This is a genomic window from Ancylobacter sp. VNQ12 (assembly GCF_049445835.1).
In the GTDB taxonomy this organism is placed as follows: Bacteria; Pseudomonadota; Alphaproteobacteria; order Rhizobiales; family Xanthobacteraceae; genus Ancylobacter.
The window spans coordinates 109,813-164,919 of sequence record NZ_JBMSDU010000007.1 but is presented as its reverse complement, the minus strand read 5'-3'; the positions used below and the strand labels follow the sequence as shown (position 1 = coordinate 164,919).

The window sequence follows — 55,107 nt, the reverse complement described above, 5'->3', positions numbered from 1 at the left end:
TCGCCGCCGCCGTGCTGCTGACGCAGCCCGACGCGCTGGCGGGGGCAGCGCTGCTGCGCGCCATGGTGCCGCTGGCCAATCCCCCGGTGGCGGATCTCGGGGGCCGGAGCGTGCTGCTGCTTTCCGGCGCGATGGACCCGATCGTGCCCGAGGACAACGCCGCCCGCCTCGCCGGGCAGCTGCGTGCGGCCGGGGCAAGCCTCGACCACCGCACGCTCCCCGTCGGCCATGGCCTGTCGCAGGCGGACGTCAATCTCACGCGGGAATGGCTCGCCGGCCCCGCCCGCGCCGCCGCCTGATCGCGCGGAACCGCGCGGACTTCTGCGCATTGCTGCCACGGTGCGGGTGCATCACTATCGCACCGTGGTGGCAGTGACGGGAGACGGCACATGAAGTGGGAAGACTTCCGGCGCAGCGACAATGTCGAGGATCGTCGTGGCGACGGAGGTGGCTTCGGTGGCGGGCGCCTGCCGGGTGGACGCGGCGGGCTCGGCATTGGCGGGCTGATCATCGTCGGCCTGATCGCCTGGGCCACCGGCATCAATCCGGCCGTGCTGATCGGCGGCGCAGAGATATTGCTCGGCGATGGCTCCAGCCAGCAGCAGAGCCAGACGGCTCCCCCGCGCCAGCAGAGCAAGCCGCAGGACCAGCTCGGCCAGTTCGCCAGCGCCGTGCTGGCGCAGACCGAGGATGTGTGGACGCCGATCTTCAAGGCGCAGGGCGAGACCTATCAGGAACCCGGCCTGGTGCTGTTCTCCGGCTCAACCCGCTCGGGCTGCGGCGCCGCCCAGTCGGCCATGGGCCCGTTCTATTGCCCGAATGACGAGAAGGTCTATCTCGACCTCGCCTTCTTCCAGGAGATGAAGCAGCGCTTCAAGGCGCCGGGCGACTTCGCCGCCGCCTATGTCATCGCGCACGAGGTCGGCCACCACGTGGAGAACCAGATCGGCATCCTCTCGCAGGTGCAGGCGCGCCAGCGGCAGGTCTCGCGCTCGGAGGCCAATGCGCTGTCCGTGCGGGTCGAGCTTATGGCGGACTGCCTGGCGGGCGTCTGGGCCTATCACGCCAATGCGCAATGGCGGATTCTCGAGGATGGCGACATCGAGGAGGCGCTGAACGCCGCCTCCGCCATCGGCGACGACCGGTTGCAGAAGCAGGCGCAGGGCTATGCCGTGCCCGACAGCTTCACCCATGGCACCTCGGCCCAGCGGGCGAAATGGTTCAAGACCGGGCTGCAATCCGGCAATATGAAACAGTGCAACACCTTCCAGGGCCGCATCTGACGACTGCCCGCGCGAGGCCCATCATGAGTGCCGTTTCTTCCGAAAAGCCTTTCGTCGCGCTGGCCATCGCGGTGCTGACGATTTCCGACACCCGCACCTTTGCCGACGACCGTTCCGGCAACACGCTGGTCGAGCGGCTGGAGGGCGCCGGCCATCGCCTCGCCGCCCGCGCCATCGTGCCGGACGATGTCGAGGAGATTCGCGCGCAGGTCGCGCACTGGATCGCCGACCCGGCGGTCGACGTGGTGATCACCACCGGCGGCACCGGCTTCACCGGCCGCGACGTGACGCCGGAAGCGGTGGAGCCGCTGTTCGAGAAGCGCATGGAAGGCTTCTCCACCATCTTCCACCTGATCTCCTTCCAGAAGATCGGCACCTCGACGTTGCAGAGCCGCGCCACGGCGGGGGTGGCCAATTCGACCTACATCTTCTGCCTGCCCGGCTCGCCCGGTGCCTGCCGCGACGGCTGGGACGGCATCCTCGCCCAGCAGCTCGACATCAACCACAGGCCCTGCAATTTCGTGGAAATCCTGCCGCGGCTCGACGAGCACCTGAAGCGCGGCAAGCTGCGCACGTCGGCCTGACCGGCCTCACTGGTCCGGCAACAACATCTGCGACCGCAGCAGCACGAGGCGCGAGCGCCCGATTTTCGCGATGAGCCGGCGTGCCGCCTGCGGGCCTGCCTCGTAGCCGCCGAGCGCCTCGTGGAAGCGGCGATGGATCAGCAGGCCCTGCTCCGGGCGCGGGCGGCCGGTGATGGCGTGGCGCGCCACCGCCGCGGCTTCCCTGAGGCGCGGGGCGACGCCGAAACCATCCAGCGCCAGCCGGAAGGTGGCGGCGCGGCGGTCGTTCGCGCCCATCCGCTCGACCTGCTCGATGAAGCCGCGCACCTCGCGCGTCCAGCCTTCCTGCAGCAGGCCGGCGGGGGCGAGGAACATCAGCCATTGCGACCGGGCGGCGCGCGCGCCGAGCTGCAGCCGCTCGCCGGAATCTTCCGGGCCGTGCAGATATTCGCAGCCGGCGGCGTCGGCGATCTCGGCGACATCCGGCGCGGTGCCGCCATCGACCAGCAGTACTTCGCGCACGATGCCGGTCGCCGCGCCGGGCACCAGCGCCGCGAGGGTCGGGATCAGCAGGGCGTGGGTCTGGCCCGTGGGAATGACGACCGAGATCAAGCGCTCAGCTGCCCCTCGAAAATAGGTGCGGAATCGGGACGGAACGCCCGTGGCGAGTGCCGTTTTGCCTATCGCACCCCGCCACGGGCGTATAGCGGCAACTGACGTAATCCGACATATGTTCTTGATATGTTCTCATGCTGGAGCTAAGAATCCCGCATGCAACGTCGCCCGGCCGATAACCTGTCCCCGCCGTCCGCTCCGCCGCCGAAGCATCTCGGCCGGCTGGCCGAGGAGCGACGCGCCGAGAGGACGGCGGAACGCCGCGCCGCCGAGCACAACCTCGACGCGATTTCCGACATCGACGCGGTGCCCGAGGCGACGCGGCCGATCACGGTAATAGAGGGCGGGCGCCGGCGCGGGCGCGGCGCGCTGTCGAATGCGGCCGGCCGTTTCGAGCCGCATGCGCGCGAGGCGTTCGACGATGGCTGGCAGCGGCTTGACGACCTGCCGCCCTTCCGCACCAGCGTGACGGTGGAGAAGCCGCGCACCATCATCAACCGCAACGATTCCCCCGATGTCGGTTTCGACCGGTCGATCAACCCCTATCGCGGCTGCGAGCATGGCTGTGTCTACTGCTTCGCGCGGCCAACCCATGCCTATCAGGGTCTCTCGGCCGGGCTCGATTTCGAGACCAAGCTGTTCGCCAAGCCGGACGCGCCGGAACTCCTGGCCAAGGAACTGGCGAAGGCCGGCTACGAGCCGCGTACCATCGCGCTCGGTATCAACACCGACGGCTATCAGCCGATTGAGCGCGACTGGCGGCTGACGCGGCGTATCCTCGAAGTGCTGAGCGATTTCGGCCATCCCGTCGGCATCGTCACCAAATCGGCGCTGGTGCTGCGCGATCTCGATATTCTCGCGCCGATGGCCGCGCGCGGCCTCGCCAAGGTGGCGCTCTCGGTAACCTCGCTTGACCACAAGCTGGCGCGCCTCATGGAGCCGCGCGCCGCCACGCCGCAGCGCCGGATCGACACCATACGCCGTCTCGCCGAGGCCGGTGTGCCGACCGCCGTGCTGGTGGCGCCGGTCGTGCCCGCCGTCACCGACGCGGAGCTGGAGCGCATTCTCGACGCCGCCGCCGGCGCCGGCGCCTCGGAGGCCGGCTATGTCATGCTGCGCGTGCCGCTGGAGATCCGCGACCTGTTCAAGGAATGGCTGCTGGAGCATTTTCCGGATCGCTACCGCCATGTGCTGTCGCTGCTGAAGGAAATGCACGGCGGCAAGGAATATGATTCCACTTTCGGCCAGCGCATGACCGGGACGGGCCCCTATGCCTGGACCATGGCCCGCCGTTTCGAGATCGCCACGGAGCGGCTCGGCCTCAACCGCCGGCATCTGAAGCTCACGACGCGCCACTTCCGGCGTCCGCCGTTGAAGGGCGAGCAATTGTCGCTGTTCGGGGAGGGAGCATGAACACCGCAGAAAACACCGACGACGAGACCGTGCCGTTTCCGAACGGGGGAGGCGCCGGCCCGGCGGGGCGCGCGGGCGTGCGGGCGGTGCCGCCGCTGCATGTGTCGCTGATCACGCTCGGCGTCGTCGATCTCGAGCGCGCGATCCTGTTCTACGAGGCGCTGGGCCTCACTCGCCGGGTGCGCAAGGCCGAAGGCGTCGCCTTCTTCGAGGCGGGGGCGGTGGTGCTGTCGCTCTATCCGCGTCACGAGCTCGCCGCCGATGCCGGAGTGGTTCCCGGCCGGGCCGGGCAGTTCGGCGGCATCGCCATCGCCTGCAACCGCTCCAGCCGCGGCGAGGTCGACGCCACGCTGATCCGTGCGGTGGCGGCGGGAGGGCGCGCGCTGCGTCCGGCGCAGGCGACGTTCTGGGGCGGCTATTCCGGCTATGTCGCCGATCCCGACGGCCATGCCTGGGAGGTCGCCCACAATCCCGGCTTTCCGCTGGGGCCGGATGGTCGGCTCAGCCTGCCGGAGTGAGGCGGGCGGGCAGAGGGCGGCTTGAGCGAGGTGGCCGTTGCGTCGGCGGCCGGATGTCGGCCGTTACCCCAGGCCGAAGTCCGGCGAGCGTAGAGCCGGGATCGCCTGATGCGCTCATGCGGAGCGCGGTCCCGGATCGGTCCTGTGGACCGTCCGGGATGACGAGAGGGGAGGCGTCGCGCTCAGTTGGCACCGAGCAGCGGCGCGAGTTCCTTGTCGAGCTCCTCCGGGGACATCGCGCCCGCGACCTTCTTGCCGTTGATGAAGAAGGTCGGGGTGGAATCGACACTGAAATCCTTGGCGCCGCGCTCGGCGACGGCGTTGACATTCTCGGCCAGCTTGGCGTCGCTGAGGCAGGTGTTGAACTGCTGCTCGCTCATGCCGCTCTGCTTGGCAATGGCCAGCAGCGCCTGCGCCGGATTGTTGGTGAAGGCCCAGTTCTTCTGGGTCTCGAACAGCACGTCGACCATCGGGTAATATTTGCCCTCGCCGCTGCAGCGCGCCAGCATGAAGGCGGCCTTGGCGACGATGTCGAGCGGGAATTCGCGCAGGATGAACCGCACCTTGCCGGTGTCGATGTATTTTTCCTTCAGCACCGGGAAGGTGGTGTTGTGGAAATGTGCGCAATGGCTGCAGGTCAGCGAGGCGTATTCGACGATGGTGACCGGCGCGTCCGCCTTGCCGAGCACCTGGTCCGGAAGCGCGCCCGGCTCCATCAGCTTGGCGGCGTCGACCGTCTGCGCCGCGGCGCCGCTGATGAAGGAAAGCTTGCCCGCCCCAAGCCCGTCGGGACCGGAGAGGGCGATGAAGGCGACCGCGGTGAGGGCGGCGGTACCGAGCCCTTCGAGGAGGCGGCGGCGGTCGATCATGGGCGGGCTCCAGGAAAGGCCGGACAGGATGCCGGCGTGAGTTTGCTAGCGCCTACAAGCAGCGCGCGATCATGGCAACGGTACGGCAGGTGGAATCCCTGTCACCGCTGCGTGAACGTGCTCGCCGGCCGCGGCGGGGCGGCGGACTTGCCGGTCGCGGTGCCGGCGCTTGCGTCGCGGCGGTCGCGGACCACCAGCGCACCGAGCCGTGCCAGTGCGCCGGCCAGCGCCGAATCCTCGAAGGTGCCGATCTGCTCCAGCCTGCGGGCGACCGCACCGCACGCTTCCGCGTCGGGCTCGGCAAAGCGTCGGGAGGGCGGGCGTACCACCGGCATCGGTCCCTGGCGCAGGGCCAGCCGGCCGATGCAGCGCCAGCCGAAATAGCGGTTCACCCGCTCGATGACGATCGGCGCGTCATGCTGCAACTCGATGGCGTAGCCGCCCTCGACGCGCACATGCAGCACACCGGGCTCGTCGCTGTCGGCGCGGGACGGCCAGGCGAGCCTGATCGGCAGCGCCCGCGCCGCCAGCATGTCGCCGACGATGTCGGCCCAGCGGGTGACGATCTCCACCGAGGCGATGCCGCGCTGGCGGCAGCTCTCGGCGATCGTCGCGTCGATCAGGTCGGCGAGCGGGGCGGGGCCGCGATAAAAGCGCTTGGTGGCCATGGTTCCTGCGGGCATTCGCGTGCCGGGGGCACTGCGCGGCGTAAAAATCTCGTCGGAAAAGTTCCTGCCGGCGCGGTGATGGCTGATCACCTCGCGGCAAGTTCGCGCTAGAAGATGGCATGCGCCGCCCCGCCGATCCAGCCGCCCCGAATAGCCACGTGACCGCCGGCCGCCCGATCCCCGATCCGGCGGCGCTGCTCGCCTGGTATGACCGGCATCGCCGCGAGCTGCCCTGGCGCGCCCCGGCCGGTCGCCGGCAGCATCCCTACCGCGTCTTCCTGTCGGAGATCATGCTCCAGCAGACGACCGTGGTGACGGTCCAGCCCTATTACAACGCCTTCCTTGCGCGCTGGCCCGATGTGGAGGCGCTCGCCGCGGCCCGGCTCGAAGAGGTGCTCTCGGCCTGGGCGGGGCTCGGCTACTACGCCCGCGCCCGCAACCTGCATGCCTGCGCCCGCGTGGTGACCGAAGAGCATGGCGGTGTCTTCCCGGATACCGAGGCGGGGCTGCTGGAGCTGCCCGGCATCGGGCCCTATACGGCGGCGGCCATCGCGTCGATCGCCCATGAGCGCAGGGCGGCGCCGGTCGACGGCAATTGGGAGCGCGTCGTCGCCCGCCTCTTCGCGGTGGAGGAGGAACTGCCCAAGGCGCGGGCGATGCTGAGAGCGTTGGCGCTGACCCTGCTGCCCGATGCGCGCTACGGGGATTTCGCGCAGGCCATGATGGATCTTGGCGCGACGGTGTGCACGCCGCGCAAGCCGACCTGCATCCTCTGTCCGTGGCGCGCGAGCTGCGCGGCGCAAGCGGCAGGCGCGCCGGAGCGCTATCCCCGCAAGGCGGCCAAGGCAGCGCGGCCGACGCGGCAGGGCATCGCCTTTCTCGCGGTGCGGGCGGATGGCGCGGTGCTGGTGCGCTCGCGCCCGGCAACCGGCCTGCTCGGCGGCATGAGCGAAGTGCCCTCCACGCCGTGGGAAGAGGGAGGAACGGCGAACCCCGCCGCGCATGCGCCGCTGAAGACCGGCTGGCACGCGCTCAATGCTGGCGTCACCCATGTGTTCAGCCATTTCGCGCTGGAACTCGCGGTCTGGCGGGCGCGGGTGCCGGCCTCCACCAGGGCGCCGGCGGGCCATCGCTGGGTGCTGCCGGGCGACTTCGACGCCGAAGCCTTCCCCACCGTGATGCGTAAGGTATTGGAGTATATCGATTAATTCCGCTTGTTCGATTTGAACCGTACGGCGGCATCGTGCGTTGTCCCGGCAGACCGCATGTGATGCGGCATTCATGGAGAACGCAACGATGGGTAGCGCAGCCGACAAGGCCAAGGGCCTCGCCAACGAGGCGGTAGGCAATGTGAAGCAGGGCGTGGGCAAGATGACCGGCTCGCGGAAGCTGGAAGCCGAAGGCAAGGTCCAGGAGCTCAAGGGCGAGGGCCAGCAGGCCATGGGCAAGGCCAAGGAGGCGGTCAAGAAGGCCGCCAATCTCTGAGTTATCCCGCCCGAAAAAGATGAGGCCGCCCCACCGGGCGGCCTTTTTTGCCGGATCAGTCCATCAGCCCGATATGGCCCGGCAGAGCGGCGACGCGGGCGAGCCAGCGCCGCACGCCGGGAAAACTGGCCAGATCGTAGCCGCCTTCCTCCGCCGTGTGCGTATAGGCATAGAGCGCGATGTCGGCGACGCTGAAGGCGTTGCCCCCGAGCCAGTCGGCGCCGACGAGCCGCGCCTCCATCACGTCGAGGGCGCGGTTGCCGGCCTCCAGGAGTTGCGCCAGCCGCTCGGGCGTCGCCAGATGCGCCCGCTCCTCATAGATGAATAGCGCCCGTCTCACCGCGAGCGCCGGCTCATGGCTGTATTGCTCGAAGAACAGCCATTCATAAACCTTGGCGCGCTCGTAGCGGTCCGCCGGCACCAGAGGGCCACCTTCAGCGAGGTAGAGCATGATGGCGTTCGACTCGGCGAGGAATCGGCCATCCTCCAGCTCCACCGTCGGCAGCTTGCCGATGGGGTTCTTGGCGAGGAACGCCGCCTGCCGGGTCGAGCCGTCGCGGGCGGACATGGTGACGCGCTTCAGCGGCACACCCAGATGCGCGGCGGCGAGGCGGACCTTGTAGCTGTTGCCGGAGGCCGGCATGTCATAAAGCGTGATCACCGCTCGCTCACTCTGCCGCCATTGCCATTTCCGAGCGTACCACGGCGCGCAGCGAATCGATCGGCTTCAGCCCCTCGCGGGTTTCGATGTGCCAGTAGGTCCAGCCATTGCAGGCATCCAGCCCCTGCGCCATGGCGCCGGCGCGGTGGATCGAGCCGATCTGGCCGAGGCCCGGCGCGGTCTCCAGCGACAGCATGCCGTCGGCGCGCACCATGGCCCGCACGCGCGCCTTGGCGTCGGTCAGCTGGGTGCCGGGCGCCAACAGCCCGCGCTCGATGAGCGCGTTGAAGGCGATGCGCGGCGCGTCGCGCGCGGTCGGCGCGGTGGCCAGTGCGAGGTCGGGCAGCGGCTCCACCGCATCGATGCGCGCCTGCGCCGCGTCGGCATAGGCCGGATCGCGCTCGATGCCGACGAAGTGCCGGCCAAGCCGCTTGGCCACCGCCGCCGTGGTGCCGGAGCCGAGGAAGGGATCGAGCACCACGTCGCCGGGCTTGGAGGCCGAGAGGATGACGCGCGCCAGCAGAGCTTCGGGCTTCTGCGTCGGGTGCACCTTATGGCCCGCCTCGTCCTTCAGCCGCTCGCCTCCCGAGCAGATCGGGAACAGCCAGTCGGAGCGCATCTGCACGTCCTCATTGGCCGCCTTCAGCGCCTCGTAATTGAAGGTGTAGCCACGGGCGTTTGGCTCGCGCGCGGCCCAGATCATGGTCTCGTGCGCATTGGTGAAGCGCCGGCCGCGGAAATTCGGCATCGGGTTGGTCTTGCGCCAGACAATGTCGTTGAGGATCCAGAAATCGAGATCCTGCAGCATCGCGCCGACGCGGAAGATGTTGTGATAGGAGCCGATCACCCACAGCGTGCCGGTTGGCTTCAGCACGCGGCGTACCGCCAGCAGCCAGGCGCGGGTGAAGGCGTCATAGGCCTCGAAGCTCTCGAACTTGTCCCAAGCGTCGTCGACCGCGTCGACCCGGCTGTCGTCCGGCCGCTTCAGCTCGCCCTGGAGCTGGAGATTATAAGGCGGGTCGGCGAAGACCAGATCGACCGACTGCGCCGGCAGTCGCGACAGGGCGGCGACACAATCGCCGCGCAGGATGGTGTCGAGCGGCAGATCGACGCGAGACAGGCCACCATGGGAGGGGGAGGACAACGACCCGACGCGGGATGCCCGGCGGGCCTCCCCATTACGAACCACCTTCATGGACGGCTACCTGACGCTGGATGACGCAACAGAACTCGTATCCACAATCTCCGCTGCGCAGGGTAAACAGCGGGTAAAGCGATGCCTGCGGAGCTGCATTTGGCCGAGATGTCCCTTTTACCGCCGCAGCCAACGGCGGACGCCGCCTCGCGCTGGCATGGCGACGGCCTGATCGCCCGTTCCGTCCGATTCGCGCTCACCGTGATGGCGCCGATCATTGCCGGCCTCATCGTCGGGGTGGATATCTGGCTGATCTACGCCCTGGTGACCTGCATCCTGGCCTTCACGCTCGATACTGGCGGGCCAGCGCTGCATCGGCTCGGCTTCATGGGGGCGGCGGGCGTGGTGGTGCTGCTCGGCACCGGAATCGGCACGCTCGCCGCCGGCCATATGGGCTTCACCGTGCTCGCCTTCGCCTGTATCGGCGTGCTCTACGCGCTGGTGGAGAGCCTTCATCCGAGCGCGGCGGCGGCGGCGCGCTTCATGTGCCTCACCCTGGCGATAGGCGCTCTCTACGCGCCGCTGCAGCTGACGGATGTCGCCGTGGTCGCGGGCTTCGTCGTCTATGCCTGGGCAGTCTCGCTGGCCTGGGATGCGATGAGCGGGCTGCATCGTCCCTCCACGGCACCGGTGCTGCGGGACATCCTCGCTCGCCTCCGCGCCACGGAGCGCGAGCGCTGGGTGTTCGCGCTTGCGGTCGCGGTGGCGGTGCCGCTCGCCTTTCTCACCAGCCTGTCGCTGGGGCTGCACCGGCCCTATTGGGCGCTGATCGCCATCGTGCTGGTGCTGCGCGCCGATGCGATGTCGAGCCGGCGGCTCATGGGGCAGACTCTGGCGGGCACGGCGCTCGGCGTCGCGGCCGCGCTGCTCTACGGCTATGTGCTGCCCTACCATGCGGCGCTGCTGGCGGGCATGGCGGTGGCCGCTCTATTGCGCTGGCCTGCGCAGCAGCGTCACGGCGCGCTGGGAATGGCCGTGCTCACCGTCTTCATCATGCTGCTGCTGGAGCTGCTGGCCGGAAATGCCGGCGGCGCGACACACGACATCGTCGAACGTCTCGTCGACATGGCCGTCGGCTGCGTCTTCGCCATGGTGGCGCTGGGGCTCGACCGGCTCGGCCAGGCGCTGCTGCGCCGTTGCCGCTGACGGTTCAGGGCACCAGCCAGAGCACCGGCAGCAGGCCCTGGTTCTGCGCGTACTCGATGCCCTCGGCGAGCGGGATCGCGGTCAGGAATACGCAGGCGTCCAGGAAGGTGCGCCACACCATGCTGGGGCGGATCTCCAGCGTCTCGACGTTCCGCCACCGCCGGAAGGCGGGAATGAAGCGCGGCACGCGGCGCTTATAGGCGAGGTAGGGTTCGCCGAACTTCTCGGCGAGGAAGCGTTCCTCCTTGCGGACCACCACGGCGAAGACGAGCATGGTGAGGAACGCCGCGGCGAGCGCCGCGGTGAAATTGCCGAACTGCGCGCCGGCGCCGGCCGCGCCGATGAAGGAAAAGACGTAGAGCGGATTGCGGCTGATCGAGTAGGGGCCGACCGCCACGATCGCCTCCTTCTTGCGGCCGCTGATGTACATCGAGCACCAGGTCCGCCCGAGGATGGCAACGAGAATCAGCGCCAGGCCGATCATCTCGATGATCTCATGCAGGCCGTCGATGCTGCTGTCAGGCCAGACCGAGTGGCTGAACAGCAGGACCCCGACCGAGAGCACGCCGAGCGCATAGAGCGCGATCTTGCGCACGGTCTGGACCGCGCCGATGTCGAAGCTGGGTACGGCGTTCGGCGTAGGAGGCAGGTTGTGCATTACCGGGGTAGCCCTTGAAGGCGGGAAGGGAAGCTCAGCCCTTCAAGCTCCTCGTCGCGGCTTTTTTCAGGCAGGGCCGCGACCCGCCGGCACTCAACCCTGCGCGCGCTGCGGAATCCGGTGGTCGCACAGCGCAATGCCGCCCAGCACGAGGGCGAAGCCCAGTGCGTGGTGGAGATGCAGCACCTCGCCGAGCAGGCCGACCGCCAGCGCCGAGCCGAACACCGGCACGAGCTGGAGGAACTGGCCGGCACGCGTCGGCCCGATCACCGCGACGCCGCGCGCCCACAGCACGAAGCCCAGCGTCGGCAGGCTGGCGACATAGGCGATAATTAGCGCCGCATTGCCGAGCTGGCCGGCGGTGATGCCGCGCGTGCCGATCTCCCAGATTGCCAGCGGCGCGAGGGCGATGAGGCCGAAGGGGATGGAGACCGCGAGCGCCGCTGCCGCCGACAGCCCAGTGGGAAAGCGCTTCAGCAGCACGGCATAGAGCGCGAAGGCGGAGATGCCGAGGAACAGCATCAGGTCGCCGCCATTCAGGTCCAGCGCGATGAGGTTGCGGAGGTCGCCATGCAGCACGATCAGTGCGACGCCAGCGGTGGAGACGGCGAGGGCGAAGCGGGCGCGCAGGCTGGTGCGCTCGGCAAGGAGGAGCCAGCCGAACAGGCCGACCACGATCGGCGCCGCCGAGCCGATGATCGAGCCGTTGACGAGGCTGGTATGGGCGAGGCCGGCATAGATCAGCACGGTGAACACCGCGATGTTCAGGATGCCGGCAGCGGCCCAGAGCGGCCAGCGCTTGAGGATCTCGTCGCGATTGGTGGCGATCTCCCGCCCGGTGAAGGGCAGCAGCAGCAGCAGCGCCACCAGCCAGCGCGCGGCAGAAAGCGTCGCCGGCGGCATGATATCGGCGGCGACATGGCCAGCAAAGAAATTGCCGGACCACAGCAGCGCCGCGCCCGACAGAGCCAGAACGGCAAGGGTGGCGGGCGAGCGCGAGAGGCCGGCGCGTGCCGAGCCCGCCGTACGGGAAACCAGCGGAGTCAACGTGTCTGCGACGAATGCCATGACGTGCCTCCTGAATGTTCCGGGTCGAACGCTGCCGACGTCGATATAGGTAAGTGTAGGTGACCTACCTCGGCATGTCCTTGCGTTCTCGCGGCCCGGAAACCGGCGGCGCGGCAGAATCTGCCGTCAGGGGCGCTTATTTGTGCTCGGTCTATTGTTGCCTTGTTTTTCGGCAACAAAATCGGGCGCGGTGGGTGCGGCCCGCAAATGGTCGAGCGGCAGCCGGCGGCTCTCCTTCACCCGCTTCAGCGCCAGCGAGGAACGCACCCCGCGCACGCCCGGCAGGCCCATGAGGATGTCATGGGCGAAATGCGCGAAGTCCTCGAGATCCTCGCAGACCACATTGAGCAGATAGTCGCTGTCGCCGGTCACGCTGTAGCAGGCGACGACCTGCGGCAACGCCAGCACCGCCGCCTCGAAGTCGCGCGCCGCCGCGTCCACCTGCCGCTCCAGATGCACCTGGATGAAGGCGAGCACGCCGAGGTCGAGCTTCGAAGCGTCGAGCCGCGCCTGATAGCCGGCGATCAGCCCTTCTTCCTCCAGCCGCCTCGTGCGCCTGAGGCACGGCGAGGGCGACAGCCCTATGCGCTCGGACAGTTCGGCGTTGGTCAGGCGGCCGTTCTCCTGCAATTCGCGCAGGATACGCAGATCGAACATATCGAGCGCAGGCGGGCGCATGGTCTGCCTCCATGTGCGGGTCTTGCGGCAGGATCGGCCGTCAAGTCGCAGTTTGTCGGCAGAAGGCGGTGATCGGCAATAGGTCTTTGGTCAACAGTGCTGTCCTGCTGCCAGGGAGGCCAGAATCCCCAACATGTCGTGGATCGGAGCGTTCGTACCACTTGAACTTGTGGTTCGGTCGCGGCACCCTCACTCCATGAGGTTCACTCGCCTTCGTCTCACCGGCTTCAAGACCTTCGTCGAGCCGACGGAAATGCTGATCGAGCCCGGCCTTACCGGCGTCGTGGGGCCGAATGGCTGCGGCAAGTCGAACCTTGTCGAGGCGCTGCGCTGGGTGATGGGCGAAAGCTCCTACAAGGCGATGCGCGCGGAAGGCATGGACGACGTCATCTTCGGCGGCTCGACCACGCGCCCCGCGCGCAACACCGCTGAGGTCGTGTTGGTGGTCGACAATGCCGACCGCTCGGCCCCCGCCGTGTTCAACGACGCCGACCTGCTGGAAATCTCCCGCCGCATCGAGCGCGAAGCCGGCTCCTCCTACCGCATCAACGGGCGCGAGGCGCGGGCGCGCGACGTTCAGATCCTGTTCGCCGACGCCTCCTCCGGCTCGCGCTCGCCCTCCATGGTGCGGCAGGGGCAGATTGGTGAGATCGTCGGCGCCAAGCCTTCCGCCCGTCGCCGCCTCTTGGAAGAGGCGGCGGGCGTCGCCGGCCTGCATGCCCGCCGGCACGAGGCGGAGATGCGCCTGCGCGCCGCCGAGACCAACCTGACCCGCCTCGACGACGTGCTTGGCCAGATCACCGGCCAGCTTGACGCGCTGCGCCGCCAGTCGCGGCAGGCGGCGCGCTATCGCATCGTCACCGGCGATATCCGCAAGGCGGAAGCGGCGCTGCTGTGGCTGCGCTGGCTGGAGGCGGCCGGCACGCTGAACGAGGCCAGCCGTGCGCTCGACCTCGCCGTCCGCGACGTCGCGGCGCGCACCCTGCAGCAGGGCGAGGCCGCCCGTTCCGCCGCCATCGCCGCCCATGGCCTGCCGGGCTTGCGCGAGGCCGATGCCGCCGTGGCCGCCGCCTTGCAGAGGCTGAGCCTTGCGCGCGGTGAACTCGACCGCGACGAGGCACGTGCCAGCGCCCGCCGCGACGAGCTCGACCGTCGGCTCGCCCAGCTTGCCGGCGACATGGAGCGGGAGCGCGCCCTTGCCGCCGATGCCGGCAGCGTGCTGGAGCGTCTTGCCGAGGAAGCCGAGGAGCTCGCCGTCGCGCAGGAAGACGTCGCGGAAATAGAGGCCGCCGCCATCGAGGCGTGCGAGGAGGCCGGCGCCGCACTGCTCGATTCCGAACGCGCCTTCGCCGAGGCGACCGCCTCGCATGCCGAACGCGCCGCCCGGCGCGGGGCGCTGGAGCGTGCCGTGCGCGAGGAGGGCGAGCGCCTTGCCCGGCTTGAGCGCGAGCTTGCCCAGCTCGTCGAGCAGCGGCGCCAACTGGAAACCGGCGCGGATGCTTCCCGCCTCGACGCGCATCGCGACACGGCCGAGGCGACACGGGAAGCCTTCGAGAATGCCGAGGCGGTGGCGCAGGAGGCGGAGGCCGCCCATGTCGAGGCACGCGCGGCGCTCGACCATGCCCGCCGTCCGCTCGCCGAGGCGGAAAAGGCGGCGCAGCGGCTCGACACCGAGGCGCGCACCCTCGCCAAGCTGCTCGATGTCGGCACCCCGCGTCGCTGGGCGCCGGTGCTCGACAAGATCCGCGTGGCGCGCGGCTTCGAGACCGCGCTCGGCGCGGCGCTCGGCGACGATCTCGACGCGCCAACGGATGTGTCCGCCCCGGTGCACTGGGCGCTGGTGCCGGCCGATGGCGACGCCGCGCTGCCCGAGGGCGTGGAGCCGCTCTCCGCTTATGTCGAGGCCCCCGTGGAACTCGCCCGCCGTCTGGCGCAGATCGGTGTGGTTGCGCGCGGCGAGGGTGCGCGCCTCGCGCCTCTGCTGAAGCCCGGGCAGAGGCTGGTGTCGCGCGAGGGCGATATCTGGCGCTGGGACGGGCTGACCGCCGCCGCCGATGCGCCGACCGCCGCCGCCCGGCGTCTTGCCGAGCGCAATCGGCTTTCCGACATCCAGGCGCAGCTGGTCGAGGCCCGCGCCGAGGTCGCCACCCATCGAAAGGCGCTGGAGGCGAGCGAGGCGGCGCTCCGCGCGGCCGGCTCGCGCGAAAACGCCGCCCGCGAGGCCCGCCGCGCCGCGCTGCGCGTCATGGAGACGGCGCGCGACGAACTCGCCCGCGCCGAGCGACAGGCGACGGAGCAGGCCGCCAAGCTTTCCACGCTGCTCGCCGGCCTTGCCCGCGTCGAGGCCGACCGCGACACGAGCGCGGCCGCGCTCGACGCGGCGCGCAACCAGGTTGCCGGCCTGCCGGCCGGTGCCGAGAGCGAGGCGCATCTCGCCGAAGTGCGCGCCCGCGTGGCGCAGGACCGTGCCGCTCTTGCCGAGGCGCGCGCCCGCACCGAAGGGCTGGCCCGCGAGCGCGAGCAGCGCGTTCGCCGGCTGTCCGCCATCGGTGGCGAGCGGGCCTCCTGGCAGGCGCGGGCCAACGGCACGGGTGAGCGGGTCGCGGCGCTGGAAGCGCGCGTTGCCGAGGCCGCGGAGGAGCGCGCCATTCTGGAGGACGCGCCGGACGACTTCGCCGCGCGCCGCCGGGCGCTGCTCACCGAGATCGACAAGGCGGACATGGCGCGGCGCGAATCGGCCGACCGGCTGGTCGCCGCCGAATCGGCACAAGGCGAGGCCGAGCGAGCGGCGCGTGCGGCGCTGGATGCGCTGGCCACCGCCCGCGAGACCGCCGCGCGCACGGAGGCCCATGTCGAGGCCGCCCGCCAGCGCCGCGAGGATCTGGTGCGCGAGATCGCCGACATGCTGGACGGTCCGCCCGACAGCGCCCGCACCATTGCCGGCTTCGAGCCGGATGCCGTGCTGCCTGACGCTGCGAGCGTCGAGGCCGATCTCGACCGGCTGAAGCGCGAGCGCGAGCGACTCGGCGCCGTCAATCTGCGGGCCGAGGAGGAACTGGCGGAGATCGAGACCCAGCAGCAGGGCCTTTCCGCCGAGCGCGAGGACCTGACCGAGGCGATCAAGCGCCTGCGCCAGGGCATCTACAGCCTCAACCGCGAGGCTCGCGAGCGGCTACAGGCAAGCTTCATCGTGGTGGATGGCCATTTTCAGCAGCTTTTCGGCACGCTGTTCGGCGGTGGCGAGGCGCGACTCGTGCTGACCGATTCGGACGATCCGCTGGATGCCGGGCTCGACATCATCGCCAAGCCGCCGGGCAAAAAGCCGCAGTCGCTCTCGCTGCTGTCGGGCGGCGAACAGGCGCTGACCGCGATGGCGCTGATCTTCGCGGTGTTCCTGACCAATCCAGCACCGATCTGCGTGCTCGACGAGGTCGACGCGCCGCTCGACGACGCCAATGTCGAGCGCTTCTGCAACCTGCTCGACGAGATGCAGCGCCTTACCGAGACGCGGTTCCTGACAATTACCCACAACCCGATCACCATGAGCCGCATGAACCGGCTGTTCGGCGTCACCATGGCCGAGCGCGGTGTCTCCAAGCTGGTCTCGGTCGACCTCGCCACCGCCGAGTCGTTCCGCGAGGCCAGCTGACGGTGGAATCGCCCGCGCGGCGCGCGCGCTGGGGGGGGCGCCGTATTTCCTCGGTGGCTCTGGCATGCCAAAAACCACCGAACGGACTCACCCAGCCACCTTCCCTTGGTGCGAACCGGGCACGAAGTGCCTGCGACAGAGCGTCCACCTGTTGATTTTTCACATATTTTTCAAATAGTTAAAACATCAGTTCACGTTCTTGACACCCCATGGGTCGAACACTATGGTGCGCCCGGTTTCGGGGATGGGAAATCCTTCTCCGGCAAAGGCTGAGCGTTGATCATGGGCGACCGGAACGGAACGGACGGCCAGAAGGGCTCGGGCAAGCCGGACATCTCCGATACCGAGCTCTCCGGCAGGCTTCGGGGGCTTGGCAGCGAGCTGGACAAGGTGCGCGCCGAGCGACGGGCCGACGAGAAGACGTCCAAGGTTCCGGACCGGACGTCGTCTGCGGCGGGAATGACGCTGGCTTTCCGGTTGGGAAGTGAGTTCGTCGCGGGAGTTCTGGTCGGTGCCGGCCTCGGCTGGGTGATCGACCATTTCCTCGGCATCGCGCCGTGGGGAATGATCGTGTTCATGCTGCTCGGCTTCGGCGCGGGTATCGCGAACATGATGCGCGCCGCCGGTGAAACCGGTCGGAAAACGCCGCCGAAGGGCGGGGCGTGAAGCTGGAATTTGGCGGTCGGCCTTGCGGCGGATCTGCGGACTTCGAATCAGCCGGTCTTCGGGCCGGCTTCTGAGGCAGGGGGCGGGCGCCTTGAGGCACCGCGTTTGAGGGCAGCGACCGACGATGGCCAGCGGAAGCGTGATCGATCCGATCCATCAGTTCCAGATCATCGATATCGTGCATCTTGGGGCGCCGGGCGGGGTCAACATCTCGTTCACCAATTCCGCCGCCTTCATGTTCGGCATCGTGGCGCTGGTGTTCTTCTTCCTCACCTACGCCACGCGCGGCCGCACGCTGGTGCCCGGCCGCCTGCAGTCGCTGGCGGAGATGTCCTACGAATTCGTCGCCAACACGGTGCGCGGCTCGGCGGGCAATGAGGGGATGAAGTTCTTCCCCCTGGTCTTCTCGTTGTTCATTTTCGTGCTGACGGCCAACTTCGTCGGCATGATCCCCTATTCCTTCACCGTCACCAGCCACATCATCGTCACCGCCGCGCTGGCGCTGGTGGTGATCCTGACCGTCATCATCTACGGCTTCGTGCGCCACGGCACCCACTTCCTGCACCTGTTCGTGCCGTCGGGCGTGCCGGCCTTCCTGTTGCCCTTCATGGTGGTGATCGAGCTCATCTCGTTCCTCTCGCGTCCCATCAGCCTGTCGCTGCGTCTGTTCGCCAACATGCTGGCGGGCCACATCGCCATGAAGGTGTTCGCCGGCTTCATCGTGATGATGACCGCCTCGGGCGTCGTCGGCTGGTTTGGCGCCGTGCTGCCGCTGGCGATGGTCGTGGCGCTGACCGCACTCGAATTCCTGGTTGCCGCCCTGCAGGCTTACGTCTTCGCGGTGCTGACCTGCATCTATCTCAACGACGCGCTGCATCCGGGCCACTGATCGGCGCGTCGCGGGAACCTCATCCAGCCAATCAACCAATCTGAACGAATCCAACAGGAGAAGATCATGGAAGCGGAAGCCGCCAAGTTCCTCGGCGCCGGTCTTGCTACGCTCGGCATGGGTCTCGCCGCCATCGGCGTGGGCACCATTTTCGGCAACTTCCTCTCGGGCGCCCTGCGCAACCCGTCGGCGGCTGACGGCCAGTTCGCTCGCGCCTTCATCGGCGCGGCGCTTGCGGAAGGTCTCGGCATCTTCTCGCTCGTCGTCGCCCTCGTCCTGCTCTTCGTGGTCTGACGTCCTGCGGAATGCGGGCGCGCCCTTGCGGGGTGCGTCCGGTTCCGCGATGATCGAGGAAGCCTGAACCATGTCCGAGGCCAACGGTCCGGCCGGTACATTCGTCATCGCCCAGGCGGCAACGCCTGGGGCGCACGACAGCTTGTCGGCGCAGAGCGGCGTGGAGATTGCTGTGCCCCCAGCGGAAGCGCATGGTAGCGGCTTTCCCCCGTTCGATGCCCATACCTTCCCCTCGCAGCTGATCTGGCTGGTGATCGCCTTCGCGGCACTCTATGTGCTGATGAGCCGTATCGCCCTGCCGCGTATCGCCAACATCCTCGAAGAGCGTCACGATCGCATCGCCGACGATCTCGAGGAGGCGGGCAAGCTGAAGGCGGAAAGCGAGGCGGCGTCCGTTGCCTATGAGAAGGCGCTGAGCAGCGCCCGCAGCAAGGCACAGGGCATCGCCGCCGAAACCCGCGACAAGCTCTCGGCTCAATCCGACCTGAGCCGCAAGTCGCTGGAAGCGGAGCTCTCGGCCAAGCTGGCGGCGGCGGAAGCAACGATCAGCTCCACCAAGACGGCGGCCATGGCCAATGTGCGCGGCATCGCCGTCGACACGGCCGGGGCCATTGTGAACGAGCTCATCGGGTCGACTCCCGCCCCGGGCGCCGTCGAGGCGGCGGTCGACACCGCCATCAAGAGCTGAGGACGCGCCATGGGTAGCGATACTTTCTGGGTCGCCGTCGCCTTCGTCATCTTCATGGGCATCCTCGCCAAGGCGGGGGCGTTCTCCGGCATCCTCGCCAAGCTCGACGCGCGTGGCGACCGGATCCGTCAGGACCTCGAAGAGGCCCGCCGGCTGAAGGAAGAGGCGCAGAAGCTGGTCGCCGAATACAAGCGCCGCCAGCGCGAGGCCGAAGCGGAGGCGGAAGCCATCATCTCCACAGCCAAGGTCGAGGCCGAGCGCCTCGCCTCCGAGGCGAAGCAGAAGCTTGAGGATCTCATCGTCCGCCGCACCAAGCTGGCCGAGCAGAAGATCGCCCAGGCCGAGGCGCAGGCGCTGGCCGACGTCAAGGCAGCGGCTGCCGACGCTGCGGTGAAGGCGGCGGAAGTGCTGCTGGCGGCCAATGTCGTCGGCGACACCGCCGACCGCATCCTGGCCTCCGCGGTCTCCGAGGTGAAGTCGAAGCTCAACTGAGCGTACCGACCGACGTAGTTTTTGAAAGCCCGGCTTCGCGCCGGGCTTTTTCGTTTATGGACACGGCTGGCGCGCTGGTTTCGAGGCCACGGATTCATTCCGGCGGACGGAGGTGTCGTCCCGATCGAAATGCTCGGGGATCGGTCGACCGCTTCCACCCGGCGTGGAAGGGGACGCTTCGGTAGTGTGGTCGATGTGGCATGATGGCCTGCGGGGCATCACGCAGGAGCCCTTACGCAATCGCCATTGCTGCGATGGTCAGGCGTGGCCCGGCCATCCACGCGACGCAGGGTTGTCTATCTGAGGTGTTGATGTCCGGCTCAAGGCCGAGCATGCCGAGCGATGTCGGCGATAGCCGCCAGGCTACGGTGTGAGTCGGTGCCGGTTTATCCCTTCCGGGGATCCAAACCGTGCCGGCCGGCAACGCGCTTCAGCTCGTCCAGCGGCGGGGGCGGTAGAAGGTGTGCTCGCCGATGCGGTCGAGTTTGCGCATCTCGCGGATCCAGTTCGGCCGCACCGACCGCGCGTGATAATGCGTCGCCCGGCCGACCTTCTCGTCCCACAGCAGCCCGTCGAGCATGTCGGCGGCGATCTGCTTGGCCTGGTCCCACAGGCGCGGCTCGTTCACCACATCGGGGATGTTGTCGCAGGCGAAGGTGAACTGGCAGGCGAGCTTGCGTTTGGCGTTCTGGTAGACCGCGCGGCAGACATCGGCGGGATAGTAGCCGGAGAAGACACGGTTCATCACCACTTGGGCGACCGCGACCTGGCCGCGTACCGGCTCGCCCCGGCTCTCGAAATACACCGCCTCGGCGAGACAGTTTTCCGAGCGCTCACGGCGCTTGCCGCTGAGTCCGAGCCGCTCGGCGGGGCTGGGGCCCTGCGCGACGCGGGCAACCGCGTCGGCGGCGGCGTCGGTCTTGGCGGTGGTGGTGGTGCCGCCGTCCGGTGCAGAGGGTTCCTCATGCAGGAAGGGTTGTGGCGGCAGTGCGGAACGATCATAGCCGAAGATGAAGGCTGCCTGCCGGTAGAGGGGCAGCGAGGCGTCCTGGCGGTCGTCGAGCGCGGCCGTCTCATCATCTGACGCCGGTTCGGTGCTGTCGGTGGTGAGGGCGATGGCGGGCCCCGCCGTCTCCAGCTGGGTTGGGTCGCCGGTCGGATCGCCGGCGGAAAGCGAATAAGCGCCTTCCGACTGCGCGGCAGCGCCGGGGGCATCGCCAGCCGTCACAGCGACGTCGTCGGCTTCCGCGGGGTCGGTGTTCACGCCGGCGGCCTCGGCCGTCCCGGTCCCGCTCCCGGCAATGACGGTGGCGCCGGTAGCACCGCCCGCGCCGGCAATGCTGGGTAGGGTCGAGCGGCCGGCCGCCGCCAGTGGATCGCCGTCCAGTGTGTCCGTAGGCTCCGCGGTGAGCCGGTCGGTCTTGCCGTCGCGATTGACGCCGACGGCGAGCAGCGCGGCGGCCGGCGGCTCGCCGATGACGGAATTGGACAGCAGCGAAGAACTGGAGGGCCAGGCGAAGGTGGCCGCCTTCAGCGTGTGCAGGGAGCTCGACAGCACAGAGATGCGGACCCGTTCGGCAACGCCCGGCTGATGCGCCAGCCGGCCGGTGATGTCCTGCAGGCCGATGGAGGTGCTGCCGCCCAAGAAGACGGCGAACAGCAGGCCAGCCCTGGCTCCATGCCGACGCAACGCAGTCCCAGCCTTCATCCCCGACGCCTACGCAACGAACTGATCAACCCCGTGGCGCGCCAGTGACAGGCAAGCCCGCGCGCCCACTGTTCCATGGTTGTCGCGCATTAACCTTGAGAGGCGGTTAATGACGGGCCGTCGCGGCGCGAGCATGTCGCCGGCGGGGCGGGATATGGCCGCCAATCTGTTGAAGATGGGCCGGCACTCCCGTCAGGCGTGTGGAAGGATCTCCCCCTCTAGCGCGGCGCCGCGGCGCGACGCAGGCGGTCGGCGATGGCTTCACCAAGCCCGCGGCGGGGCAGAGGGACGACGGCGATGGCGCTGGCGCCGCTGGCGTCGAGCGCGCGCAGATAGTCAAACAGGTTCGCCGCCGCCTCGTCGAGGTCGCCGGCCGGGCTGAGATCGCGCACCGCAAGGGCGGTCTCCGCGCCGGGCGGGTGCGCGCCGGCGAAGCTGAGCAGCGCCTCGCCGGGCCGCACCTCGCTCGCGCGCAGCCGCACCGGTACGGACGGCGCATAATGCGAGGCTAGCATGCCCGGTGCGACCGGCGCATCGGCAGCGGGGCTCGGCGTGAGATCGCCCAGCGGCGCGCCCAGCGCCGCTTCGATCGCCTCGCGCGGCAACCCGCCGGGGCGCAGCATGACCGGCACGTCGCCGGTGCAGTCGACGATGGTGGATTCCACGCCCACCGCGCTGGGGCCGGCATCGAGGATCAGGTCGATCCGCCCGTCGAGATCGGCCTGTACATGGCTGGCGCGGGTCGGGGAGACATGGCCGGAGCGGTTGGCGCTCGGCGCGGCGATGGCGCGACCGGCGGCGCGCAGCACGGCCTGCGCCACGGGATGGGTGGGCACGCGGATGGCGACGCTGGGGAGGCCGGCGCGAGCCAGCGCGCTGGTGGCCGCCTCGACGGCCGGCACAACCAGCGTCAGCGGGCCGGGCCAGAAGCGACTGGCCAGGGTTTCAGCCGCCGGGGTGAGCCGGCCGACCTTTCGCGCGCTCGCAATGTCCGGCACATGGGCGATCAGCGGATTGAAGCTCGGACGGCCCTTGGCGGTGTAGAGATTGGCGACGGCGCGTGGATTGGTGGCGTCGCAGGCGAGGCCGTACACGGTCTCGGTCGGCAGGGCGACCAGGCCCCCTTCGGTCAGCAGGCGTGCCGCCTCCGTGATGCCGGCCGCGTCCGCCGCCATTACCCGAGTTCTGCGTCCCGGCGACGCGCCGCGCGTGCTCATTGTCTCTCCCGCTCAGGCGGCTGCGATAGGACCTCGCCGGCTCATGGTCAACCGGCGGGAATGCGTAGAAAAACGCATGGCGGCGCCCGGCGCGACTGGCTCGCCGACCGCACGTGGCATATCGTCCACCATCTGCTGATGCTGGAGCGAGGAGAAATCCGTTTCCAGCCAAGAATCCAACAGACAAAATCGACTGAACAGACAAGAGCCAAACGTCCAGGGAACGCCATGACCACGCTGCTGATCGCGCACGACGCCTGCCTTGAGCATCTCACCCCCGCCGGCCATCCCGAGCGGCCCGACCGGGTGCGCGTGCTCAACCGCGTCTTCGAGGACGAGTCCTTCGCGACACTCGCCCGCGAGCAGGCACCTATCGCCCAGCGTGCGGACATCGTGCGCGTGCATCCCGAGGATTTCGTCGACGCGCTGGAAGCTGCCATTCCCGAGGAGGGGCTGGTGCGCATCGATGGCGACACGGTCATGTCGCCCGGCACCTTCGAGGCGATCTCGCGTGGTGTCGGCGGCGCGGTGCTGGCGGTGGACGAGGTTCTGACCGGCAAGGTGTCGAACGCTTTCGTCTCCATGCGCCCGCCCGGCCACCATGCCGAGACGCGCACCCCCATGGGCTTCTGCCTGTTCAACAATGTCGCCATCGCCGCGCGGCACGCCCAGGCAGCCCATGGCATCGACCGCGTCGCCATCGTCGATTTCGACGTGCATCACGGCAATGGTACGCAGGAGATCTTCTGGTCGGATCCGAGCGTGCTCTACGCCTCCACCCACCAGATGCCGCTGTTTCCCGGCACGGGAGCGGTGGGCGAGCGCGGCACCACCGACAACATCGTCAACGCGCCGCTGCGTTCCGGCGACGACGGCGAAGCCTTCCGCGAGGCGTTCGAGAGTCGCATCCTGCCGCGGCTGACGGCGTTCGGGCCCGAGCTCATCATCATCTCCGCCGGCTTCGACGCGCATACGCGCGATCCGCTCGGCAACATCAACCTGCTCGAACAAGATTTCAGCTGGGTCACCAAGAAGCTGATGGAGGTCGCCGACAAGCATTGCGGCGGCCGGATCGTCTCGGTCCTGGAGGGCGGCTACGACCTCGAAGGGCTGGCCCGCTCCGCCTCCGCCCATGTCATGGCGCTGATGCGCGGCTGAAGGCGGGGGGTGAGTGCGCGCCCCCGAGCCTGTATAAGGGGCGCGATTCACAGCGGGAGGCAGCCATGACAGATGCGGCGAATGTGGAGACGCTCAGCTTCGAGAAGGCGCTGGCCGAGCTCGAATCGATCGTGGCCAAGCTCGAAGGCGGCAATGTCCCGCTGGAGGAATCGATCGCGCTCTATGCGCGCGGCGAGGCGCTAAAGACCCGCTGCGACGCCCTGCTGAGGGACGCCGAGGCGCGGGTCGAGAAGATCACGCAGGGTGCGGACGGCCGCCCCACCGGCACCGTACCGCTGGACGGCGAATAGCGGGCGCGCGCGGCAAGGGTCTGGCGGGGGGCGCTTCCGTGACCATAAGGCTGCGCGCCCACCATCTGCTGTGCCTGCTGACCTATATCGGCAAGGGCTACACCCCCGCCTTCGTGGCCCAATATGACGCGCTGGTTGCGCGGCTGAATGCGGGCGAGGGTGCAGTGCTGGTCGAGGGGCCGGACGATATCTGCGCGCCGATGCTGGAGGGCGGACACCATTGCCTCAAGCCACGCATCACCGCCCGCGACGCGCAGGCGCTGGCCGACCTCGCGCGGCTTCTCGGCCATCCCCTCAGTGCGGGCGAGCCCGTGCCGCTTGATGGCGTCGCGCTGGCGCGGATGCGACGGGCCTTTGCCGATGGTATAATTCGGCAGGCTTGTGCCCGCTGCCAGTGGTCGGAACTGTGCACCGGCATTGCCGCGGCCGGCTTTGCCGAGGCACGCCTCGCCGGAGCGGAGTCGCGTCAGTAGATACCCGGCACAAGCCGCGCGGTGCGGGCGCTGTAGGCGCGGTACTGGTCGCCAAAGGTGTCGAGCATCATCTGCTCCTCGCGGCCAATGCGGAAGGCGTAGAGGATACCGAAGCCGACGAAGCCCGCCGGCCCGGCGACCCAGTTCGGGATCAGGATGAGCTGCGCCAGCGCCCACAGGAAGAAGGCCGAATACATCGGGTGCCGGACATAACGGTACACGCCGCCGGTGATGAGGTTGTGGTTGTCCTTGATTTCCAGCGTCACCGACCAGTTGCGGCCGAGATCGGCATGGGTGCGGCGGAACAGCCAGAGGGAGAGGGCGAACACCAGTGTGCCGAGCCCGAACTGCACCACCGAATAGGGGTAGTCCGCATAGTCGAACACATGCGAGGTCGCCCAGAACAGCGGGATGATACCGAGGCCCATCGTCGAGCAGGAGAGCAGGACCAGTTCCCGCAGCCGGTGGCGCGCATCGACCACGCGCTCGCGCTTCACCTTGCGCTCGAAGGGGATGCGGATGACGTACCAGCCGATCACGCCGACGGCCCAGACGATCTTCGCTGCGAGGAGGAGGTTCATGGAGTTTCCGTTGTCTACGCGATCAGGGAGCCATCCGCGTCGAAGCGTCCGAGCGGCCCTTCCGGGCGCGAGGACAACTCGGCGAAGGGAAGCGGACCGAGCACGAACATGAAGTAGTCGTAGGGAGCTTTCTGCTCGTTCGCCAGCAGGAACTGGTAGTGGATGCGCATGGCGTGCCAGCGCAGCTTGTCGAGCTTTTCCTGCGTCAGCATCCGCTTGATATTGGCGTCGCGCAGCACAGGCGGTCCGTCCGTCGTCACGTCGAACTCGATATCGCGTAGCGTGACCGGATGGAACCGGTAGAAATTGATCGAGTCGTGCCGCGCCTGATATTCGACCCAGCTCAGGCCCGGCGTGTCCGCGGCGCGCTGCGCCTGGCGGCGCACCTTCTCGCCTTTGCTGTGGAGGGCGAGCTTGGGGATGGTCGCGCCGCAGGTGAGGAAGGCAAGCCGGGTCGGACCCGCCGCCAGCGCCGGCTCGTGGTCGAGCGCGCGGTCCAGCACGCCCAGCATCAAGGTGGCACCGAGGCTGTGGCCGACCAGGATGACCTCGTCATAGGCGCCCGAACGGATGGCCGCGACCAGCACGTCGGCGAATTCATCGAGCCGGCGGTCGAGCAGAGGCGTGCGGTCATGCAGATAGTTGCGGGCGAGATCCCAGTCGTCGAGCGCCTGGTGCAGGCGCCAGTCGCGTCCCGGCCGGTGGAACAGCGCGAAGAAGGTGGCGATGCCGGCGGCCAGGCCGGCGAGGGTGGGAAGCGGCTCCGGCATAAGGCCCGTGGCCAACCAGTCCACCAATTCTCCCGCGAGCACGCCCGCACCGACGAACAGGCCGACGATCACGAACGGGAAAAAGAAGAAGAAGCCGTAGCGCAAATTGGCCGGAAAATAGCGCCGCGCCGCGCCGCCGGCGAGGAAGTCGAACAATCCGCCGAAGCCGCGCCACAGACGCACCGGGTCGGGACGCTCGTCGAGCTCGACGATGATGTCCTCCCAGCGCAGGATCCGGTAGTCGGTGTTCTTTGACCAGTTCGGGCCGTGGCTTTTCACGTCCCAGCGCGCGTAGCATTGCTGTCCGTCGTCAAGCCGGTCGGATACCTCGACGTCGAGCGACCAGAGCTTGGCGAAGCGCCCGGCCTGGTTGGCGAAGCGGCCATGGTGATAATCCATGTCGGTGGGGTCGTGGCCCGGCAGGAACAGCACGAGCCGGCGGCCGCCGTCGCGTCCGGTGGGAGGCTGTTCACCATCCAATGCCGCGCTTCCCGGCGCTTCCACATTCATGATGCGGGTTCTAGCGGAAGCCGGCGTCCCGATCCAACATTTGTGACCCGTTGCGGCGGCGTCTCCACATGGTCCTGCGCTTTGCCGTGCATTTATAGGGTTTGCCGCGTGTCGCGGCACCGCTGCGGTCGCACCGGACGGCGGCCCGCGTTGCGAGTCGGTTAACAACTGTGTATGCCGTTGAACTTCGTCCGCGGCACCGTATTTGTCCGGATGGAGACGTAACCGGAGACGTCATTGACCCGCCCGTCCACGCCGCTTCTCGACACGATCAGGGAGCCAGCCGATCTTCGCCGCCTGCCGGACGAGCAGCTCCCCCGGTTGGCCGAAGAACTGCGGGCGGAAACAATCGACGCGGTATCGGTGACCGGCGGGCATTTGGGGGCCGGGCTCGGCGTGGTCGAATTGACCGTGGCGCTGCACCACGTCTTCAACACGCCCGACGACCGGCTGATCTGGGATGTCGGCCACCAGTGCTACCCACACAAGATTCTCACCGGCCGGCGCGAGCGCATCCGTACGCTGCGCCAAGGCGGCGGGCTTTCCGGTTTCACCAACCGCACGGAAAGCGAATACGACCCCTTCGGCGCCGGGCATTCCTCGACCTCGATCTCCGCTGGCCTCGGCATGGCGGTGGCGCGCGATCTCGACGCGCTGAAGGAGCCCTTCGCGGCCCGGCGCAACGTGGTCTGCGTCATCGGCGACGGTGCCATGTCCGCCGGCATGGCCTATGAGGCGATGAACAATGCCGGAGCGATGGATTCCCGCCTCATCGTCATACTCAACGACAACGACATGTCGATCGCCCCGCCCGTGGGCGCCATGTCGGCCTATCTGGCGCGGCTGATCTCCGGGCGCACCTATCGCTCGCTGCGAGAGACCGCCAAGCAGCTCGCCGGCAGCCTGCCGAAATTCTTCGGCCGCCAGGCGGCGCGGGCGGAGGAGTTTGCGCGCGGCTTCTGGACCGGGGGCACGCTGTTCGAGGAACTCGGCTTCTACTATGTCGGGCCGATCGACGGGCACAATCTCGACCATCTGCTCCCCGTGCTGCGCAATGTGCGCGACGCCGAGACCGGCCCGGTGCTGGTTCATGTCGTGACCCAGAAGGGCAAGGGCTATCCGCCGGCGGAAGCCTCGGCCGACAAATATCACGGCGTGCAGCGCTTCGACGTCGCCACCGGCACGCAGAAGAAGGCGGCTTCCAACGCGCCGAGCTATACCAGCGTGTTCGCCGAGAGCCTGATCGACGAGGCGCGGCGCGACGACAGGATCGTCGCCATCAACGCCGCCATGCCCGCCGGCACTGGGCTCGACCTGTTCGCCCGCGAATTTCCCGAGCGCAGCTTCGATGTCGGCATCGCCGAGCAGCATGCCGTCACCTTCGCCGCCGGGCTGGCGACCGAGGGCTACAAGCCGTTCTGTGCCATTTACTCGACCTTCCTGCAGCGCGCCTATGACCAGATCGTGCATGACGTGGCGATCCAGCGCCTGCCGGTGCGCTTCGCCATCGACCGCGCCGGGCTGGTCGGCGCCGACGGCTCGACCCATGTCGGCGCCTTCGACATTCCCATGCTGGCAACCCTGCCCGGCATGGTGGTGATGGCACCCGCCGACGAGGCGGAGCTGGTGCACATGGTCGCCACCGCCGCCGCCTATGATGAAGGCCCCATCGCCTTCCGCTATCCGCGCGGCGAGGGTGTCGGCGTCGAGCGCCCGGCCCACGGTGTGCCGCTGGAGATAGGGCGTGGACGGATCGTCCGCGAGGGCTCGAAAGTGGCGCTGCTATCGCTCGGAACACGGCTCGCCGCATGTCTCGCGGCGGCGGACCAGCTCGGCGGCTTCGGGCTGTCGACCACCGTGGCCGATGCCCGCTTCGCCAAGCCGATCGACCGCGAACTGGTGCTGGCGCTGGCGCGCGAGCACGAGGTGCTGGTCATCGTCGAGGAGGGCGCCACCGGCGGTTTCGGCAGCCATGTGCTGACCCTGCTGGCGGAAGCTGGTGCGCTCGATCGCGGCCTGAAGGTGCGCAGCCTCGCTCTGCCGGATCGCTTCATCGATCACGATTCCCCCGCCGTGCAGCTCGGCCAGGCCGGCCTAGACGCGGAAGGCATCGTGCGCGGCGTGTTCGGCGGGCTCGGCCGCTCGGATGGTACGGCCGTCACCCAGCTGCGCGGCTGAAGCCCGCTAAAGGCGGCGGCAACGGATGATGCGGCGATGAGCACGGACGATTCAACCGCCGCCATGCGCGACCGCGCCGACCGCGTGCTGGTGGCGCGCGGCCTGTTCGAGAGCCGTGCCCGTGCGCAGGCCGCCATCGCCGCCGGGCTGGTCAGCATCGCCGGTCGGCGTGTTGCCAAACCCTCCGAGATGATTGCCCGCGATGCCGAGATCGAGGCGCACGAAGCCTATGAATGGGTGTCGCGCGGCGGGCTGAAGCTGGAGGCCGCGCTCGACGCTGCCGGCCTCGACATTACCGGTGCCGAGGCGCTGGATGTCGGCGCCTCCACCGGGGGCTTTTCGCAGGTGTTGCTGGCGCGGGGCGCCCGGCGGGTGCATGCGGTCGATGTCGGCCGCGACCAGCTGCATGCGCGTCTGCGTGGGGATGCGCGTCTCGTCTCGCTGGAAGAGACCGACATCCGCGTTCTCGCGCCCGGCGCGCTGCCATCCGCCGATATCGTCACCATCGATGTCAGCTTCATCTCGCTGGAACAGGTGCTGCCGGCGGCGCTCGCCCATGCCGCGCCCGGCGCCCGACTGGTGGCGCTGGTGAAGCCGCAATTCGAAGTCGGCCGCGACAAGCTCTCCAAGGGTGGCATCGTCAGGGATGCGCAGGCGCGGCTTGAGGCCGTGGAACGGATCGCCGCCCTGCTCGCCGCGCGTGGCTGGCGGGTGATGCACCGTCTCGCCTCGCCCATTCTCGGCGGCGACGGCAATGAGGAGTTCCTGCTGGTGGCGGCGCGGACGGAATGAACCCGTCCGCGCCGGTTTTCGTTCCGGGCTCGCGCCCGTCAGGCGGCGCGGCGCGCCGGACCCTTGTCGGCGACGAGCGCGCCGGCGAGCTTCTCCGAGACATAGCCGAGGGCCGCGCCGGCGATCATCGACAGGATGATGGTCACCAGCGGGTTGACGAGGCTCGCCGCGGTCAGGTTGGCGAGCCCGTCGGCCGTCAGCAGCGCGAAGGCGGCGGTGGCGGCAAAGCCGTAGACCAGCGCCGGGATGGCGGCGAAGGCCGGCATGTTGGCCAGCAGGATCATCACCAGCACGCCGACGCCGACGCAGATGCCGGCCCATAGCGGCAGGCCGAGGCTTTCGCCGAGGCCGCCACGACTGACGGCCAGTAGCGTCAGCCACGCCATGACGGCGCCGGCGATGTTGGCCATTATGGTGGCCTTGAGCCCGGCTTCCTTGCCTCCGCAGTGGAAGAAGCAGGCCCAGGCGATGAAGGCGGCCCAGATCTGCAGGCCGCCGGCGAGAGGTCCGAGGAACAACCAGGTGGCAACGCCCCCGAGTACGCCGATACTGATTGCAAGCGCCGAGATGATCGACATGAATTTCCCCTATGCGTGCGCTTCCGAACTTATTATTATGTGCATATGCGAAGTAAATTAGGCCGATCTAATGAATATTAGGAATCAGCCGACGTCATAATACATGAAATCGACGCAAAGCGCATGTCGTTGCAGGGTGGTGGCAAATTGAATAGCGTAGACGCTGTGTCAATACATAATATTGCATGGGTCATGTCAGCGGCGTGCCCTCGATGAGCAGTACGAGGCTCGACATTACGCGGATCGGCCCGCGCGGCGACGGGGTGGCGCCGAGCGCGGATGGCCCGGTTTATGTGCCGCTCACCCTGCCCGGCGAGCATGTCGAGGTCGAGCGCGAGCATGATCGCGGGCGGCTGCTTTCCATCGTCGAGGCGAGTGCGGACCGGATCGAACCGATCTGCCGCTATGTCGGTTCATGCGGCGGCTGCGCGCTGCAGCATTGGCGCGCCGAACCCTATGAAAACTGGAAGCGTGATCTGGTGGTCGACGCGCTGGCGCGGGTTGGGCTGGAGCCGCCCGTGGCGCCGCTGGTGCCGGCACATGGCGCCGGGAGGCGGCGCGCCACGTTCCATGCTCGCTCCACCGGCGGCAATCCGCGCAAGGGCGAGGATGTGCTGACTGTCGGCTTCGCCGGGCGGCGCAGCCACGCCATTGTCGCTATCGATGCCTGCCCGATCCTGGCGCCCGAACTCGCCGGCGCGCTGCCCGCCGCCTGGGCGGTGGCGCAGGTGTTGGTCCCGCTGGCCAAGCCGCTCGACATCCAGGTGACGGCGAGCGAGACCGGCCTCGACATGGATGTGCGTGGCTCCGGGCCGCTGATGCCGCGCATCGTTGCCGCGTTGGCGGAGGTCGCCGGCCAGCAGCGCCTCGCCCGGCTGACGCGCCATGGCGAGCTGGTACTGCAGCGCGAGCCTCCGCTCGTCACCATGGGCCGTGCGCGCGTGCGGCTGCCGCCCGGCTCCTTCCTGCAGGCGACGGCGCAGGGCGAGGCGACGCTGTCGCGACTGGTCGGGGAGGCCATGATACGCGGGGGCCGGATCGCCGATCTGTTTTCGGGGGTCGGCACCTTCGCGCTGCGGCTGGCCGAGGTGGCCCGCGTGGCAGCTTATGAGACCTCGGTGCCCGCCGTCGAGGCGCTGCTCAATGCCGTGCGCAACACGCCCGGCCTCAAACCGGTGACGGCCGAGGCGCGCGACCTGTTCCGCCGGCCACTATTGCCGCTGGAGTTGAAGAATTTCGACGCGGTGGTGTTCGATCCGCCGCGCCAGGGCGCGGAGGCGCAGGCGACACAGCTGGCAGCAAGCAAGCTATCTCTGGTGGTCGGGGTGTCGTGCGATCCCGTGACCTTCGCCCGCGACGCCCGCATTCTGGTCGATGGCGGCTTTCGGCTGGAGAGCGTCACCCCGGTCGACCAGTTCCTGTATTCCTCGCATGCGGAGCTGGTCGGCGTGTTCCGGCGGTGAGCTCCGTGCGGGATGGCCAGTGCGATCAGCAAGGAACTAGCCCGCGGGAGAGAGCGGCGCCGATATCCGGCACCGTCTCGATGCCTTCCAGCAGCGCAAGTAGCCCGGCGGCACCGGCATCGCCGAGAGCGACCGCCGCGTTGTCGCAGAATTTCCGCGCCACCGCGTCGGCGGGGAGCGGGCGCAACACGCCGCCCGGCGCGTCGACGATGAGGGCGGAGCTGTGCTGCGTCCCATCCTTCAGCCGGATGTCGACCCGGCCCGCCGGCCGGCGCTGACCGCTCATCAGTTCGCTCGCCTGCGCATCGACCCGGCCGGTCACGCGCGCGGCCAGCGCCTTCACCTCTGGCGAGGTCATGGTCGCCTCGTTGTACCAGTGAGGGCGGGACAGGCGCAGCGCCAACGCCGCCAGCGTGTAGGGAAAGGAGAACTGCGCGTCATTGATGCTGAGCGGGGCGGCATCCATGAAGTCGCGCAGCAGCGCCGCGTCGGTATGCACGACGATGGCGTCGATCGCCTCCGGCGCAATAGCATGCTCCGCCAGCAGGGCCTCGAAGGCACTGAGCGTCGTGTGCATCCAGCGGCAGGCCGGGTAGGGCTTCAGTGTGTTGAAGCCCAGCGTCCAGTTCTCGCCCAGGCCGTCGGTGAGGCGTTCCGGCTCGAACCGGTCGGAACCAAGCATGCGCCAGAGGCCGGAGGGGCCGTCCAGCACTGCCTTGGCGCCGACGAGGCCGGCGCGGTGCAGGCTGACGCCGCGCACGCCCGCTTCCGCCGCCGGTGCGAGGAAATCCTTGAAGGTAATGAGCGGCCGGCGCTCCCAATTATATTTCCGCAGGCTCGGCACGCTGGCAAAGGTGCCGGCGAAGCCGAGCGCGTTTTCCATCTCAGCTTCGTCGAGATCCATCAGCCGGCCATAGGCGACGGCAGCGCCGATCGCCTGATGCTGGCACACGCCATAGACTTCGCGAAAGCGCTCGATGCTCGGCTGGATGGCACGGATCAGCCGATTATTGACCTCATAGCCGAGCGCGACGGCGGTGACGAAGGTGGCGCCTGTCACCGTCCGCTCGAAGCAGGCGCTGAGCGCGGCAGCCACGATGGAGGCGCCGGGGTGCCCCATGCCGCGCCCGTTCTCGTCATCGAGCCCGTCGTCGAAATCGAGCGCGTTCATCGCCGCCGCATTGACGAAGGCGGCTGCGATCGGGCCGAGCCCCTCGCTCTCGCCCAGCACGCGGCAGGGGCCGGGGCGAGCCTCGATGCGCGTGGCGGCGAGGATGCGCTGCTGCATGCCGGTCGATGCGCCGGCAAGGCCGCAGCCGATGCTGTCGAGAATGTGGGTGCGTGCCTTCGCCCGCATAGCCATCGGGATCGCCGCGCCGTCGAAGCCAGCGGCAAAGCGACAGATGGCGGCGGTGACGGCGGTGTCCATGGGGTCAGCCGAGGAAGGTACGGTCATAGAGCTCCGACAGGCGGCGGGTCATCGGGCAGGGCAGTTCCGCGCCGACCGGCCGCCCGTCGAGGCTCCTCACCGGCGTGATGCCGCCGAACGTGCCGGTAACGAAAGCGCCGTCGGCATTATAGGCGTCGGCAAGGGTAAAGTCGGTCTCGCGGCAGGCAATGCCCTCCTTCGCACAGAGCTCGATCACCTTACGGCGGGTGATGCCCTTGAAACAGGTGCGGCCAGTGGAGGTGAGCACCTCGCCGCGCTTCACGATGAAGAAATTGGTCGAGTTGCAGCTGGCGATGAAGCCGTGCGGATCCAGCATCAGCGCCTCATGCGCGCCGGCGGCGATGGCCTGCAACAGCGGGCGGATGAAATTCAGCCGGCTATGCGAATTGAGGTGCAGGTCGAAACTGTCCGGGCCGGAGGTCCGGAAGCTCGAGGTGAACAGCTTGATGCCGGCCTTCTTGATCTCCGGATCCGGCACCTTGAACTCGGCGGTGATGGCGATCGTCGGCCGGCCGAGCGCATTGCGCGGGTCCTGATGCACGGTGGTCTTCTCGCCGCGCGTGACCATCAGGCGGATATGGCCGCCATCGGTCATGGCATTGGCGGCGCAGAGTTCCTCCAGCGCGGCTTTCATCTGCGGCTTCGACATGCCGATGTCGAGGGCGATGGTATTGGCGCCCTCATAGAGCCGGTCGAGATGGTCGTCGACCAGCACCAGCCGGCCCTTCGCCATGCGGATGCCTTCCCACACGCCGTCGCCGAGGCCGAAGCCGGCGTCGAAGATCGACACCATCGCTTCGGCGCGCTTGACCAGACGGCCGTTGAGCCAGATCCACAGATCGTGGTTGCGCGGGTCCTCGACCGGCGTCTGGGCGCCCTTTTCCTCGGCCATGTGGTGTCTCGCTCAAAAATGGAAGGCGGAGAAGCGGCGCAGGAAGGCCTGCGTGCGCTCCTTGCGCGGGTTCTTCAGCACCTCGTCGGAGGTGCCCTGCTCATGGATACGCCCCTCGTGCAGGAACAGCACCCGCGTCGCGAAATGGTAGGCGAAACCGAGCTCATGGGTGACCAGCAGCATGGTGCGCCCTTCCTCGGAGAGGCCGAGAATGACGTCGAGCACTTCGCCGACCAGCTCGGGGTCCAGCGAGGAGGTCGGCTCGTCGAACAGCAGAATCTCCGGCTCCATGGCGAGCGCGCGGGCAATGGCGACGCGCTGCTGCTGACCGCCGGACAGGCGCTGCGGATATTGCTCCGCCTTGTCCGCAAGGCCGACGCGCGTGAGATAGTCCAGCGCCGTGGCGCGGGCCTCCGTGCGCTTCATGCCCTTCACCGTCACCGGGCCTTCCATGACGTTTTCGAGGACCGTCATGTGGGGGAACAGATTGAACTGCTGGAAGATCATGCCGACACGGGTGCGCAGCCTGCGCAACTCGCCGGACCCGGCGGTGATAGCGCCGTCGCGGCCCTCCACCCCGATGGCGATGCCGTCGAGGGCGATGCGCCCGGCACTCGGCATCTCCATGAAGTTGATACAGCGCAGCAGCGTGCTCTTGCCCGAGCCCGAGGAGCCGAGAATGGCGATGCGCTCGCCGGCCCCGACCTTGAGGTCGATGCCCTTCAGCACCTCGTTGCTGCCGAAGCTCTTGCGCAGCCCCTCGACGGCGAGGACGGGGGGTGCCTCCGCCGATGTCACGTCCACCATGGCGCTCAGGCTCCCTTGGAATTGAGGCGACGCTCAAGCGCGTAGGCGGCCAGCGTTCCCGGATAGATGAGGACGAAATAGATCACCGCGACGACGGTGAAGGTCTCGAGCGGCAGGAAGGTCTGCGTGCTCAGCATCTTCGCCTCGTACATCAGCTCCTGCACGGTGATGGTGGAGGCGATGGAGGTCATCTTGGCAAGCTCGACGCCGCGATTGGTGAAGGCGGGCACCATGCGGGCCAGCGCCTGCGGCACCGCCACGCGGCGCAGCAACTGCCATTCGCTCATGCCGATGGCGCGGCCCGCTTCCCATTGCCCGGCCGGCAGCGATTGCAGGCCGGCGCGCCAGATCTCGGCGCAATAGGCGGAGGTGTTGAGGAACAGGCCGAGCGCCGCGGCGGTGAAGGCGCTCGGCTGCCAGCCGGACAGTGAAGGCAGCGCGTAGTAGAACCAGATCAGCTGCACCAGCACCGGGGTATTGCGGAAGATCTCGATATAGGCGGTGGCGATCAGGTTCGGGACCCGGCGCGCGGAGCCCCGCGCCAGACCGATGAACAGCCCGCAGACCAGCGCGCCGGAAAGCGCGATGGCGAAGAGCAGGATGGTGAGCTTCAGCCCGCGCAGCAGCAGGTCGCTGTTGGCCAGAATCTCGCCGAACTGGAACGTGTAATTCATGGTGCTCATCTGGCGATCACCTTGCGGCCCGACGGGCGAGGCGGTGCTCCACCGCGCGCATGCCGAGGCTGGCGACGAACAGCACGCTGAAGAACATCACCGCCACCGTCGAATAGATCTCCATCGGGCGGTAGGTCTGCGTCGCCAGCACCATCGCCTTGTAGACCAGCTCGCCATAGGTGAGCGTGGCGGCGAGCGATGTGGTCTTCACCAGTTCGAAGGAGCGCTCCATCAGCGGCGGGATCATCCGGCGAAAGGCCTGCGGCAGGATGATGCGGCGCATCAGCTGAGCGTGGCTCATGCCGATGGCGCGGCCGGCTTCCCATTGCCCGCGATCGACCGAGATGATGCCGCCGCGGAACACTTCGGCGAAGAAGGCGCCGGACTGGACCGAGAGCGCCGCCGCCGCTGCGGCGAACGGCGTCAGGCTGATGCCGGTGAGGATCGGCAGGCCGTAGAAGTACCAGAAGAAGTGCACCAGCGGCGGGGTGTTGCGGTAGAATTCAATGATCGCGGTCGCGGGGAGCGAGACGAAGCGCGACGGCGCCAGCCGCCCCATGGCCAGGACAAGCCCGATGGCGAGGCCGAGCCCGATCGAGAAGCCGGAGAGCTTCAGCGTGTTGACCAGCCCTTCGAGCAAAACGCCGAAATTCAGCCAGACCGGCCGGAAGTCCCACACATATTGCATTCGGTTCGGCCTTGCCGGTCGTCGATGGGCGGACGGGCGCAAAAGCGGATCGGCGCGCCGATGCCAGGCGGCGCGCCTATGGAAAGGGCGACGATCAGGCCTTCCAGCGCTCGCGCATGATGGCCGGAGTGGCGGCGGGGTCGATGCCGCGGAAGGCCAGATAGTCCTCGAAGATCTTCTGGGTCTGGCCGGTGGCATAGAAATAGCCGAGGCAGACGCCGAGCCAGTCACGCCAGCTCTTGTCGGCGACATTCGGCACGGCGGCACTGGAAGGGGATTCGCGCATCGGCTGCGGCAGGATGATCTTGCCCTTCTTGATGCGGGACTGCAGCATCACCAGTGCCGGATGGAACAGCGAGATGCCGTCCATGCGCCCGGCGATGAACGCCGCGCCGGTTTCATCCGCGCTGGGGAAGCGTTCGATGGTGGCCTTGGGCAGCCGCACGGTGATGTCGCGGTCCGGTGAGGTGCCGAGCACGACGCCGATGCGGAATTCCGGCTTGTTCATCTCCTCCCAGCTGGTCACGGTCTGGCCGTCCGCCAGCAGGACGCCCTGCGCGTACCAGAACATGGGCTGGATCGGGAAATCCACCGCCAGCGCGCGCTGCGGGGTCGCGTCCATGGTGAACATGACGTCGAACTGTCCGGCCTGGAGTGCCGCCACCGCATTACCCCAGGTGGTCTCGACCGGAACCGGCTTCACGCCCAGCTCCTTCGCCACCGCCACGCCGGTTCCCCAGCCGAGCCCGTACCACTCGCCGGACCGCTGGTCCTTGTAGAACCACGGCTCGCCCGGCGCGACGCCGATGCGCAGCTCGCCACGGTCGCGGATCACCTTGAGCGTGCTGCCGGCCGCACCGTCCTGGGCGAGCACCGGGCCAGAACTGGCAGCGAGCGCCGCGCTCGCGCTGAGGAGCGATCCGGCGGCGAGAAACGTACGGCGGCTGCCGATTTGTTCAGTCATGTGGTCATCCTCTGGAACTGGACGGAGAGATGTATAGTCTTTTTATAGATAATTTGACAGTAAGTTTCTTATACGAACATTTTATTCCCAGTGCGAAACTGTCAAGGAGATTCAGGTGGGGTCTCCTCGAAGCTGAGGCTTTGATCGGCGGCGCAGACCCAGAAGATCTCGGCATCCTCGGCGCCAGCGCTCAGAAGCGCATGCCCCATCGTGCTGTCGAAATAGACGCTGTCGCCCTCCTCGAGGGTCATCGGCGCATAGAATTCGGTGAGCAGGGTCACCCGACCCTTCAGCACCAGCACGACCTCCTCGCCGGCATGAGCGACGAGCGTGCCGAATTCGCGCGCCTCATGAGCGCGCAGCCGCGCCTTCATCGGCTGCATGCGCTTGGCGGTGAGATCCGAGCATAGCATTTCCAGCGTATAGGCGCGGGTGCGGATGTAGTCGCCCTGGCCGGCGCGGGTAAGCGAGCGGCGGCCATGCGGCGCCTGCTTGCGCGCCGAGGAGAACAGCTCCGAAATATCGACGCCGAGCCCCTGGGCGAGGCGGATGATGTTGTCATAGGTCGGCGAGAGCAGGTTGTTCTCGATCTTCGAGATCGCCGAGGGCGAAATGCCCGCGCGCTCGGCTACCTGCTTGATGGTGAGGCCGGCACGGCTGCGCAGTCCCCGCACCCGAGCGCCGAGTTCGATCCCGTCGCTCTCGCCGGTCTTCATGTCCATCGCGGCGCCTCCGGCCCTGGTGCGGACTAACGGATTCCATCAAAACACCATCACCGGAAACGAACAATATATTCCGATAGGAAAATGATCGGGCTGATCTTTGATGCGCCGCCGCGCATTGCCGCGCCCGGTGGCGATATCCGGCGATGAAGCGTCTTCAGTTGCCCCAGCGCTCCATCCACATGCGCTCGCCGATCGTGCAGGAGACGCGCGGCGCGTCGGCGGCGCGATGGACCATTTGCGGTTTCGGCGGCACCACGCCAGCGATCTCCAGCACCAGCTTGGTCTTGATCGCGCTGGCGAATTCATGCGTGCCGCGCACCGGAATGACGAAGGCGCCGGGGCCACCGATCACGCAATCCTCGTAATAGGCGTCGAGCTCGCCGATATCGAGCATGGAGCCGGCCGGTTCCTTCAGCATAAGCGGCAGCCCGTTGATGGTGATGCCGCGCGCCACCACGTCGTCGCGCGTCGGCTCGACCATGGCGCCCTGGTTGTTGGTGCCGTCGCCGGAAATGTCGATGACGCGCCTGAGGCCCTTGATGGCGTTGTGCTCGATGAGGCCGGCGCCGAACTCCATCGCCCCGGAGATGGAGGTGCGGTAGACGCGCCGCACCGGCGCCGAGCGGATCGCCTCGGCAAAGCGCCTTGCATCGTCGGCGCCACCGATCAGCGTCCAGTCGACAACGATCTTCTGCTCGTCCGAGCCCGCCCATTCCATATAGGCGATGGCGACCTTGCCGTTCGGTCCCAGCTTCAGTGCGTTGAGGAATTCGGTCGAGGTAACGGCGTTGACGTAGCCCTCGCGCTGCAGCGCCAACTCGTCGAGGTCCATGGAATAGGAGACGTCGACGGCCAGCACCAGCTCGACATCGACCTGCTCGTCGGCGCGGGCCTCGGGCACCGCGAGCGGTCCCCACAGCAGAGCGACAGCAGTCAGCCACATGCGCATGCACGACATCGCGACCTCCGTCGGTGACGGGACCTCGACGTGTCAGGGACGCGTCACAATCATGGTGGCACGGCTGACCAGTGGCCTGAAGTCGAAATTGCGGGCACCGGGCATTGCCCGATGCCGTTCGCGTGAGCGATCGCTACTGCGGTAGGGGCGCTCAGACGTCCAGCGTTTCCGTGCCGGTGATCTCGATGCCGAAACCGGCCACGCCGACATAGGTGCGGGCCCGCGAGGCGAGCAGACGAATCGAGGAGATGCCGAGGTCGCGCAGGATCTGCGCACCGAGGCCCACTTCGCGCCAGTTCTCGTCGCGCAGGCGCGTGCTGTCCTGCGGCTCGTCGGCGCCGACCGTGCTCGCCGGCACGCCGGTGGTTCCGTCGCGCAGATAAACCAGAACACCGCGGCCCTCGACCTTGATGCGCTCCAGCGAGGCGCGGATCGCCTTGCCGCCAGTGAACACGTCGCCGATCGGATCGGCACGGTGCAGGCGCACCAACACGTCGCGCCCGTCGCCGATCTTGCCGTGCACCAGCGCGATGTGATTCACCGATTCGAACGGCGTGACATAGGAGATGCCGTGCATCTCGCCGACCACGGTCGGGGCCGCGAATTCGGCGGTGCGGGTCACCAGCTTCTCGCGCAGCTGGCGGTAGGCGATGAGGTCCGCCACCGAGATGCGGGTCAGCTTGTGATGGGCGGCGAAGTCGGCGACCTTCGGGCCGCGCATCACCGTGCCATCATCGTTCACCAGTTCGCAGATGACGCCGACCGGCTCGAGATTGGCCAGCCGGCACAGATCGACCGCCGCCTCGGTATGGCCCGAGCGCATCAGCACGCCGCCCTCGCGGGCGATCAGCGGGAAGATGTGGCCGGGGCGGACGAAATCGGCGGCGCCGGCATTGGGGTTGGCAAGGCCGCGTACCGTGGCGGTGCGGTCCTCGGCGGAAATGCCGGTGGTGGTGCCGTGCTTGTAGTCGACCGAGATGGTGAAGGCGGTCGAATGCGGCGCGTCATTGTCGGCCACCATCGGGCTGAGGCGCAGCCGCTTGGCGTATTCCGCCGGCAGCGGGGTGCAGACGATGCCGGAGGTGTGGCGCACGATGAAGGCGAGCTTCTCGGGGGTGGCATGGACGGCGGCGACGATGAGGTCGCCCTCGTTCTCGCGGTCGTCGTCATCGGTGACGACGAGCATCTCGCCGCGGGCAAAGGCCTCGATCGCCGCTTCCACGCGGGACTGCAGATTGTCGCTCATCAATGCCACCTCGACGCTATCAAGTCCGAGAAAGTCGTTCGGCGTCACCGCCCCGCTGGTGGCGGCGGCGATGCGTGCGCCCGCTTCCCGGGAGACCCAGGCCTGCTGGTCGTTGCACAATGCGGTAATGCTGGCCGGCGACAGGCCGGCGGCGCGCGCGAAGGCGCTGCGCGTCGTGCCGGTGAGGGTCAGCCAATCCGCAAGTTTCATGCGGGCATGTTACGTCGACAAGCTTTCGACCGCAATGAAAAGTCGAAGCTGGCTTCAGCAATACTGAAATTGCGTTTCGGTTAGCGTCATCCCGGAGCGTCATCCCGGCTCTCTGCCCTGCGGGTTCCGGCCGGGATGACGTCGATAGGGCTGCTTATCGCGGGAACGGCCAGACCGGCGGCGTGCCCACCTGGCCGCGATGGCGCAGCAGGTGGTCGGCGAGCACACAGGCCACCATCGCCTCGCCCACCGGCACCGCGCGGATGCCGACGCACGGGTCGTGGCGGCCCTTGGTGACGATCTCGGCGTCCTCGCCATGGCGGGTCACGGTGCGGCGCGGGGTGAGGATGGAGGAGGTCGGCTTCACCGCAAAGCGCACCACCACCGGCTGCCCGGTGGAGATGCCGCCGAGAATGCCGCCGGCATGGTTGGCGAGGAAGACGGGCTTGCCGTCATTGCCCATGCGCATCTCGTCGGCATTGTCCTCGCCGATCAGCGTGGCGCTGGCGAAGCCCTCGCCGATCTCGACACCCTTCACCGCGTTGATGCTCATCAGCGCCGCCGCGAGATCGGCGTCGAGCTTGCCGTAGAGCGGCGCGCCGAGCCCAGGTGGTACGCCCTCGGCCACCACCTCGATAACGGCGCCGACCGAGGAGCCGGCCTTGCGGATGCCGTCAAGATAATCCGCCATGCGCGCGGCCGCCTGCGCGTCCGGGCAGAAGAACGGGTTGCGGCCGATCTCGGCGCTGTCCCAGTTGGCGCGGTCGATGACGATCTCGCCCATCTGCACCAGCGCGCCGGTGAGGGTGACACCGGGCAACACCTTGGCCGCGATGGCGCCGGCGGCCACGCGCACCGCCGTCTCGCGCGCCGAGGAGCGCCCGCCGCCGCGGTGGTCGCGCAGGCCGTATTTGACGTCATAGGCATAGTCGGCATGGCCGGGCCGGTAGCTCTCGGAGATCGCCGAATAATCCTTGGAGCGCTGGTCGACATTCTCGATCAAGAGAGCGATCGGCGTGCCGGTGGTCACCAGCGTACCGTCCTCCTCGGTGAGGGTTCCCGAGAGGATCTTCACCTCGTCCGGTTCGCGGCGCTGGGTGGTGAAGCGCGAGGTGCCGGGGCGGCGCCTGTCCAGCGCGTCCTGCACCTCCTCCAGCCGGAAACGGATGCCGGGCGGGCAGCCATCGACGACGCCGCCGATCGCCGGTCCATGGCTTTCGCCGAAGGTGGTCACGCGGAAGAGGTGGCCGAAACTGTTGAAGGACATACCGGATCGTCACGGAAAGCTATGAAACTTCAAGGCTTGTAGGCGTCCCCGCGACGGGCGTCAAACGTCGCGCCCACCTGTCCGCGACGGTAAGGTGGGGTGCCGGGCATGGCCAAATCGGGCATCCGTGCTACATAATGCCGACACGAGGTTGCCAACCCGAACCCAATGCCCCTGTTCGAAATCGCCGTCGTAATTCTGCTCGTCCTGATCAATGGCGTCCTTGCCATGGCCGAGCTTGCCGTCGTTTCTGCCCGTCCGGCGCGTCTGCGCGGCATGGCCGACAACGGTTCGTCCGGCGCGCGGATCGCGCTGGCGCTGGCCGCCGACCCCGGCCGCTTCCTCTCCACCGTGCAGATCGGCATCACGCTGATCGGCATTCTGGCGGGTGCCTTCTCCGGCGCCACGCTGGGCGACATGCTGGGCGAGTGGCTGCGGGAACAGGGCATGGCGCCCGGCCTTGCCGGTGGACTCGGCTATTCGCTGGTTGTGGCGGCGATCACCTATGTCTCGCTCATCATCGGCGAACTGATCCCCAAGCGGCTGGCGTTGCAGAGCCCGGAGCGGCTGGCGAGCTTCATCGCGCCGGCGATGATGCTGCTGTCGCGTATCTCGCTTCCGGCGGTCTGGCTGCTCGACGTTTCCTCGCGCCTCGTGCTGCGCCTGCTCGGTGAGAGCGGCAAGGGCGACGACAGCAACGTCACCGACGAGGAAATCCGCGCCATTGTCGCCGAGGCGGAGACCGCTGGGGTGATCGACCCCGACGAGCGCCGCATGATTGCCGGCGTGATGCGCCTTGCCGACCGGCCGGTCCGCGCAGTGATGACGCCGCGCACCGACATCGACTGGATCGACCTCACCGACGCCCCCGACGTGGTGCGCCAGACCATCCGCGAGACCGGCCACACCCGCATGCCGGCCTGCGAGGGCACGGTGGAGGAGGCGGTCGGCGTCATCGACATACGCGACCTGCTGGAAGCCTATCTCGATGGCACGACGCCGGACCCGCGCCAGCTCGTGAAGCCGGCTGCCGTGCTGGTGGAGACGGCCGGCGCGCTCGATGCCATGAAGGTGCTGCGCCATGCGGAATCGCCGCTGGCGCTGGTGGTGGACGAATATGGCTCGATGGTCGGCATCCTGACGCCTGCCGACCTGCTCGACGCCATTGCCGGCACGGTGGTGCTGGACGAGGCGGGCAAGGTGAAGCCCGACGTGGTGGAGCGCACGGACGGCAGCTTCCTCATCGCCGGCTCGACGCCGATCGACGAACTGGCCGAGGTGCTCGGCATCCGCATTCCGCAGGATGCCGGCTTTCACACGGCGGCCGGCTATGTGCTGCACGAGCTCAAGGCGTTGCCTGAGGAAGGCGCTGTGTTCGAAGCGCTGGGCTGGCGCTTCGAGGTGGTCGACATGGACGGAAGGCGGATCGACAAGATCCTCGTCGCCCGTGCGGTCAAGCCGCGCCGACGCGCGCCGATGATGGGCTAGAGCACGCGCCGGTCGGATTGCGGAGCAATCTGACCGGATGACGCGTTCTCTATCAATGATTTAGAGACTGATTTGCCGATCAGGTTGTTTCAACCTGATCGGATCAGGCTCTAGCGCAGGTTGCGGTCCATGGCATTGGCCATGGACGAGCCGGTGCCGGCGGCCGCGCCGCCATAGCGCGTGCCGAGGCCGGCGACGACGGTAACGATCGCCACCGCCAGCGCGGCGGCGATGAGGCCATATTCCAGGCCCGTGCCGTGAGGGCGACGCGCGACGGCGACGCGGCGCCGGTGCACCATGTCCCGTCCTGCCATTTCCCTGTCCGCCAATTCTCGCATGGGGCGTACTCTGCTTGCGCTCGACTGCATCGCCGCCTGTTTGATGACGGCCTTTATTATGCGGGCACCTTGGGCCCGAGAGGTTGCTCACCTGTTAAAACGCTTCCGCAGCCCGGCCGGGCGCGGCGAAGACTTGGCCTGTGGTTAATGTTTTGCAGCCGCCGGTAGTGCCCCGGCACCACTCGCGCCTGACCGCCGCGCGATTACTGTCCGCGCGGCTTGGCGCGGCGTGTCGGTTCGGCATGGGCCGGGTCTTCCGGCCAGGGGTGCTTGGGATAGCGCCCGCGCATGTCGGCGCGCACATCGCGCCAGGAGCCGCTCCAGAAGGCCGGCAGGTTGCGCGTCAGCTGGATCGGCCGGTGCGCCGGCGAAAGCAAGGCGAGGGTGAGCGGCACCCGTCCGCCGGCGATGGCCGGGTGGGCGGTGAGGCCGAAAAGTTCCTGCACCCGCACGGAGATGAGCGGCCCACCCTCGGCGGCGTAGTCGATCGGCAGCCGCGATCCCGTCGGCACCTCGAAATGGGTCGGTGCGTCCTCCTCCAGCCGCCGCTGGAGGTCCCAGGACAGCAGACCGGAGAGCGCGCGGCCGAGCCGATCGGCATCGATCTGCCCGAGCCCGGTGAGCCCTTCCAGCGCCGGGGCGAGCCACTGCTCGGCGCCGGCCGCCAGCGCCTCTGGCGACACATCCGGCCAGATGCCGGGCGCGCTGGCATGGAGGAAGCGCACGCGGTCCAGCCACTGGCGCTGGTGATCGGACCAGTTCAGCCGCTCCAGCCCCCGCGCTGCGGCGGCGCGGGCCAGCGCGCGGACGGCATCGGGCCCCATGGTGACGGGTGCGGTGCGCTCGGCGAGGACCAGCGAGCCGAGACGGCGGACATGGCGGGCGCGCAGCGCGCCGGCGGCCGTGTCGAAATTCGTCTCCACCCCTTCGGTGATGGCGTCGCCGAATTCGGCCTCGATCTCCGCCTCGGTCAGTTCGGCTGCCAGCAGGATGCGCGCCTCGTCCGCTGTGCCGGTGAGTTCGGCGACGGCGAGGTAGCGGCCGCGGGCGAGCGGGGACGTCGGGTCGAGCACAGCCCCCCGCCCGTTCGCCAGCACGAAGCGTCGCCCATCACCGCGTGCGCGGGCGATGCGGTCGGGGAAGGCCAGCGCCAGCAGCACGGCCGGCGAGGGCCGCGCGCCCGCGGCCATATCGGGCAGGCGCTCGGCGGCACGGGCGGCCTCCTGCGCCCAGCGCTTGGCGAGGTGGCGGGCCTCCTCTGCGCGGCGCGAGCGGTCGCGGCGGAGATCGTCGAGCCGGTGGAGCAAATCGGGCGCGTCGCCCCCGAGGCCCCGCTCGGAGACGATGGCGGCGATCAGCGCCGCCTGTTCGCCGGCGCCGTGGCGGGCACCGTCGATCACCATGCGGGCAAGGCGCGGCTCCAGCGGCAGGCGGGCCATGGCACGGCCGCGCGCGCTCACCTGTCCGTCCTTGTCGAGCGCGCCGAGCGCGGCAAGCAGGTTTCTCGCCTCCGTCACCGCGGGCTCCGGCGGCGGATCGAGGAAGGCCAGCGTCGCCGGATCGTGCACGCCCCACACCGTGAGGTCGAGCACCAGCCGGGAGAGGTCGGCGGCGAGGATTTCCGGTGTCGCGAAAGCCGGCAGGCTGACCGTCTCCGGCTCGCTCCACAGTCGCCAGCACACGCCGGGCTCGGTACGTCCAGCGCGGCCGCGCCGCTGGTCGGCACTGGCGCGCGCGACCCGCACCGTCTCCAGCCGGGTCAGCCCTACGCCCGGCTCGAAGCGCGGCACGCGGGCAAGGCCGCTGTCGATGACGAGGCGCACGCCCTCGATGGTCAGGCTGGTCTCGGCGATGGAAGTGGCGAGCACCACCTTCCGCCGCCCGACCGGGGCGGGCGAGATGGCGCGGTCCTGCGCGCGCGGATCGAGCGCGCCATAGAGAGGGTCGATGTCGACGGAGGGGTCGCGCACCGCCTCGCGCAGGGCCCGCTCGGTGCGGCGGATTTCGGCGACGCCGGGCAAGAAGGCGAGGACCGAGCCGGTTTCGCTGTTCAGCGCCCGCAGCACTGCGTCGGTCATCTGCCGGTCGATGGGCGCACGAGGGTCGCGGCCGAGATAGCGCGTCTCGACGGGATGGGCGCGCCCGAGGCTCTCGATGACCGGCGCCTCGCCCATGAGTGTCGCTACCCGCGCGCCGTCGAGCGTGGCGGACATGACGAGCAGGCGCAGGTCCTCGCGCAGCGCGCCTTGCGCGTCGAGCGCCAGCGCCAGGCCGAGATCGGCGTCGAGGCCGCGCTCGTGGAATTCGTCGAACAGCACGGCGGCGACGTCGGAAAGCTCCGGGTCGTCCAGCACCATGCGGGTGAAGATGCCCTCGGTGATGACCTCGATGCGGGTATTGCGGCCGACCTTCGAGCCGAAGCGGGCGCGGTAGCCGATGCTCTCGCCGGCCTTCTCGCCCAGCGTGGCGGCCATGCGCTCGGCGCTGGCGCGGGCGGCGATGCGGCGTGGCTCCAGCACGAGGATGCGCCGGCCCGCGACCCAGGGTTCGTCGAGAAGGGCGAGCGGCACGCGCGTGGTCTTGCCCGCGCCCGGCGGGGCGACGAGCACGGCGGAATTGCCCGCGCGCAAGGCGGCGGTCAGCGCCGGCAGGGCGTCGTCGATCGGGAGGGGGGAGGGAAAGGCGCGCATCGTGCCTGCACATAGCAGATGCCGGCCGACTCAAGAATGTCATCCCGGATGGCAGCGAGGCCATCCGGGATGATGATGTCTCAGACGAGGCTCACATCACCGCGTCGATGGTGCGGCCGATCTTGTCCACCAGTTCGCCGACCTGCGACTCCGAGATGATCAGCGGCGGGCTGACGGCGATAGTGTCACCGGTGACGCGGAACATCAGGCCCTCGTCGTGGAAACCGGCTTCCATCGCCTCATAGCCGCGCTTGCCGGGGCCTTCCGCCTTGGGCGCCATGTCGAAAGCCGCGACCAGGCCGACGGTGCGGATGTCGAGGATGCCAGGCTTGCCCTTCAGGCTCATCGCCGCATCGGCGAAGGTCGGCTCCAGCGCCCTGGCGCGCTCGAACAGGCCCTCGTCGCGGTACACGTCGAGAGTCGCGATCGAGGCGGCGCAGGCCAGCGGGTGGCCGGAATAGGTGTAGCCGTGGAACAGCTCGATCACATGGTCCGGGCCGTTCATGAAGGTGTCGTAGATGTGCTTGCGCACGATCACGCCGCCCATCGGCACCGCGCCCGAGGTCACGCCCTTGGCGAAGGTGATCATGTCCGGGACGACGCCATAGCGCTCGGCGGCGAAGGGGAAGCCGAGGCGGCCGAAGCCGGTGATGACCTCGTCGAAGATCAAGAGGATGCCGTATTTGTCGCAGATTTCGCGCAGGCGCTTGAGATAGCCCTTGGGCGCGGGCAGGCCGCCGGTGGAGCCGGCCATCGGCTCGACGATGACGGCGGCGATGGTCTGGGCGTCGTGCAGGGCGACGATGCCCTCCAGCGCGTCGGCGCGCTCGGCGCCCCATTCCGGCTCGCCCTTGGAGAAGGCCTGCTTCTCGCGGTCATAAGTGTGCGGCAGGTGGTCGGCGCCGGGCAGCAGGGCGCCGAAGAAGCGGCGGTTCGGCGAAATGCCACCCACCGTGATGCCGCCGAAGCCGACGCCGTGATAGCCGCGCTCGCGGCCGATCAGCCGGGTGCGGGTGCCGTTGCCGCGCACGGCATGGAAGGCGAGGGCGATTTTCAGCGCGGTGTCGCCGGCTTCCGAGCCGGAATTGCAGAAGAACACATGGTCGAGGTCGCCCGGCGCCAGCTCGGCGATGCGCGAGGCGGCGGTGAAGGCGAGCGGATGGCCGAACTGGAAGGTTGGGGCGAAATCCATCTCCGCCGCCTGCTTCTGGATCGCCTGCACGATCGGGTCGCGGTTGTGGCCCGCATTCGAGCACCACAGGCCGGCGGAGCCGTCGAGGATCGCCCGGCCCTCGGGGGTATAATAGTGCATGTCCTTGGCGCGCGAGACCATGCGCGGGCGGCGCTTGAACGCCCGGTTGGCGGTAAAGCCCATCCAGAACGCCTCAAGGTCGTTCGGGCTGGCCGCGCTGGCGGCGTCGATATCGTAGGCGACAGACATGATGAGCTCCGGTGCAGGACGGTCGACGGCGAGGGCCGCACTTTTTCGTGTCATGTATAATGCGTGGGCATCCGCACGCTCACGAGAAAAAGTGATGATGTGATCACTTTCCTTTCTGACCGCGAAGGCGCGCCTTGACCATGCGGTGCTGCGTCGCCATCAACTCGCCGCAAGCCGTGCTAAAGTCACCTAACGTCACCGCCGCTTTCATGATGGCGCGCGCATGATAACAGGATTTCACCAGTGCCCGACAGCACGACAGCCGATTCGCCGGAGGCCGCTGCGGCGCTGCCGGACGGCGCCTCGCCGGACGCCGGCGCGGAGGCGGTGCGGCGGGCGCTGGCGCGGGTTCTGGAGTCAGAGGAACTGCGCTCGTCGCCGCAGCTGGCCAACATCCTGCGCTTCGTGGTCGAGGCGACGCTGGAGGGCCGTAGCGACGCCATCAAGGGCTACACCATAGCGGTGGAGGCGCTGGGGAGGGATGCCTCCTTCGACCCGCAGGCGGACCCGATCGTCCGCGTGGAGGCGACCCGGCTGCGCCGCGCGCTGGAGCGCTATTACGCCGGCGCCGGCGCGTCCGAAGAGATCGAGATCGTGGTGCCGCGCGGCAGCTATGTGCCGCAATTCGTCCCCCGACCGATGGCGGCGTCTCCGGATGCCGCGGGGCAGCCGCCATTGGCGCCCGCCGATGCCACGCCGGACCTGTCGCCGGACGACGCCTCGCTGCCCCTTCCGGCCTTACCGCCGACGGCGAAGCCCCCGCACGGGAGCGTGGCCCGCCTCGCCACCGTGGCCACCCTCGCGCTGCTGATCCTCGGTCTCGTCACCGCCCTTACCATCGACATCGTCGACCCGACCGGTTGGCGGGCGCTGATTTCCAGCGCCGTGCTGCGGCCGTTGGAACGCACGAACCGCCTTGGCATCCCGATGGTGGAGGTGAGGTCTTTCGATACGACGGGCGGCCAGCCGCTGCCGCCCAGTATGGTCGCGGGCGCCGCTCGCGTGGTGACGGCGGGTGACTTCACCGCGCGGGCGGTCGAGGTGCGCATACGTGACGCGCTGGCCCGCTTCGATCTGCTCGACGTCCTGGCGAGCCCCGATGCCCGTCCCGTGCTCAATTGCGGCTCCGGTGGCGTGTCGCCCAATTCTGCCTTTGCGCTCAGCGGTTTGATCGAGAACCATGACGACGGCAGCCTGTCGCTGTTGCTGCGGCTTTCCGATCTGTGCGACGGCACCATCGTCTGGTCGCACGAGTTCGACGGAATCAAGCGTGGCGGGGATTCGAGCCTGGCCGAGACCGGGCTGGTGCGCGACATCATGGCCGCCATCGCCGAGCCCTATGGCGTGATTCAGGCCCGCGCCCGGTCCCGTGTGACGGCGGCGGGCGGACCGGCGGGGGCCGGCCCCTATGGCTGCGTGCTGATGGCCTATACCTATTGGCGCAGCTTCCTGCCGGCCGATCACCTGAAGGCGCGCCAGTGCCTCGAACAGGCGGTGGCGGCGGACGGTACCTTCGCGCTCGGCTACGCGCTGCTGGGCGAGCTTTATCTCGACGAGCTGCGCAACGGTGCCAACCCGCAAGGCGGTGCGCCGGCGCTGAACCGGGCGCTCGCCGCCGTGGAGCAGGCGGTGGACCTCGCGCCCACCAGCGCCTATGCGCGGCGCGTGCTGATGGATGTGCATTTCTTCCGCGGCGAGCGCGGCGCGGCCGTCGCCTCCGGCGAGGCGGCGCTGGCGCTGAACCCTTATGATGTCGAGATCCAGGCCGATGTCGGCGGGCGGCTCATCTCGCTGGGCGAGAGCGAGCGGGGCGAGGCCATGTTGGCGAGCGCTGCGCATGCCGCACCCGGCCTGCCGCCCTGGACCGATTATCACCGGGTCATCGCCGCCTATCTCCGGGGCGATGCGCCGGCGGCGGCCGCCGCCGCCGACCAGCTGATGGGCGATGGCTATGCGCCGGGCCTGCTGGCTCGCGCGCTGGCCGCCCATCTTGCCGGCGAGGGCGAGGCTGCGCGCGCCGATGTACGCAAGCTGACCGAGATCGCCCCGGCCTGGGGTTCCGATCCCGACATGATGATCGCGCGCTTCTTTCCCAATCCGGAGATCGCGCGCCATGTCCGCGACGATCTCGCCGCCATCGGCCTGCCGGTGCGCAAATCCTCCGCCGCGGCGAATTGACCTAGGCATTCGGGAAAGTCCACGCCTGGGGCAGGTGCTGCATGGCGCCGCGCGCGCGAACCGGCTATGAGCCTGACATCTCTTCGCCACTCTCTCGCCAGTCGGGTTTCTCCCATGTCGGACAGCTACGATCTCGCCATTGTCGGTGCGGGCGTCGTCGGGCTCGGCCACGCCGTGGCCGCGCTCCGGCGCGGGCTCAAGGTGGTGGTGATCGACCGCGACGCGCAGGCCAACGGCGCCTCGATCCGAAATTTCGGCTTCGTCACCGTCACCGGCCAGCAGCGCGGCGAATGCTGGCGCCGGGCCATGCGCTCGCGCGACATCTGGGCCGAAGTGGCGCCCAAGGCCGGGATCGAGGTCATCCATCGCGGCCTCCTCGTCGCGGTGCGCCGGCCAGAGGCGATGCCGGTGCTGGAAGCCTTCAAGGCGACGGAAATGGGCGAGGGCTGTGAGCTGCTGACGCCTGAGCAGGCGCGCGACCGGTTGCCGGCGCTGAACGGCGAACTCTCGGGCGCGCTGTGGAGCCCGCACGACATGCGGGTGGAATCGCGCCAGGCGATCCCCAAGCTCGCGGCCTGGCTGGCCGCGCAGGGCGTCGCCTTCCGCCGCGAGACGGCGGTGACGGGCGTCGAGCCCGGCAAGGTCGTTACCTCCGGCGGCACGGTGAAGGCGGCACGCATCGTGGTGGCGCCGGGCGACGACTTCCACACTTTGTTCGAGGACCGCTTCAAGCTCTACGGCGTCACCCGCTGCAAGCTGCACATGCTGCGCGTCGGCGATCCCATGCTGGGCCGGCTGCCCGGCTCGGTGATGACCGACCTCTCGCTCGGGCGCTATCTCGGCTATGCCGAGCTGCCCGAGGCCGAGCCGCTGAAACGCCGTCTCGAAGCCGAGCAGGCCGCGCATCTCGCCCATGGCGTTCATCTCATCGTCGTGCAGTCGGCCGATGGTTCGCTGGTGGTGGGCGACAGCCACCATTACGGCGCGACGCCCGACCCCTTCGCGCCGGACTTCGTCGACGAGCTGATCATCGACGAATATGCCGCGCTGTTCGGCCGCCGGCCGGCGGTGCTGGAGCGCTGGATCGGCACCTATGCCTCGGCTTCCGACCGGCTCGCCTTCATCGACCGGCCCGATGCCACCACCCGCCTCGTGGTGGTGACCAGCGGCACCGGCGCCTCCACCGGCTTCGCCATCGCCGAGGAAGCGGTGGCGGAACTGTTCGACTGATCCGGCTTTTCCCGGCATTCCCGGCCCGCCTTCACCGGGGCGGCAACAGGAGACAAACGCATGGCCCTCAAGGCGCTCATTCTCGACTGGGCCGGCACGGCGGTCGATTTCGGTTCGCGCGCGCCGATGGGCGCCTTCGTGGAGGCCTTCGGCCAGGTCGGCGTGACCATCTCCATCGACGAGGCCCGCGGGCCGATGGGCCTGCCCAAGCGCGACCATGTGAGCGCGCTGCTCTATAGCGCGGAGATCGCCGCACGCTGGCAGATCGTCCATGGCGCCGCACCGACAGAGGCCGATGTCGACCGCGTGCTCGCCATCTTCGAGCCGCTGAATGTTGAGGTGATCCCGCGTCATGCCGACCTCATTCCCGGCCTCATCGACGTCATCACCGAAGCGCGCCGGCGCGGCATGAAGATCGGTTCCACCACCGGCTATACCCGCCCGATCATGGAGAAGCTGCTGCCGCTGGCCGAGGCCGCCGGCTATGCGCCGGACAATGTGGTGTGCGCCGGCGACCTCGCCGCCGGGCGGCCGAGCCCGCTGATGATGTACCGCACCTTCGCCGATATCGGCGTGTGGCCGCCCTCAAGCTGCGTGAAGCTCGACGACACCGAGCCCGGTATCGCCGAGGGGCTGGCCGCCGGCACCTGGACGGTCGGCCTGTCGCTCTCGGGCAATGCGGCGGGCTTGTCCAAGGCCGAGCTCGACCAGCTGGCGCCGGATGACCGCGCCGCGCTGCGCAAGCGCGCCTCCGACAAGCTGTTCGCCGCCGGCGCGCATTTCGTCATAGACACGGTGGCGGACCTGTTGCCGGTGCTGGACGCCATCGAAGCCCGCCTACTGGCGGGGCTGCGGCCTTAGTCTTCCCGACAAGCGTCATCCCGGAACGGCCGTCAGGCCGTATCCGGGATCGCCATCCGCGTCGGCACGCGATCCCGGCTCTCCGGCTACGCCTGCGGCCGGGATGACGCTGGATGTGAAATCCCCCACGCTTGCCGCCCGGGTCCGCGTCCTCTAAACCCGCGCCATCATTCGTGAAGGACGGCGCCTCACCATGGCCAAGGACAAGCCCAGCAAACTGAAAGCCCGCATGCCGCGCGGCTTCGCCGATCGCGGCCCGGCGGAACTCGCCTCGACCCGCGCCATGCTGGAGACCATCCGTAGGGTTTATGAGCTGTACGGCTTCGAGGCGCTGGAAACCCCGTTCATCGAATATACCGACGCGCTGGGGAAATTCCTGCCCGACCAGGACCGGCCGAATGAGGGTGTGTTCTCCTTCCAGGACGACGACGAGCAGTGGCTGTCGCTGCGCTACGACCTGACCGCGCCGCTGGCCCGCCACGTCGCGGAGAATTTCGACAAGCTGCCGAAACCCTTCCGCAGCTACCGCGCCGGCTGGGTGTTCCGCAACGAGAAGCCCGGTCCCGGCCGTTTCCGCCAGTTCATGCAGTTTGACGCCGACACGGTGGGCGCCCCCACCGTCGCGGCAGATGCCGAGATCTGCATGATGATGGCCGACACGCTTGAGGCGCTCGGCATCAAGCGCGGCGACTACGTCATCAAGGTCAACAACCGCAAGGTGCTCGACGGCGTCTTGGAGGCTATCGGCCTCGGCGGCGAGGAGAATGCCGGGCGCCGGCTCACTGTGCTGCGGGCGATCGACAAGTTCGACAAGGTGGGCATTGACGGCGTGCGCGACCTGCTCGGCGAGGGTCGCTGGGAGAACCCGGCGGCCAAGAGCGGCGACTTCACCAAGGGCGCGGGGCTGGACGAGGGGCAGGCCGCCGTCGTGCTCTCCATGCTAACGCCGGGCGGGGGCGAGTTCCTGCCGGCGAGCAATGCCTATCTCGAAGGCCGGCAGGAACTCGATGAGATCGCCGCTCTGGTCAATGGAGCCGGCTATGAGGAGCGTATCCGGATCGACCCCTCCGTCGTGCGCGGCCTCGAATATTACACCGGCCCGGTCTTCGAGGCTGAGCTGACCTTCGAGGTGAAGGACGAGAAGGGCCGCCCGGTGCGCTTCGGTTCGGTGGGTGGCGGCGGGCGTTATGACGGGCTGGTCGGGCGCTTCCGCTCGGAACCCGTGCCGGCGACCGGCTTCTCCATCGGCGTCTCGCGCCTTGCCTCCGCGCTGTCCTATCTCAAGACCGATGCTGCGCCGGAGTTCGGCCCGGTGGTGGTTGTCGTCATGGACCGCGACCAGAGCGCGCACTATATGGGCCTCGTCGCCAAGCTGCGTGCGGCCGGAATCCGCGCCGAGATGTATCTCGGCAACCCGAAGAATCTCGGCAACCAGTTCAAATATGCCGACCGGCGCAACTCGCCCTGCGTGGTCATCCAGGGTTCGGACGAGCGCGCGGCCGGCACCGTGCAGATCAAGGACCTGATCGAGGGCGCCAAGGCGGCCGCGGCAATTGCCGACAATGCCGAATGGCGCGAGAGCCGTCCGGCGCAGTTCGCCTGCGCGGAAGCCGAGCTGGTCGCGAAGGTCATCGAGGTGCTGGACCATCACGGCGTTCCGCACGGCGACGCGCTGAACTGAGGCGCGGAACCGAGGCCGCGGGTCCGGGCACCGCGCGGTGCCCGGAAACCATGTCATCGCCCGTGCATGGACCGCGCCGGCCCGCTTTGCTAGAAGCGCGCAACGCCTCCGAACACCGGACCCGAGCCTCATGATCGCCGACCTCAGCCACGCCGAGGAACTGCTCGCGCTCTATGCGCGCGCCGGGTTCTCGCGCGTCGAGCCGCCGGTGCTGCAACCCGCCGACGCCTTCCTCGACCTTTCCGGCGAGGAAATGCGGCGCACCATGTTCATCACCACCGATCCGGACGGACGCGAGCTGTGCCTGCGGCCGGATCTCACCCTGCCGGTGTGCCGCCTCTACATCGCCGAGGGCGCGGTGCAGCCGCGCGACTTCGCCTATCTCGGCCCGGTGTTCCGCTCCGACGTGCCGGAAGGCGAGTTGTTGCAGGCGGGCGTCGAATCCTTCGGCCGCACGGATCGTGAGGCGGCGGATGCCGAATTGCTGGCGCTGGGGCTGGAGACGGCGGCAATCTGGGGCGTGATCGAGCCGACCATAAGGCTCGGCGATGCCGGCCTGTTCGCGGCGCTGCTCGATGCGCTCGACCTGCCGCCGGGCTGGCGGCGGCGGCTGATCAAGGATTTCGCCCGCTCCGGCGACCTCGGCGCCGATCTTGCCGTGCTGAAGCGCCCGGATGCCGGCGGTGTCGCCTCGCATGCCGGCGTGCTCTCGGCGCTGGCGGGCTCTGACCCGGCGGCAGCGCGCGCGCTGGTGACAGACCTCCTCTCCATCGCCGGCATTTCCACCGTGGGCGGGCGCAGCGTGTCGGAAATCGCCGAGCGCTTCCTCGAACAGGCAGCGCCCGGCGACGCGGAAGGGTTGTCGCCGGAGAAGGTCGCGGTGCTGGAGCGCTACCTCGCCATTCAGGGCAATCCGGACGCGGCGGCGCGCGCGCTGCGCCAGCTCGCCGACGATGCCGGGCTGAACCTTGCCCATGCGCTCGATGCTTTCGAGGCCCGCACCAATTTCATCGCCGCGCAGGGCATCGAGGTGGAGCGGCTGCAATTCGCCGCCGCCTTCGGCCGGCCGCTCGACTATTATTCCGGCATGGTGTTCGAGCTGCACGAGAACGGAGCGGGAAAGCTCGACCAACCGGCGCCGCTGGTCGCCGGTGGGCGCTATGACGGGCTGCTGGCGCGGCTGGGGGCCGCCGAGACCATTCCGGCCGTGGGCTTCGCCGTCTGGCTGGGGCGCCTCGACGCTGTGGAGGCCCGCCTATGAGCTCGCCGCTGATCGTCGCCGTGCCGTCCAAGGGCCGGTTGCAGGAAAACGCCACCGCCTTCTTCGCCCGCGCGGGGATGAACCTGACGCAGTCGCGCGGGGCGCGCGACTATCGCGGCACGCTGACCGGCGTCGAGGGCGTGGAGGTGGCGTATCTCTCGGCTTCGGAGATCGCCTCGCAGCTCGCTTCCGGCGCGGTGCATCTCGGCGTCACCGGCGAGGATCTGGTGCGCGAGAACATCACTGAGGCCGATTCCAAGGTGCTGCTGGTGGAAGGGCTGGGCTTCGGTCACGCCAATGTCGTCGTCGCCGTGCCGCAGGCGTGGATCGACGTGCGCACCATGCGCGACCTCGACGACGTGGCGACGCATTTCCACGCCACGCGCGGCCGGCGCGTGCGGGTGGCGACCAAATATCTCAACCTGACGCGGGCCTTCTTCGCCCGCCACGGCATCGTTGACTACCGCATCGTCGAAAGCCTGGGCGCCACCGAGGGCACGCCGGCGGCCGGTACGGCGGAACTCATCGTCGACATCACCACCACCGGCTCGACGCTGGCGGCCAATGCGCTGAAGGTGATCGACGATGGGGTGATGCTGCGCTCGGAAGCCAATCTCGTCGCCTCGCTTCATGCCGACTGGAACGAGGGCGCGCGCGCGGCCGCGCGGGCGCTGTTCGACCGGGTGACGGCGGCCAAGCGCGCGGCGACCATGCGCGAGGTGAAGACGCGGTTCAGCGCCTGCGACAGCGCGGTGGTGCAGGAGGCGGTGCGCCGCTTCCGGGCGACCGCGCCGTTCGGCGCGCCGACCTCGTCCGGCATG

The 55,107-nt window shown here is 68.6% G+C and carries 53 protein-coding genes (2 of these 53 cut by a window edge); 27 read left to right on the top strand and 26 right to left on the bottom strand.

What is annotated here, in order from left to right:
* The 3 genes from ACO2RV_RS12415 to moaB all read left to right on the top strand — a co-directional run.
* Window positions 1-299 carry the 3' portion of an alpha/beta hydrolase gene (locus tag ACO2RV_RS12415; protein WP_423293327.1) on the top strand. It extends 337 nt beyond the left edge of the window, so 299 of the gene's 636 nt are visible here — the last part of the coding sequence; its start codon lies beyond the left edge, outside the window; it ends in the stop codon at window positions 297-299.
* Between the two features lie 90 nt (window positions 300-389).
* Window positions 390-1,283 carry a KPN_02809 family neutral zinc metallopeptidase gene (gene ypfJ, locus ACO2RV_RS12410; RefSeq protein ID WP_423293325.1) on the top strand — a complete coding sequence of 298 codons (894 nt, stop codon included), beginning with the start codon at window positions 390-392 and terminating at the stop codon, window positions 1,281-1,283.
* Between the two features lie 23 nt (window positions 1,284-1,306).
* Window positions 1,307-1,867 carry a molybdenum cofactor biosynthesis protein B gene (gene moaB / locus ACO2RV_RS12405; RefSeq protein WP_423293323.1) on the top strand — a complete coding sequence of 187 codons (561 nt, stop codon included), beginning with the start codon at window positions 1,307-1,309 and terminating at the stop codon, window positions 1,865-1,867.
* Between the two features lie 6 nt (window positions 1,868-1,873).
* On the opposite strand, the gene ACO2RV_RS12400 is transcribed toward moaB, so the two are convergent.
* Entirely contained in the window at window positions 1,874-2,458 is a 585-nt protein-coding gene (locus ACO2RV_RS12400) for a glycosyl transferase (RefSeq protein ID WP_423293321.1), read from the bottom strand.
* 159 nt (window positions 2,459-2,617) lie between these two features.
* On the opposite strand from ACO2RV_RS12400, the gene ACO2RV_RS12395 reads away from it, so the two are divergent.
* Complete coding sequence (locus ACO2RV_RS12395; protein WP_423293319.1) at window positions 2,618-3,874, top strand: PA0069 family radical SAM protein; 1,257 nt, start codon at window positions 2,618-2,620, stop codon at window positions 3,872-3,874.
* Entirely contained in the window at window positions 3,871-4,392 is a 522-nt protein-coding gene (locus ACO2RV_RS12390; protein WP_423293317.1) for a VOC family protein, read from the top strand. The genes ACO2RV_RS12395 and ACO2RV_RS12390 overlap by 4 nt, the downstream gene beginning before the upstream one ends.
* A gap of 182 nt (window positions 4,393-4,574) precedes the next feature.
* Here the strand turns inward: ACO2RV_RS12390 and ACO2RV_RS12385 are convergent, their stop codons facing one another.
* Both ACO2RV_RS12385 and ACO2RV_RS12380 read right to left on the bottom strand, forming a co-directional pair.
* Window positions 4,575-5,261, bottom strand: coding sequence for a DsbA family protein (locus tag ACO2RV_RS12385; RefSeq protein ID WP_423293315.1), 687 nt, complete (start codon window positions 5,259-5,261; stop codon window positions 4,575-4,577).
* A gap of 101 nt (window positions 5,262-5,362) precedes the next feature.
* Window positions 5,363-5,929: a DUF721 domain-containing protein gene (locus ACO2RV_RS12380; RefSeq protein WP_423293313.1), complete on the bottom strand. Its 567-nt coding sequence runs from the start codon at window positions 5,927-5,929 to the stop codon at window positions 5,363-5,365.
* A 119-nt stretch (window positions 5,930-6,048) separates the two neighbouring features.
* Between ACO2RV_RS12380 and mutY the strand changes: the two genes are divergently transcribed.
* A complete protein-coding gene (gene mutY / locus ACO2RV_RS12375; RefSeq protein ID WP_423293311.1) occupies window positions 6,049-7,137 on the top strand; it encodes an A/G-specific adenine glycosylase in 1,089 nt (362 codons plus the stop codon).
* A gap of 88 nt (window positions 7,138-7,225) precedes the next feature.
* The gene (locus tag ACO2RV_RS12370) at window positions 7,226-7,414 is read left to right on the top strand and encodes a CsbD family protein (protein ID WP_423293309.1); all 189 of its coding nucleotides are present in this window, start codon (window positions 7,226-7,228) and stop codon (window positions 7,412-7,414) included.
* A gap of 55 nt (window positions 7,415-7,469) precedes the next feature.
* On the opposite strand, the gene ACO2RV_RS12365 is transcribed toward ACO2RV_RS12370, so the two are convergent.
* Complete coding sequence (locus tag ACO2RV_RS12365) at window positions 7,470-8,075, bottom strand: glutathione S-transferase family protein (RefSeq protein WP_423293307.1); 606 nt, start codon at window positions 8,073-8,075, stop codon at window positions 7,470-7,472.
* Window positions 8,076-8,082: 7 nt separating this feature from the next.
* A complete protein-coding gene (locus ACO2RV_RS12360; protein WP_423293305.1) occupies window positions 8,083-9,270 on the bottom strand; it encodes a site-specific DNA-methyltransferase in 1,188 nt (395 codons plus the stop codon).
* A 108-nt stretch (window positions 9,271-9,378) separates the two neighbouring features.
* Between ACO2RV_RS12360 and ACO2RV_RS12355 the strand changes: the two genes are divergently transcribed.
* Window positions 9,379-10,416 (top strand): FUSC family protein, encoded by a 1,038-nt coding sequence (locus ACO2RV_RS12355; RefSeq protein WP_423293436.1) that lies wholly within the window; start codon window positions 9,379-9,381, stop codon window positions 10,414-10,416.
* A 4-nt stretch (window positions 10,417-10,420) separates the two neighbouring features.
* Here the strand turns inward: ACO2RV_RS12355 and ACO2RV_RS12350 are convergent, their stop codons facing one another.
* The 3 genes from ACO2RV_RS12350 to ACO2RV_RS12340 all read right to left on the bottom strand — a co-directional run bounded on the left by ACO2RV_RS12350 (window position 10,421) and on the right by ACO2RV_RS12340 (window position 12,820).
* Entirely contained in the window at window positions 10,421-11,074 is a 654-nt protein-coding gene (locus ACO2RV_RS12350) for a methyltransferase family protein (RefSeq protein WP_423293303.1), read from the bottom strand.
* Window positions 11,075-11,167: 93 nt separating this feature from the next.
* The gene (locus ACO2RV_RS12345) at window positions 11,168-12,142 is read right to left on the bottom strand and encodes a DMT family transporter (RefSeq protein ID WP_423293301.1); all 975 of its coding nucleotides are present in this window, start codon (window positions 12,140-12,142) and stop codon (window positions 11,168-11,170) included.
* Between the two features lie 126 nt (window positions 12,143-12,268).
* Window positions 12,269-12,820 (bottom strand): Lrp/AsnC family transcriptional regulator, encoded by a 552-nt coding sequence (locus ACO2RV_RS12340; protein ID WP_423293299.1) that lies wholly within the window; start codon window positions 12,818-12,820, stop codon window positions 12,269-12,271.
* 196 nt (window positions 12,821-13,016) lie between these two features.
* Between ACO2RV_RS12340 and smc the strand changes: the two genes are divergently transcribed.
* The 6 genes from smc (at window position 13,017) to ACO2RV_RS12310 (ending at window position 19,498) form a co-directional block, all read left to right on the top strand.
* Complete coding sequence (gene smc / locus ACO2RV_RS12335) at window positions 13,017-16,469, top strand: chromosome segregation protein SMC (protein ID WP_423293297.1); 3,453 nt, start codon at window positions 13,017-13,019, stop codon at window positions 16,467-16,469.
* A 282-nt stretch (window positions 16,470-16,751) separates the two neighbouring features.
* Entirely contained in the window at window positions 16,752-17,135 is a 384-nt protein-coding gene (locus tag ACO2RV_RS12330) for an AtpZ/AtpI family protein (protein ID WP_423293295.1), read from the top strand.
* Between the two features lie 139 nt (window positions 17,136-17,274).
* Entirely contained in the window at window positions 17,275-18,024 is a 750-nt protein-coding gene (locus ACO2RV_RS12325) for a F0F1 ATP synthase subunit A (RefSeq protein ID WP_423293434.1), read from the top strand.
* Between the two features lie 66 nt (window positions 18,025-18,090).
* Entirely contained in the window at window positions 18,091-18,318 is a 228-nt protein-coding gene (locus ACO2RV_RS12320) for a F0F1 ATP synthase subunit C (RefSeq protein ID WP_131833791.1), read from the top strand.
* Between the two features lie 70 nt (window positions 18,319-18,388).
* Window positions 18,389-19,006: a F0F1 ATP synthase subunit B gene (locus tag ACO2RV_RS12315; protein ID WP_423293292.1), complete on the top strand. Its 618-nt coding sequence runs from the start codon at window positions 18,389-18,391 to the stop codon at window positions 19,004-19,006.
* Between the two features lie 9 nt (window positions 19,007-19,015).
* On the top strand, window positions 19,016-19,498 hold the full coding sequence (locus tag ACO2RV_RS12310; RefSeq protein WP_423293290.1) for an ATP F0F1 synthase subunit B: 483 nt from the start codon (window positions 19,016-19,018) through the stop codon (window positions 19,496-19,498).
* A gap of 430 nt (window positions 19,499-19,928) precedes the next feature.
* Here ACO2RV_RS12310 and ACO2RV_RS12305 read toward each other — a convergent pair whose 3' ends face one another.
* Together ACO2RV_RS12305 and ACO2RV_RS12300 are read right to left on the bottom strand one after the other, a co-directional pair.
* On the bottom strand, window positions 19,929-21,206 hold the full coding sequence (locus ACO2RV_RS12305; protein ID WP_423293288.1) for a cell wall hydrolase: 1,278 nt from the start codon (window positions 21,204-21,206) through the stop codon (window positions 19,929-19,931).
* Between the two features lie 218 nt (window positions 21,207-21,424).
* Window positions 21,425-22,423, bottom strand: coding sequence for an L-threonylcarbamoyladenylate synthase (locus tag ACO2RV_RS12300; protein ID WP_423293286.1), 999 nt, complete (start codon window positions 22,421-22,423; stop codon window positions 21,425-21,427).
* Between the two features lie 228 nt (window positions 22,424-22,651).
* On the opposite strand from ACO2RV_RS12300, the gene ACO2RV_RS12295 reads away from it, so the two are divergent.
* From ACO2RV_RS12295 to ACO2RV_RS12285, 3 genes are all read left to right on the top strand, one after another.
* Window positions 22,652-23,581, top strand: a complete 930-nt coding sequence (locus ACO2RV_RS12295; protein ID WP_423293284.1) for a histone deacetylase family protein — start codon at window positions 22,652-22,654, stop codon at window positions 23,579-23,581.
* A gap of 65 nt (window positions 23,582-23,646) precedes the next feature.
* On the top strand, window positions 23,647-23,892 hold the full coding sequence (locus tag ACO2RV_RS12290) for an exodeoxyribonuclease VII small subunit (RefSeq protein ID WP_423293282.1): 246 nt from the start codon (window positions 23,647-23,649) through the stop codon (window positions 23,890-23,892).
* Between the two features lie 38 nt (window positions 23,893-23,930).
* Entirely contained in the window at window positions 23,931-24,365 is a 435-nt protein-coding gene (locus tag ACO2RV_RS12285) for a DUF1284 domain-containing protein (protein WP_423293280.1), read from the top strand.
* Here the strand turns inward: ACO2RV_RS12285 and ACO2RV_RS12280 are convergent.
* On the bottom strand, window positions 24,359-24,946 hold the full coding sequence (locus ACO2RV_RS12280; RefSeq protein WP_423293278.1) for a protein-S-isoprenylcysteine O-methyltransferase: 588 nt from the start codon (window positions 24,944-24,946) through the stop codon (window positions 24,359-24,361). The genes ACO2RV_RS12285 and ACO2RV_RS12280 overlap by 7 nt on opposite strands.
* Before the next feature lie 14 nt (window positions 24,947-24,960).
* A complete protein-coding gene (locus ACO2RV_RS12275) occupies window positions 24,961-26,226 on the bottom strand; it encodes a hypothetical protein (RefSeq protein ID WP_423293276.1) in 1,266 nt (421 codons plus the stop codon).
* 237 nt (window positions 26,227-26,463) lie between these two features.
* On the opposite strand from ACO2RV_RS12275, the gene dxs reads away from it, so the two are divergent.
* Window positions 26,464-28,404 carry a 1-deoxy-D-xylulose-5-phosphate synthase gene (gene dxs / locus ACO2RV_RS12270; protein ID WP_423293274.1) on the top strand — a complete coding sequence of 647 codons (1,941 nt, stop codon included), beginning with the start codon at window positions 26,464-26,466 and terminating at the stop codon, window positions 28,402-28,404.
* Between the two features lie 36 nt (window positions 28,405-28,440).
* Window positions 28,441-29,196 carry a TlyA family RNA methyltransferase gene (locus ACO2RV_RS12265; protein ID WP_423293272.1) on the top strand — a complete coding sequence of 252 codons (756 nt, stop codon included), beginning with the start codon at window positions 28,441-28,443 and terminating at the stop codon, window positions 29,194-29,196.
* Between the two features lie 38 nt (window positions 29,197-29,234).
* On the opposite strand, the gene ACO2RV_RS12260 is transcribed toward ACO2RV_RS12265, so the two are convergent.
* Window positions 29,235-29,774 (bottom strand): DUF1097 domain-containing protein, encoded by a 540-nt coding sequence (locus ACO2RV_RS12260; RefSeq protein WP_423293270.1) that lies wholly within the window; start codon window positions 29,772-29,774, stop codon window positions 29,235-29,237.
* 212 nt (window positions 29,775-29,986) lie between these two features.
* Here ACO2RV_RS12260 and ACO2RV_RS12255 point away from each other — a divergent pair, with 212 nt between their 5' ends.
* Entirely contained in the window at window positions 29,987-31,237 is a 1,251-nt protein-coding gene (locus tag ACO2RV_RS12255) for a class I SAM-dependent RNA methyltransferase (protein WP_423293268.1), read from the top strand.
* A gap of 25 nt (window positions 31,238-31,262) precedes the next feature.
* Here the strand turns inward: ACO2RV_RS12255 and ACO2RV_RS12250 are convergent, their stop codons facing one another.
* The 10 genes from ACO2RV_RS12250 to aroC form a co-directional block, all read right to left on the bottom strand.
* The gene (locus ACO2RV_RS12250) at window positions 31,263-32,666 is read right to left on the bottom strand and encodes an MmgE/PrpD family protein (RefSeq protein WP_423293266.1); all 1,404 of its coding nucleotides are present in this window, start codon (window positions 32,664-32,666) and stop codon (window positions 31,263-31,265) included.
* Window positions 32,667-32,670: 4 nt separating this feature from the next.
* Window positions 32,671-33,579 (bottom strand): aminotransferase class IV, encoded by a 909-nt coding sequence (locus ACO2RV_RS12245; RefSeq protein WP_423293264.1) that lies wholly within the window; start codon window positions 33,577-33,579, stop codon window positions 32,671-32,673.
* 12 nt (window positions 33,580-33,591) lie between these two features.
* Window positions 33,592-34,386, bottom strand: a complete 795-nt coding sequence (locus ACO2RV_RS12240; protein WP_423293262.1) for an amino acid ABC transporter ATP-binding protein — start codon at window positions 34,384-34,386, stop codon at window positions 33,592-33,594.
* A gap of 5 nt (window positions 34,387-34,391) precedes the next feature.
* Window positions 34,392-35,069, bottom strand: coding sequence for an amino acid ABC transporter permease (locus ACO2RV_RS12235; RefSeq protein ID WP_423293260.1), 678 nt, complete (start codon window positions 35,067-35,069; stop codon window positions 34,392-34,394).
* A 7-nt stretch (window positions 35,070-35,076) separates the two neighbouring features.
* Window positions 35,077-35,748: an amino acid ABC transporter permease gene (locus ACO2RV_RS12230; RefSeq protein WP_423293258.1), complete on the bottom strand. Its 672-nt coding sequence runs from the start codon at window positions 35,746-35,748 to the stop codon at window positions 35,077-35,079.
* A 94-nt stretch (window positions 35,749-35,842) separates the two neighbouring features.
* On the bottom strand, window positions 35,843-36,712 hold the full coding sequence (locus ACO2RV_RS12225; protein WP_423293256.1) for a transporter substrate-binding domain-containing protein: 870 nt from the start codon (window positions 36,710-36,712) through the stop codon (window positions 35,843-35,845).
* Window positions 36,713-36,813: 101 nt separating this feature from the next.
* The gene (locus ACO2RV_RS12220; RefSeq protein ID WP_423293254.1) at window positions 36,814-37,434 is read right to left on the bottom strand and encodes a helix-turn-helix domain-containing protein; all 621 of its coding nucleotides are present in this window, start codon (window positions 37,432-37,434) and stop codon (window positions 36,814-36,816) included.
* 157 nt (window positions 37,435-37,591) lie between these two features.
* A complete protein-coding gene (locus tag ACO2RV_RS12215; protein ID WP_423293252.1) occupies window positions 37,592-38,395 on the bottom strand; it encodes a DUF1194 domain-containing protein in 804 nt (267 codons plus the stop codon).
* 151 nt (window positions 38,396-38,546) lie between these two features.
* Window positions 38,547-39,851 (bottom strand): 3,4-dihydroxy-2-butanone-4-phosphate synthase, encoded by a 1,305-nt coding sequence (ribB, locus tag ACO2RV_RS12210; RefSeq protein WP_423293250.1) that lies wholly within the window; start codon window positions 39,849-39,851, stop codon window positions 38,547-38,549.
* 154 nt (window positions 39,852-40,005) lie between these two features.
* A complete protein-coding gene (gene aroC, locus ACO2RV_RS12205) occupies window positions 40,006-41,118 on the bottom strand; it encodes a chorismate synthase (protein WP_423293248.1) in 1,113 nt (370 codons plus the stop codon).
* Between the two features lie 168 nt (window positions 41,119-41,286).
* On the opposite strand from aroC, the gene ACO2RV_RS12200 reads away from it, so the two are divergent.
* Window positions 41,287-42,606 (top strand): hemolysin family protein, encoded by a 1,320-nt coding sequence (locus ACO2RV_RS12200; protein WP_423293246.1) that lies wholly within the window; start codon window positions 41,287-41,289, stop codon window positions 42,604-42,606.
* A gap of 110 nt (window positions 42,607-42,716) precedes the next feature.
* On the opposite strand, the gene ACO2RV_RS12195 is transcribed toward ACO2RV_RS12200, so the two are convergent.
* The 3 genes from ACO2RV_RS12195 to ACO2RV_RS12185 form a co-directional block, all read right to left on the bottom strand.
* Entirely contained in the window at window positions 42,717-42,920 is a 204-nt protein-coding gene (locus ACO2RV_RS12195; RefSeq protein WP_423293244.1) for a hypothetical protein, read from the bottom strand.
* A gap of 227 nt (window positions 42,921-43,147) precedes the next feature.
* Window positions 43,148-45,634 (bottom strand): ATP-dependent helicase HrpB, encoded by a 2,487-nt coding sequence (gene hrpB / locus ACO2RV_RS12190; RefSeq protein WP_423293242.1) that lies wholly within the window; start codon window positions 45,632-45,634, stop codon window positions 43,148-43,150.
* Between the two features lie 91 nt (window positions 45,635-45,725).
* A complete protein-coding gene (locus tag ACO2RV_RS12185; protein WP_423293240.1) occupies window positions 45,726-47,075 on the bottom strand; it encodes an aspartate aminotransferase family protein in 1,350 nt (449 codons plus the stop codon).
* A 243-nt stretch (window positions 47,076-47,318) separates the two neighbouring features.
* Here ACO2RV_RS12185 and ACO2RV_RS12180 point away from each other — a divergent pair, with 243 nt between their 5' ends.
* From ACO2RV_RS12180 to hisG, 6 genes are all read left to right on the top strand, one after another.
* A complete protein-coding gene (locus ACO2RV_RS12180) occupies window positions 47,319-49,253 on the top strand; it encodes a hypothetical protein (RefSeq protein WP_423293238.1) in 1,935 nt (644 codons plus the stop codon).
* 114 nt (window positions 49,254-49,367) lie between these two features.
* On the top strand, window positions 49,368-50,483 hold the full coding sequence (locus ACO2RV_RS12175; RefSeq protein ID WP_423293236.1) for a TIGR03364 family FAD-dependent oxidoreductase: 1,116 nt from the start codon (window positions 49,368-49,370) through the stop codon (window positions 50,481-50,483).
* 60 nt (window positions 50,484-50,543) lie between these two features.
* The gene (phnX, locus tag ACO2RV_RS12170; RefSeq protein ID WP_423293234.1) at window positions 50,544-51,344 is read left to right on the top strand and encodes a phosphonoacetaldehyde hydrolase; all 801 of its coding nucleotides are present in this window, start codon (window positions 50,544-50,546) and stop codon (window positions 51,342-51,344) included.
* Between the two features lie 193 nt (window positions 51,345-51,537).
* The gene (gene hisS, locus ACO2RV_RS12165) at window positions 51,538-53,025 is read left to right on the top strand and encodes a histidine--tRNA ligase (RefSeq protein WP_423293232.1); all 1,488 of its coding nucleotides are present in this window, start codon (window positions 51,538-51,540) and stop codon (window positions 53,023-53,025) included.
* A 130-nt stretch (window positions 53,026-53,155) separates the two neighbouring features.
* Window positions 53,156-54,286, top strand: coding sequence for an ATP phosphoribosyltransferase regulatory subunit (locus ACO2RV_RS12160; protein ID WP_423293230.1), 1,131 nt, complete (start codon window positions 53,156-53,158; stop codon window positions 54,284-54,286).
* On the top strand, window positions 54,283-55,107 hold the 5' portion of the coding sequence (gene hisG / locus ACO2RV_RS12155) for an ATP phosphoribosyltransferase (RefSeq protein WP_423293228.1). The gene runs 150 nt beyond the window's last position; the window shows 825 of its 975 coding nt (coding positions 1-825); its start codon is at window positions 54,283-54,285; its stop codon lies beyond the right edge, outside the window. Before ACO2RV_RS12160 ends, hisG begins: the two co-directional genes overlap by 4 nt.

Excerpts from the sequence above, each read along its gene's own strand:
- ACO2RV_RS12340 (WP_423293299.1), bottom strand. The coding sequence starts at position 12,820 with ATGCGCCCGCCTGCGCTCGATATGTTCGATCTGCGTATCCTGCGCGAA.
- ACO2RV_RS12310 (WP_423293290.1), top strand. The coding sequence starts at position 19,016 with ATGGGTAGCGATACTTTCTGGGTCGCCGTCGCCTTCGTCATCTTCATG.
- hrpB (WP_423293242.1), bottom strand. The coding sequence starts at position 45,634 with ATGCGCGCCTTTCCCTCCCCCCTCCCGATCGACGACGCCCTGCCGGCG.
- ACO2RV_RS12360 (WP_423293305.1), bottom strand. The coding sequence starts at position 9,270 with ATGAAGGTGGTTCGTAATGGGGAGGCCCGCCGGGCATCCCGCGTCGGG.
- ribB (WP_423293250.1), bottom strand. The coding sequence starts at position 39,851 with ATGAAACTTGCGGATTGGCTGACCCTCACCGGCACGACGCGCAGCGCC.
- ACO2RV_RS12385 (WP_423293315.1), bottom strand. The coding sequence starts at position 5,261 with ATGATCGACCGCCGCCGCCTCCTCGAAGGGCTCGGTACCGCCGCCCTC.
- ACO2RV_RS12230 (WP_423293258.1), bottom strand. The coding sequence starts at position 35,748 with ATGCAATATGTGTGGGACTTCCGGCCGGTCTGGCTGAATTTCGGCGTT.
- ACO2RV_RS12395 (WP_423293319.1), top strand. The coding sequence starts at position 2,618 with ATGCAACGTCGCCCGGCCGATAACCTGTCCCCGCCGTCCGCTCCGCCG.
- ACO2RV_RS12265 (WP_423293272.1), top strand. The coding sequence starts at position 28,441 with ATGAGCACGGACGATTCAACCGCCGCCATGCGCGACCGCGCCGACCGC.
- ACO2RV_RS12185 (WP_423293240.1), bottom strand. The coding sequence starts at position 47,075 with ATGTCTGTCGCCTACGATATCGACGCCGCCAGCGCGGCCAGCCCGAAC.
- ACO2RV_RS12390 (WP_423293317.1), top strand. The coding sequence starts at position 3,871 with ATGAACACCGCAGAAAACACCGACGACGAGACCGTGCCGTTTCCGAAC.
- ACO2RV_RS12275 (WP_423293276.1), bottom strand. The coding sequence starts at position 26,226 with ATGAATGTGGAAGCGCCGGGAAGCGCGGCATTGGATGGTGAACAGCCT.
- ACO2RV_RS12240 (WP_423293262.1), bottom strand. The coding sequence starts at position 34,386 with ATGGTGGACGTGACATCGGCGGAGGCACCCCCCGTCCTCGCCGTCGAG.
- ACO2RV_RS12160 (WP_423293230.1), top strand. The coding sequence starts at position 53,156 with ATGATCGCCGACCTCAGCCACGCCGAGGAACTGCTCGCGCTCTATGCG.
- ACO2RV_RS12345 (WP_423293301.1), bottom strand. The coding sequence starts at position 12,142 with ATGGCATTCGTCGCAGACACGTTGACTCCGCTGGTTTCCCGTACGGCG.
- ACO2RV_RS12320 (WP_131833791.1), top strand. The coding sequence starts at position 18,091 with ATGGAAGCGGAAGCCGCCAAGTTCCTCGGCGCCGGTCTTGCTACGCTC.
- ACO2RV_RS12260 (WP_423293270.1), bottom strand. The coding sequence starts at position 29,774 with ATGTCGATCATCTCGGCGCTTGCAATCAGTATCGGCGTACTCGGGGGC.
- ACO2RV_RS12290 (WP_423293282.1), top strand. The coding sequence starts at position 23,647 with ATGACAGATGCGGCGAATGTGGAGACGCTCAGCTTCGAGAAGGCGCTG.
- ACO2RV_RS12250 (WP_423293266.1), bottom strand. The coding sequence starts at position 32,666 with ATGGACACCGCCGTCACCGCCGCCATCTGTCGCTTTGCCGCTGGCTTC.
- ACO2RV_RS12255 (WP_423293268.1), top strand. The coding sequence starts at position 29,987 with ATGAGCAGTACGAGGCTCGACATTACGCGGATCGGCCCGCGCGGCGAC.
- ypfJ (WP_423293325.1), top strand. The coding sequence starts at position 390 with ATGAAGTGGGAAGACTTCCGGCGCAGCGACAATGTCGAGGATCGTCGT.
- ACO2RV_RS12220 (WP_423293254.1), bottom strand. The coding sequence starts at position 37,434 with ATGGACATGAAGACCGGCGAGAGCGACGGGATCGAACTCGGCGCTCGG.
- ACO2RV_RS12305 (WP_423293288.1), bottom strand. The coding sequence starts at position 21,206 with ATGAAGGCTGGGACTGCGTTGCGTCGGCATGGAGCCAGGGCTGGCCTG.
- ACO2RV_RS12200 (WP_423293246.1), top strand. The coding sequence starts at position 41,287 with ATGCCCCTGTTCGAAATCGCCGTCGTAATTCTGCTCGTCCTGATCAAT.
- ACO2RV_RS12370 (WP_423293309.1), top strand. The coding sequence starts at position 7,226 with ATGGGTAGCGCAGCCGACAAGGCCAAGGGCCTCGCCAACGAGGCGGTA.
- ACO2RV_RS12300 (WP_423293286.1), bottom strand. The coding sequence starts at position 22,423 with ATGAGCACGCGCGGCGCGTCGCCGGGACGCAGAACTCGGGTAATGGCG.
- ACO2RV_RS12235 (WP_423293260.1), bottom strand. The coding sequence starts at position 35,069 with ATGAGCACCATGAATTACACGTTCCAGTTCGGCGAGATTCTGGCCAAC.
- ACO2RV_RS12175 (WP_423293236.1), top strand. The coding sequence starts at position 49,368 with ATGTCGGACAGCTACGATCTCGCCATTGTCGGTGCGGGCGTCGTCGGG.
- hisS (WP_423293232.1), top strand. The coding sequence starts at position 51,538 with ATGGCCAAGGACAAGCCCAGCAAACTGAAAGCCCGCATGCCGCGCGGC.
- ACO2RV_RS12355 (WP_423293436.1), top strand. The coding sequence starts at position 9,379 with ATGTCCCTTTTACCGCCGCAGCCAACGGCGGACGCCGCCTCGCGCTGG.
- aroC (WP_423293248.1), bottom strand. The coding sequence starts at position 41,118 with ATGTCCTTCAACAGTTTCGGCCACCTCTTCCGCGTGACCACCTTCGGC.
- ACO2RV_RS12225 (WP_423293256.1), bottom strand. The coding sequence starts at position 36,712 with ATGACTGAACAAATCGGCAGCCGCCGTACGTTTCTCGCCGCCGGATCG.
- mutY (WP_423293311.1), top strand. The coding sequence starts at position 6,049 with ATGCGCCGCCCCGCCGATCCAGCCGCCCCGAATAGCCACGTGACCGCC.
- phnX (WP_423293234.1), top strand. The coding sequence starts at position 50,544 with ATGGCCCTCAAGGCGCTCATTCTCGACTGGGCCGGCACGGCGGTCGAT.
- ACO2RV_RS12245 (WP_423293264.1), bottom strand. The coding sequence starts at position 33,579 with ATGGCCGAGGAAAAGGGCGCCCAGACGCCGGTCGAGGACCCGCGCAAC.
- ACO2RV_RS12315 (WP_423293292.1), top strand. The coding sequence starts at position 18,389 with ATGTCCGAGGCCAACGGTCCGGCCGGTACATTCGTCATCGCCCAGGCG.
- ACO2RV_RS12330 (WP_423293295.1), top strand. The coding sequence starts at position 16,752 with ATGGGCGACCGGAACGGAACGGACGGCCAGAAGGGCTCGGGCAAGCCG.
- ACO2RV_RS12380 (WP_423293313.1), bottom strand. The coding sequence starts at position 5,929 with ATGGCCACCAAGCGCTTTTATCGCGGCCCCGCCCCGCTCGCCGACCTG.
- ACO2RV_RS12215 (WP_423293252.1), bottom strand. The coding sequence starts at position 38,395 with ATGTCGTGCATGCGCATGTGGCTGACTGCTGTCGCTCTGCTGTGGGGA.
- smc (WP_423293297.1), top strand. The coding sequence starts at position 13,017 with ATGAGGTTCACTCGCCTTCGTCTCACCGGCTTCAAGACCTTCGTCGAG.
- ACO2RV_RS12195 (WP_423293244.1), bottom strand. The coding sequence starts at position 42,920 with ATGGCAGGACGGGACATGGTGCACCGGCGCCGCGTCGCCGTCGCGCGT.
- moaB (WP_423293323.1), top strand. The coding sequence starts at position 1,307 with ATGAGTGCCGTTTCTTCCGAAAAGCCTTTCGTCGCGCTGGCCATCGCG.
- ACO2RV_RS12295 (WP_423293284.1), top strand. The coding sequence starts at position 22,652 with ATGACCACGCTGCTGATCGCGCACGACGCCTGCCTTGAGCATCTCACC.
- ACO2RV_RS12280 (WP_423293278.1), bottom strand. The coding sequence starts at position 24,946 with ATGAACCTCCTCCTCGCAGCGAAGATCGTCTGGGCCGTCGGCGTGATC.
- ACO2RV_RS12350 (WP_423293303.1), bottom strand. The coding sequence starts at position 11,074 with ATGCACAACCTGCCTCCTACGCCGAACGCCGTACCCAGCTTCGACATC.